We start from the raw sequence: 56543 nt of genomic DNA, 5'->3' as shown, positions 1-56543 counted from the left end.
TCGCCGACAAGTGGTCGATGATGGTGATGGCAGTCCTCGACGAGCCCACTCGGTTCAACGTGATCAAGCGCCGCCTCGAAGGCGTGACCCAGCGGGTCCTGACCCAGACGCTGCGCCGCCTTGAGCGCAACGGGATGATCACGCGCCGCGTGCTGCCCACCTCGCCGGTAGGGGTCGAGTACTCCCTCACTCCGCTCGGCGAATCCCTCCGGGAGCCGTTCGGCCGGCTGTACGCCTGGACGGTCGACAACACGGACGAGATCCGGGCACACCAAACCGCCTACGACCAACGCGTTCAGAACTGAGAAGGCGCGCCCGGCAAACCCCAGGACGGCGGCGCGCGGTGGGCCGGGACGCTCGGAGCGTCCCGGCCCACCGGCTTTCTCGATCAGGAGGCGGGCAGCTCGCCCCGGACCGTGCGGGCGGCGGCGACCAGGTTCTCCAGGGAGGCCCGGGTCTCGGGCCAACCGCGGGTCTTCAGGCCGCAGTCCGGGTTGACCCACAGGCGCTCGGCGGGGATGGCCTTGAGGCCGGTGCGCAGGAGATCGGCGGCTTCGTCGGTGCTCGGCACCCGGGGGGAGTGGATGTCGTACACGCCGGGGCCGGCCTCGCGCGGGTAGCCGTGGGCGGCGAGTTCGTGGGCGACCTGCATGTGGGAGCGCGCCGCTTCGAGGCTGATGACGTCGGCGTCGAGGTCGTCGATGGCCTGGACGATGTCGCCGAACTCGGCGTAGCACATGTGCGTGTGGATCTGCGTGTCCGGTCGCACCCCGCTGGTGGTGAGGCGGAACGCCTCGGTGGCCCAGGTCAGGTACCCGGGTCGGTCGGCCGCGCGCAGCGGAAGGGTTTCGCGCAGGGCCGGTTCGTCGACCTGGATGACCGAAGTGCCGTTCGCCTCAAGGTCGTTGACCTCGTCGCGAAGAGCCAGGGCGACCTGTCGGGCGGTGTCCCCGAGCGGCTGGTCGTCGCGGACGAAGGACCAGGCGAGCATGGTGACGGGCCCGGTGAGCATGCCCTTCACCGGACGGTCGGTGAGCGACTGGGCGTACGCGGTCCAGCGGACCGTCATCGGCTCGGGGCGCGCGATGTCACCGGCGAGGACCGGCGGCCGGACGTACCGGGTGCCGTAGGACTGGACCCAGCCGTGCTGGGTGGCGAGGTACCCGGTCAGCTGCTCGGCGAAGTACTGCACCATGTCGTTGCGTTCGGGCTCACCGTGCACCAGGACGTCGATGCCGGTCTCCTCCTGGAAGGAGATGACGTCGCGGATCTCGTTCTTGATGCGCGCCTCGTAGCCCTGGGTGTCGATCCGGCCCGCCCTCAAGTCGGCCCGGGCCGTGCGCAGTTCGGCGGTCTGCGGGAACGAGCCGATGGTGGTGGTCGGCAGCAGCGGCAGGCCCAGGTGGGCGCGCTGGGCGGCGGCCCGCTCGGCGTACGGCTGCGAGCGGCGCGCGTCGGCGTCGGTGACGGCTGCGGCGCGGGCACGCACCGCCGGGTCACGCGTGATGGGCGAGGTCGCTCGGGACGCCAAGTCGGCGCGGTTCGCCGCGAGTTCGGCCTTAATGCTGTCGACGCCCAGGGAGATTCCCTTGGTGAGCGTGACGATCTCGGCGGTCTTCTGCTGCGCGAAGGCGAGCCAGCGCAGGATCTGCGGCTCGATGTCCCGCTCGGCGGTTGCGTCCAGCGGGACGTGCAGCAGGGAGGACGATGCGGCGACGTCGACCCGGTCGGCGAGTCCGAGGAGTGTGCCGAGGGTGGACAGCGACTTCTGCAGGTCGTTGATCCAGATGTTGCGCCCGTTGACCACGCCGGCGACGAGTCGCTTGCCCGGCAGTCCGCCGACGGCGGCCAAGGCGTCCAGGTTGGCCGCGGCCGACTCCGTGAAGTCCAGGGCGAGGCCCTCGACCGGGGCCTTGGCCAGGACCGGCAGGGCGTCGCCGAGCCGGCCGAAGTAGGAGGCCACGAGCAGCTTGGGCCGGTCGGTGAGAGCGCCCAGATCGCGGTAGGCCCGCTCGGCGGCGTTCAGTTCGGCAGGGGTGCGGTCCTGGACCAGCGCAGGCTCGTCCAGCTGTACCCACTCGGCTCCGGCCGCACGCAGATCGGCCAGGACCTCGGCGTACACGGGCAGCAGCCGGTCCAGGAGGGTGAGCGGTTCGAAGTCGGCGGCGACGCCCGGGGCAGGCTTGGCGAGCAGCAGGTACGTCACCGGGCCCACGAGCACGGGCCGCGCGGACAGACCGAGCGCGAGGGCCTCCTTCAGCTGCCCGACCTGGTGGGAGGAGTCCCCGGCGAATACGGTGTCGGGGCCCAACTCCGGTACGAGATAGTGGTAGTTCGAATCAAACCACTTGGTCATTTCGAGCGGCGCGACCTCCTGGGTGCCGCGGGCCATGGCGAAGTAGCCGTCCAGCGCGTCGGCGTCGACGGCGCTGCGGTGCCGCACGGGGATCGCGCCCACCATGACAGTGGTGTCGAGGACGTGGTCGTAGAACGAGAAGTCACCGGTCGGTACTTCGTGGATGCCGGCGTCGGCGAGCTGCCGCCAGTTGCCCTGCCGGAGCTCGGCGGCGGTGTCCCGAAGGGCGTCGGCGGTGACCCGGCCCTTCCAGTAGCCCTCGATGGCCTTCTTCAGCTCACGGTTCCGGCCCTGACGGGGGTAGCCGTAAACGGTGGCCTGTGCTGCCGCGGCTGCGGACTGCGCTGTCACGGAAATCTCCTTCGCGAGATGACTCCTGAACATCCCCGGTGACGGGACGAGAGCGCGAAGGAAACGACGAACCGGACGGCAACGACCCCGCGCCGCACAGGCACGGTCGTTCCGTCTGGTGTGTACGCCGACCCGCCCTCGAGGTCACCGGAAATATCCGCGCACGGAATGGTCCGTACACGGGCAGTTGGCAGGTCTTCGGACTCGCGGGCACACCCTCCTCGTCGGAGGACACCTACTGGCCGTCGCTTCCCAGGCCCGGTATCTCGGACCCAGTGCGTATGACGGCGGTCGTTCCCACTCACCGCTGCGGGGCAGTCCCGGATTCCCACCGGGTTCCCTCTTGCGACACCCCGCCTGGCGGACGGAGTGAACCAGCTGCTGAGGTCAGCCTACGGGCCGGAGGAGGGGGGTGCCAGGCCGTCCGGATTCCGGACGGTGTTCTGAGACGCATCCCGTGCGCGTCGTGAACAACGCGTGGAGAGAGCCGTGTTCACCCGGACCGCCTTCCGGCGACAGGGATCGACGCGGTCGCCGCCATGCGCTGACCATCGGCGATGTCGAGGGGGAGTGGATGGTCGGGGGACGCAGAAAATCAGAAGTCAGGGGAAGTAGAGGGACGCCTTCTCCAGCACATGGCGCGTGAACATTCCGCCCCACACCGTTCCGCCCCGGTACATGGTGACCCGGCTGACCCCCTGGGCCGCTTCCACGGTGAGCGGACGGCCGATCACGGTCGTGCCGAGGACCCGGGCGTCCCGGGCGGCCCACTCCCTGGCGGACGTGTGAACGCCCCCGCTGATCAGAGCGGGCAGGACCATCATGGCGTTGCGGGCACCGGGCAACCCGCTGCGGCAGCTCTGCGCATAGGACATCGCCCACTTGGTGAACTCGGCCAAGCGGGCGTCGTCGACGCCGGGCACGACGGCGGCGAAGACGAACAGCTCCACCTTGGTGCCGAACCATCGCGCCTTGCGGTCCGACCGGCTGCCGATCACGACCGGGTGCTCGCCCCAATTCGACGCTGTCATACGGCACTTGTCCGCCGTCAGCCGCTCGCCGAGCGCCTGGAGGTAGGTGTTGGCCGGATCGGCCGATGACGCTCCGTCGGTTCGCTGCCCAGTCATGCGCGGATCATCCCCCACCGCCGGGGGCGGTGGAAAGGGTTCCGCCGGGCCGGGCCACTCCCGCCGCGTACGGGATGGTGAAGGTGGAGCACGAGCGAACCCATCACCTAGGGTGATCTCGTGACTACTCCAGGCGATGTCGCGCCGACGGCCCCCGCGGCCCTCCCGTCCGTCTCGGCCCGCACCCTGCTGCCTGTCGTCGTGCCCGCTCTTGCGGTGGGGGTGGGATGCAGCCTGCTGTTCCTCGCGATCAGTGCGGTGGCCGAGAGGCTCGAAGACGTGTGGTGGAAGGACCTTCCCGGTGCGCTCGGCATCGGCGGCTACTCGTCGCTGTGGATGATCGCCGTCCTCACCCTGACGGGCGTTCTGGTCGGGCTCGTGGTGTGGAAGGCGCCCGGACACGCGGGCCCCGACCCCGCCACGCTCGGCCTCGGCGAGTCGGAGCCGCTGCGGGCCCATGTGGTGCCGGGACTGCTCGTCGCCAACGTCTTGATGCTCGCCGGTGGTCCCAGCCTGGGCCCGGAGAATCCGATCATCGCCGCCAACGCCGCGCTCGCGTTCTGGCTCGGGACCAGGGCGGTGCCGAAGGCCCCGGGACGGATGTGGGTGCCGCTGGCCACCGCTGCGACGCTCGGCGCACTCTTCGGCACGCCCGTCGCCGCCGCCCTCGTTGTCTCCGAAGCGCTGGCGGGCAAGCCCCTGCCGGTGAAGGGGTCGCTGTGGGACAACCTCTTCGGTCCGCTGCTCGCCGCCGCGGCGGGCGCGGTGACGACGACGCTTCTCGCCTCGCCCTCCTTCGACCTCGGCCTGCCGCCCTTCGGGAAGCCCGGGTGGGGCGACCTGCTCGGCGCGGTCGTGCTGGCCTGCCTGGCCGCGGCGCTCGGCATGCTGGCCGTCTGCCTCTTCCCGTACGTGCACCGCGCCTTCGGCCAACTGCGGCACCCGATGCTGATGCTGCCGCTCGGCGGGCTCGTACTCGGTCTGCTCGGCGCCCTGGGCGGGCACTTGACCCTGTTCAAGGGCCTGCACGAGGTGGGCGAGCTGGCCGCCGACCCGGACGGGTGGTCGGCCGGTCGGTTCGCCGTCATGGCCCTCGTGAAGCTGGCGGCACTCGTGATCGCGGCGTCCTGCGGATTCCGAGGAGGGCGGATCTTCCCGGCCGTGTTCATCGGAGCCGCCTTCGGTCTGTGCGCGCATGCGCTCGTGCCGGCGGTGAACCCCTCCGTCGGTGTCTCGGCCGGCGTACTCGGCATGCTCCTCGCCATCACCCGGCAGGGCTGGATCAGCCTGTTCACGGCCGCCGTACTCGTGGCATCGCCCGCGATCCTGGCCCTCATGTGCATCGCGTCGCTACCGGCCTGGCTCCTGGTGACAGGGCGCCCGCAGATGCAGCTGAAGCAGGACGGCTCCTCGCTGCGCTGATCCCGCGGCGGCTGGGATTCCTTTCGCCGCGACAGCGCTTCGGGTGTGGAACGCCAGGCACGACGGCACCCCGGTCGACGCTGCGGGGGTGCGCCGGATCGCGCGCGGCGCGGGGGTGCGTAGGGGCGTGGTCCGGATTCGGGCGACGCCTCCGTGCGCGGGCCGCTTACGTCTTGCCGCGCCGGGTGGGGGCACGGTTGCAGCACTCCCGAACCGTTCCGCCGCCGATCCCGCCGACGGCCCGAGCCGTGTTCTGGCGATGCGTCAAATGTCTTGTCCGGGCGTCGGCTTGTGGCAGCGATCTCGGTCGGCGGTTTCAGTGGATGAGTTGGCCGGAGGTGCCTTGCGGCGAAGCCGGTTCTCCGAGTGCGACCAGGTCGGCGACGGCGAAGCTGTAGGCCGTGCACAGTACGGAGTCGATGTGGCAAGGACGGCGAACCTGCTGGCTCCCAGATGCGCGGCGAGCAGGGCGCGGGCCGGCCTTGCAGGGCGGAATGGAACGCTGTCACGTCGCGGAGCATGTTCGGGCCGGTGGTCGGCAGGACGCGTACGCAGCCCACAACGGCGTTGCCGGGGTGATGGACCGCGATGGCGTAGACGGGATCGAGGTCGTCGAACTCGTCCCGTTCGAAGCCGCTGTCGACGTCGACGGCCCAGCCCAGCCGGCGGTGAAAGACCAGGGTGTGACCCCGCCACAGGCATGCGGCACCACAGCCCTCCGCCCCCTCGAAAGCGACAATGTTCCGGCCGCAGCAGAATCCGGAGACGAGCCCCGCTTCCTGGTCGCGAAAGGCAGAGCGACCGCCTCAGGAGATGTCCGGTGGAAATGCTGTCAGCGTCAAGGTCCGGCGGGGGAGGAGTGCCCTGACTCAGTAGATCGGATGTCCGATGTGCGGAAGGCGGGTCCGCTTACCGCACGGACCCGCCTCGCAGGAGGATAGGGGCTTCTGCCGGGGTCAGGCGGTCTCGGGGAGCATGCCGGTGCGGAGCTTGGCCAGGATCCGGGTGAGGAGGCGGGAGACCTGCATTTGGGAGATGCCGAGTTCGGTGCCGATCTGGGCCTGGGTCAGCTCCAGTCCGAAACGCAGGTTCACGATGCGTCGTTCGCGTTCGTCGAGCTGCTCCATGAGCGGCGCCAGGGCGTGCAGGTTCTCGACCCTTTCCATGCCGGGGTCTTCTTCGCCGATGAAGTCTGCGAGGGTACGGGCCTTGGCGCCGGCCGACTGGCTGCTGTCTTCCGTGTCGGCGGACATGTCGAGGGAGCCGGCGGTGTAGCCGTTGGAGGCGACGATCCCGTCGATGACGTCGTCCTCGTCCAGCTTGAGGTGGGCGGCCAGTTCCTTCACGGTGGGGTCGCGGTCGAGCTGCAGGGCGAGGTGTTCCTTCGCCTTGGCGATCTCGGTGCGCAGTTCCTGGAGGCGGCGGGGGACATGCACGGCCCAGGTGGTGTCGCGGAAGAACCGCTTGATCTCGCCGACGATGTAGGGCACCGCGAAGGAAGTGAACTCGACTTCGCGGGACAGGTCGAAGCGGTCGATCGCCTTGATCAGGCCGATCATGCCGACCTGGATCATGTCGTCCATCTCGCCGCTGCCACTGTTGCGGAAGCGGCTCGCCGCGAAGCGGACCAGCGTCATGTTCATCTCGATCAGCGTGTTCCGCGCGTACTGATACTCCGGCGTGCCCTCCTCCAGAGTTTGGAGCCGGTCGAAGAACACCTTCGACAGTGCACGCGCGTCCCGCGGGGCGACCTTGTCCGTGTCCTGCACCCACGGAAGGTCAACGGACGCCGCCACCGCAGCACCACGCTCCATCGTGCCCGTTGCCGCCGCGCCCAGCGTCTCCGGTCCCGCCACCGCTGCCATGAAAAGCCGTCCTTATCCTGTGCTGATCTCGGTCCGCTGCCTCTCTACCCGGGACCGCTCAAAGTATGTGGGACAAAAACTCGATCACATCCTGCCCCGCCTGCTCACCGGAGGCGTCAGCCGAATGGGGCCGCAGAGGGCGGGAGGGCGGGCATTGGTTGTCGCGAAGCGGGCACACGCAAGAAAATCGCCACACTGTGCCCAGCACTGTCTCGTCCTTGCGCGTCTGGAGGCCGCTTCATGTCCGACCTCGTCTCCGCCCCGGACCCCCAGCCTGACCCTCAGCCCCTCACCCCCTGCGCCGAGCTCGCCGACGGGGGACTGGGGCGCGAGATGGCGCCCGCCGCCGGGGCACGGGCGCTGGTGAGAGGACTGCTTCAGCGCTGTACGGGCGACACCGCCCGAGTGCAGGGCGACGCCCAGCTCGCGGTCACCGAACTCGTGGCCAACGCGATCGTGCACGGCGGCGGACTGACCGCGTTCAGCGCCGACCTGGACCAGGACGACGCCCGTCTACGCCTCCAGGTCGAGGACGCCAGCCACACCACGCCCCGCACGGGCGAACCGGTGGACCCGGGCGCACTCGGAGGCTGCGGCTGGGCGATCGTCCAGAAGCTCGCCACCACGGTGACCGTCGCCCTGCTGCCCCACGGCAAACGCATCACCGCCACCTTCGCCCTCTGACCCCCGGCCGAGGACCGGTCGCAGGACCCGTCACGGAACGCGCCGCTGTGTCTCTGCTCGACATCGATTATCTCCCTGTCGAGGGCTCGGAAATCTGTGTTGGCTGGAGTAGACATTGGGTTGCGGTGTGAGTATGGTTTCGGTCGTAGCCAAGAAGACCGCAGGGCCTGGCAGAGATGAACTGCCAGGCAGCAGTACCGCAGTTGCAGTTCGCTGAACGGTGCGGTGGTGGAGTGTCGAAGCCAGGGTTGTTGCAGGACGGCGACGGGACTGACCACCGCACCGGGCGGCCCGCGGTGATCAGGGGCCGCCAAGAGCAGTACCGCAGTACACGCAGTGGCAGTACTGGTAAGTGCAGGTGGCAGTACCCAGCAGCGAAGGCAGTGAGTGGTACCTCGGTGAAGGCGTCGGCTGCGGGCGCGCGCACCAGGAGGTTCGGCAGTGGGGTTCTAAGCCAGAGCAGACGCAGGACGGGTGACGGGGCTGGCTGCCGACGACGGGTGGCGCTGACACAGGCCACGGAGTAGTACGCATCACCAGCAGTACCCGCGTTAAAAGCAGTGCAGAGCAGTAGGCAGTTCCCTGGTAACAGGTAGTTGATCAAGAGGGAAAGAACGGAGGAGCCAAAACGCCATCAGGATCGCCCGGACACTGTCACGGGTCCGGGTACCGCAGGACATCGATAGTGAGGTGGTCTCCGGTCGAGCAACCGCGATCCCCGCATTTCCCGCCCTCGCTCGGGTGGACATGCGGACACAGAAGGTCGGCGCAGTACGCAGGCCGGCAGATGGTGTAGCAAGTTCCTTCGGGGCCCGGGTGCCATATGGCACCCGGGCCCCTCAAGCGCGTTCCAGTGCCATGAGAGAGGTGCAATGACAGCAGACGATTCGTTCGGCCGGCTCGATGACGACGACTACCCCGCCTACACCATGGGCCGGGCCGCCGACATGCTCGGCACCACCCAGGGTTTCCTGCGTGCCGTCGGCGAGGCCCGCCTCATTACCCCGCTGCGCTCCGCGGGCGGACATCGCCGCTACTCCCGCTACCAGCTGCGCATCGCCGCCCGCGCCCGCGAACTCGTCGACCAGGGCACCCCCATCGAAGCCGCCTGCCGCATTGTCATCCTTGAGGACCAGCTCGAAGAAGCCCGCCGCATCAATGAGGAACACCGCGCCCGAAACGAATCACGCCACAACGCGGACGCCTGACCGTCCGCAATAGTCTCTGCGAACACCCTCCCCTGGGGCCCGGGCCGCCTCGCGCCGCCTTCATGGTGGCGGGCACCGACCCCGCGGAGTGTGCGCGCCGAGCCGGGCAGAGCATTCAGGTGCTCCTCCGTCACTACGCCAAGTTCCTGGCCGAGGCGCGGGATCACGCCAACCCTTTGATCGAGAAGCCGATGGAGCGGTGGGAGGCGGCGGAGGGCGGTGCGCGGGGGTGAGAGACGGGGGCCTGGCCCGGACGTGCCCCGGAACTGCTGGTCAGAGTCGGGATAGGGCTAGCAGATATCGGGAGTAGGTACGTATTGTGACCTGCATCCTGAATGCGTACGACAAAGGGCGCCCGGCAGGTAAATCCCCTGCTCAGGCGCCCTTTCTTGGCGTTTAGAAGAAGCCCAGCTTCTTCGGCGAGTACGACACCAACAGGTTCTTCGTCTGCTGATAGTGATCCAGCATCATCCGATGCGTCTCGCGCCCGATGCCCGACTGCTTGTAGCCGCCGAACGCGGCGTGTGCCGGGTACGCGTGGTAGCAGTTGGTCCAGACGCGGCCCGCCTGGATGGCCCGGCCGGCGCGGTAGGCCGTGTTCGTGTCGCGGGTCCATACGCCCGCGCCCAGGCCGTACAGGGTGTCGTTCGCCGTTCCGATCGCGTCGTCGAAGTCGGTGAACGACGTCACCGCGACCACCGGGCCGAAGATCTCCTCCTGGAAGATCCGCATGCGGTTGTCGCCCTCGAAGATGGTCGGCTGGACGTAGTAGCCACCCTCCAACTCGCCCCCGTGATGCACGCGTTGACCACCCGTCAGGATCTTCGCGCCCTCCTGCTGGCCGATGTCCAGGTAGGAGAGGATCTTCTGGAGCTGGTCGTTGGAGGCCTGGGCGCCGATCATCGTGTCGGTGTCCAGCGGGTGCCCCGGCACGATCTGTTCCGTGCGGGCGATCGCCGCCTCCAGGAACTCGCTGTAGTGGCCGCGCTGGATCAGGGCGCGGGAGGGGCAGGTGCAGACCTCGCCCTGGTTGAGGGCGAACATGGTGAAGCCTTCGAGCGCCTTGTCGCGGAAGTCGTCGTCACGCGCCCAGACGTCGTCGAAGAAGATGTTGGGGGACTTGCCGCCCAGCTCAAGCGTGACGGGCTTGATGTTCTCCGAGGCGTACTGCATGATCAGCCGCCCCGTCGTGGTCTCGCCCGTGAACGCGATCTTCGCCACGCGCGGACTCGACGCCAGCGGCTTGCCCGCTTCGACGCCGAAACCGTTGACGATGTTCAGCACGCCCGGCGGGATGAGGTCCGCCACCAGGCTCATCCAGAAGTGGATGGACGCCGGGGTCTGTTCGGCGGGCTTGAGGACCACCGCGTTGCCCGCCGCCAGCGCCGGGGCCAGCTTCCACACCGCCATCAGGATCGGGAAGTTCCACGGGATGATCTGGCCGACCACGCCCAGCGGCTCGTGGAAGTGGTACGCCACCGTGTCGTCGTCGATCTCGCTGAGCGTGCCCTCCTGGGCCCGCAGCGCACCCGCGAAGTAGCGGAAGTGGTCGATGGCGAGCGGGATGTCGGCGGCCAGAGTCTCCCGGACGGGCTTGCCGTTCTCCCAGCTCTCGGCGATCGCCAGCTCCTCCAGATGGGTCTCCATCCGGTCCGCGATCTTCAGCAGGACGTTCGCGCGGGCCTCGGGCGAGGTACGTCCCCACGCGGGCGCGGCCGCATGCGCCGCGTCCAGCGCCAGCTCGACGTCCTCGGCGGTGCCCCGCGCGATCTCGGTGAAGGGGCGGCCGTTGACGGGGCTCGGGTTCTCGAAGTACTGGCCGAGCCGCGGCGGTACGTACTCGCCGCCGATCCAGTTGTCATAGCGGGACTCGAACGAGACGAGCGCACCCTCGGTGCCGGGCGCTGCGTAACGGGTCATCTGCGTGGGCCTCCCTCTGCCGCGCCGCCCGCCCTTGGACGGCACACGCCGCGCAGACTAGGCACCCGGACGTTGCGACCCCGTTGCGAGCCCCTGCTCTGCCGCCAGCTCCCTCAACTTGACCCGCACCGAGGCCTGTTGGCATCTCGGCAGCGCCGTCGCCAGGGCCTGCCACACCGGCAGGTCCTCCGCGCCCCAGGGGCTGTACGCCCAGTCGGCGAGAAGGCCGGGATCGGCGCGTGCGATCAGTGCGGCACGCAGTTGATCTGCCAGGCGCCGGCGCAGGCGGGCCACGACGGGTGCCTGTGAGCCGGGCAGGAGAGGGCCGGCGTAGACCGTCATTGCCGCGGCCACCGCGCCCGAGCCGAGCCGCCGGGCCACCGTGTCGAAGTCCGCGTCGACCGGCGCGGTCAGCCGGTAGGGGCGCGAGGCGAGCAGCTCGGGGCCCAACAGCCGCCGCAGCCGCGACAGTTCGGCGCGCAGGGTCACGGGGCTGACCCCCTCGTCCTCGTACAGTGCCACCAGGAGCTCATCGCCCGTCAGGCCCTCGGGGTGGCGGGCGAGCAGGACCAGGATCTCGCTGTGCCGCCGGCTCAGGCGCAGCTTGCGGCCGCCCGCGACGAGCAGCGCCTCGTCCCGGCCGAGCGCGCCGAGAGCGATCGCCTCGGGGGCGGGCGGCGGTGCCAGCAGGGCGAGTTCGGACTCGGCGGCCCGCGCGACGGCCTGGACGAAACCGAGGCTGTGCGGATGGGCGAGGCCGTCGCCGCCGGTCAGGTCCACCGCGCCGAGCAGCCGTCCGGTCCGCGGGTCGTGCACGGGGGCCGCGGCGCAGGTCCAGCGCTGTACCGGGCGGCGGAAGTGCTCGGCCGAGAAGACCTGGACCGGCCGGTCCTCGGCCAGGGCGGTGCCCGGCGCGTTGGTCCCCACGGCCGACTCCGCCCAGCGGGCGCCGGGTACGAAGTTCATGCGCCCGGCCGCACCCCGGATCCGCGGATGCCCCTCGACCCACAGGAGCCGCGCCTGCGCGTCGCACACCGCGACCAGGTGCTCGCCGTCACCGGCGTACGCCCCGGTCAGCTCCCGTATCAGCGGCATGACGCGCGCGAGCGGATGGCCGTCGCGGCAGGCCGCGAGGTCCTCATCGGAGAGCTCCACACAGGCAGCGCCGTCCGGGCTGACGCGGGCCCGCGCGGAGCGCTGCCAGGATGCCGCGACCAGCGGCCGAACCGGGCGCGTCACCCGTCCCGCGGTCGTGAACTGCTCGTGTGCGCGCCGCAGTCGACCGCTGTGCTCGCTCGGATCCGTCCCGGCATCGAGGGCCACCCAGGACTCGTCACGCCTGTCCGTCACTCAGGGCCTCCCCGCACGCCGTATGGGCCGCCTCCATCGTCGTCGCGGCGGGACGCTGCGGCAAGGAGTGCGGAACCGGAGCTTCGGGGGAGGCCCCACGGCCGAAGCACCGGACGATCAGGCGAAGTTGACCAGTCGGATGTACCGGACCCAGTCCCACTCCGGCCCGGGGTCGGTGTGGTCGGTGCCGGGGACCTGGTAGTGGCCGAGGATGTGCTCGCGGTCCTTCGGGATGCCGTACCGGTCGCAGATGTTCGCGGTGAGGGCCGCCGAACGCTCGTACAGCGCGTCGGTGAAGTAGGCCGGCTGATCGACCCAGCCCTCGTGCTCGATGCCGATGCTGCGGGTGTTGTAGTCCCAGTTCCCCGCGTGCCAGGCGATGTCGTGCTCCCGGACCATCTGCGCGATGTATCCGTCGGCCGAGCGCGTCACATAGTGCGCGGACACCTGCTTGGCCGGATTCTGGAAGATGCTGAGGGTGTTCGTCCACGTCTCCTGTGTGACGTGGATGATGACGCGGTCGATCGCGTAGGCCGAAGGCCTGCTCGAAGCCGTGTAGTTGGACGCCGAAGCGGCCAGCCAATGCGCCCCCGGATAGTCGGTGGTGCCGTCCGCCGCCGCCTTCGTAGCCGGGAAAAGGAAGCCGGCGCCGACCGTGGCGGCCGCGCCCTGGAGGAGTCTTCTTCGGTTCATCGACGGGCTCCTGAACTAGGCGGGGAAGAACGGTAGTTGACCGGTCCGCTCCCTGAGGTGACGGTGCAGGCCGCGGTGCGGCTCGCCCTGCCGGGGCAGCCACTCCTTGCGGATCTTGGCGACACAGGTGTAGTTGGTGTCGCACACATTGGCAAGCGGGGCCTCACCCGCCTGGCTCACCAGCTGGTACGCGTCCAGCTCGGACAGGCCGTAGTCCCGCTCCAGCCACCGCACCAGGTCCAACTGCGAGATGCGGAAGGCGTCTTCGAGGGGGCGGGCCGATCCCGTCGACATGATGTGAGTGTCGGACTCGATGCGCGGCCAGGGCGTTGCCACGCCCTTGAGCAGCTCCACCACGACCACGGTGTTCATGGCGCACTCCACGGCCACCCCGCAGGTCTCGCCCTCGCCCTGGCGGGCGTGCCCGTCACCGAGGCTGAACAGCGCGCCCTCCACGTTGACGCCCAGGTAGCACGTCACACCGGCCCGCATCTCGGGCGTGTCCATGTTCCCGCCGTGCGCGTCGGGGACCAGGGCCGAGCGGACCTCCAGATTGGCCGGGGCCACCCCGACCGTGCCGTGCATCGGGTCCATCGGCAGCTCGATCTCGAAGCCGCTCTCCCGGGCCCGGAACAGACACGTCCCGCGCGCACGGTCGAGCTCCCACATCCACACCACTTCGGGCAGCGGCGGCTGGAGCGTCGCCGTGGCATGGGTGGAGGTGAGCGCGCCGAACAGGGGGACGGTCGTGGATGCCGCCCAGTCCCGCGCGGGCCGGATCGACACGAAGTGCACGGCCAGTGTGTCGCCCGGCTCGGCACCCTCCACGTGGAAGGGACCGGTCTGCGGGTTGAGGAACGGGAACTCGCAGACGCGGGACACCAGATCGTGCTCGGAGCGCACCCGCCCGGCGAAGCAGTCCTCGGTGAAGAGGTCGAGGACGGTACCGGGCGCGATGCGGGCGACCGGCGCCGCGCCGCCGAACGTCCAGGCGTACTCGTTCTCCTTGGGCCGCACGGTCAGGACCACCGGGTCGTCGCTCATCCTCGTACCGCTCCTGTCTGCTCGTGTTCCTCATCGGGATCGATGAGGTGAACCTTGCCGGTCTGTGCCAGCCGATCCGGGTAGCGGCGCGCGAGCACCGCGAGCACCACGATCCCGGCTGCCATCCAGACCGCGACGACGGGCCCGGCGTACGACACCGGAGGTGCCAGCTCGGCGACGAAGCCGAACGCCGGTATGCCCGCCGCCGTGAGGAGCGCGGGGACGAACGCGGCGATGCCGAGCGCCGGGAACACCAGGTGCCGCAGCGGGCTGAAGAGGTCGCGCCGACGCCGCAGGAAATATCCGGCGCAGGCCACATCGGCCACGATGTACACGCCGATGATCACGGTGACGATGACCGTGGCGAGCAGCGCGAACGCCGTGACCGGGTCGTATCCCAGGCCGAGCCCGAGCATCGCGGCCACCGCCACCACGAACTGCACGGCGACGCCCGTCACGGGGGAGCGGCGGCGCGGGTGGAGCCGGGCGAAGGCGCGCGGGAAGACGCCGATCCGGCCGAGGGCGAAGGCGGTGCGCGTCGACACGTTGGAGCAGGCATTGGCGTTCGCCACCGTCGAGTTGACCACGGCCAGAAACAGGATCACCCAGAAGAGGCCGAACGAGGCGCGGGCCACGCCCTCCCACGAGGCGTCGCCCGCGGCGCCGAATCCCGAGAACCGGTCGGGGCCGAAGTAGACCGCCATCGCGTACGTGGTGAGGACGTACACCACTCCGATCGCCAGAGCCGCCCCGAACACCGCCCGTCGCATGGTGCGGCGGGGGTCCTTCGCTTCTTCGGCGAGCGGTGCCGCCGCCTCGAATCCGGCGAAGGCGAGCACCGTGTACACGGACCCGGCGAACACGCCGCCGAAACCGCCGTAGCCGTGCGCGGTGTGCGAAGTGCCGAACACCGAAAGGGTGTTGCCGGATCCGGCGGCCACGATCAGCATCACGGCGAAGGCGACGAACACCAGGATTTCGAAGATGCCGAGCACGGTGCCGAACCGCGCCGAGGCCCGCACCCCGAAGTAGCCCGCGACCGCGATGACGACGGCCCCGGCCAGCGACCAGGGCCACCACAGGTCCGCCGGATACGACGGCCACTGCTGGTGCAGGGTGCCCGCCGTGGTGAAACCCAGCTGCAACAGAAGGAGCGGCGGCACCAGGGCCTCGACGAACACGTAGCCCCAGCCGACCAGGAACCCGACCGCGGGATGCAGGCCCTGGGCGCTGTAGGTGGCGACCGATCCGGCGGCCGGAAGATGCTGCGCGAGCTCCGCCACGCAGGAGGCGGTGAACAGGCACGCCACCAATGCCCCCAGGACCGACAGCGGCAGGCTGCCGCCCGCGAACGCGGCGCCCGCCGGAATGGAGGCCGCGACGGCCGCCGCGGGCGCCATCGCGGTGACGCTCTGGAAGAGGACCTCGCGCAGTCCCACGGCGTTCCGCGCGAGCCCGGTGCCGGTGTCCCTGCTGGATTCCCCCGCCACGATCGGCTCCCTCGGTCGGTCAACGGGCAGGCATCACACGGTAGTTACCGTACGGTCCGGGGTGTGCGGGGTGGAAGAGGACGGGGGTGCGGGCGGGGTGGGCGCCCGGGGCGCACCCTCGCGCGGGTTCGGGCAACTTCCGCAAGGGGGTCGCGGATGCGCCCCCTTTACGCCGACTCTGATGGGTATGGCCACTCCGCCCGTACCGCCCAGACCGCCCGGTCCACCGCACGGGCAGGGTTATGGGCCGCCGCCGGGAGGCGGTTTCGGGCCGCCGCCACCTCCGGAACCGTCGACGCGACCGCCGGGCGGCGGCGGGCGTCGCCGAGGCCCTTTCCTGGCGCTCGCGATCGTGGTTGCCGTGCTGGCCCTCGCCGCCCTCGCGTTCGCGGTCACCCGGGGCGGCGGTGGCGAAAAGCCTGGGAGCCCGGCCCCGGGCGGCACCGTGAGCCCCGCGCCGACGCCCTCACTGAGCCTGCCGAGCGGATTCCCCTCCTCGCTGCCCTCCGAACTGCCCTCCCTGCCTTCGGACTTGCCCACGAACTTGCCCACGGGCCTGCCGAGCGGATTCCCGACCGACCTTCCGAGTGACTTCCCCACGGATCTGCCCGGCAGCGTCCCGACGGGACCTCTGTCGGACGGTCTGGTGTCGGCCGCCGTCCCGCGTCAACTGCCGTGACGACAGGCATGGTTGGAGGCGGAGGGCCCGGCTCTCACTCGGTGGGTGTGGAGTCCATCGTCTCCAGTGCGGCCGCCGGGTCCCGGTCCGGCGGGCCGGCGGGGAACCAGCGTCCGCGTTCCTTGCGGTAGGGCCACCAGCGCCCGTCGTGGCCGAGCCGCAGCTGGGCGTCCCGCCCGGTCACGGTCCACCGATTGCCGCCGGTGGCGCGAAGCGCCGGACGTTCGTCCTCGGCCCAGGCCCGGTCGAGCCCGGCCGTGGCCCGGGCCAGTTCCTCCGGTGTCGGCGTCCACTCATCCTCCAGCGCGCCGAGCGAGGCGGCCCCGCCGAGCCGCCACGCACGTACGGCCGCGGAGAACGCAGGGGCACGGCGCCCCGCCGCGTCGGCGAGCCGTGCCGCGATACGGCTGTCCCGGCAAGCCGCCGCCAGGCGAACGCAATCCTGATCCACCGTCAATTCACACTCGAAGGGCTGTAGTTCGTGTCCCGGTGCGAGAGCGTCTGCCAGCAGGAGATGGGCGCGGGCCGCTGTGTCGGCCGCGAGGAACTCCAGTGCCGCCGGGTCGATCCCCGGCTCCGGCGGGGTCTCGGTGTCCAGGCGGGCGGGGGCGCCCGGTTCCGTGGGGAGCGTAGGCAGGGCGGGGAGCGGCGGCACGATGTCCCATGCCGCGAACGCTTCCTGGGCCGGTACGCCTCGCGGCGTCTCGGGCTCACCCGGTGCCGAGGCCGGGGTTGCGCCGCGCTCCTGAAGGGCGTCGAGCAGGGGCCGTTCCGCGCGCCCGCGCATCAGGAGGAGGACGAACGGATCCTGGTCGAGCAGCCGCGCCACCTGGTAGCAGAGCGCCGCCGTGTGCGGGCAGTGGTCCCAGGCGCCGCAGCTGCACTCGGGCTCCAAGTCGCCTATGCCCGGCAGGAGTTCGATGCCCGAGGCTGCCGCGTCCTCCACCAGGTGCGGCGGCATCTCGCGGTCCAGGAGTGCCGCGATGTGGCCCGCGCGTTCCGCCGCCATCGTGAGGAACCGGTCCCAGTCGTCCTCGTCCAGCTCCTGGAGCAGTACGTCGCCGCGGTACTGCGATCCGTCCCGGTCCCGTACCACCGCCGTGATCCGGCCGGGCCGAACCGTCAACGCGCCGACCGCGCCCGCGCGGGCCAGCCGCCGTCCCTGCTTGAGCTGCTGCCCGTCGAGAGCCGTGTCCTCCAAAGCCTTCAGCCACTCCTGACCCCACCAGGTGCTCGCGAAGCCACGTCCCTGTGCGGGCGGCAGCGGCCCGAAGGTGCGCTCGTCCTCGCAGGCGGGGACGTTCCCGAACGCACCCTCGTTCTCGAATGTGCCGTTCATCGTCCGCTCCCTCGCAGCGCCACCAGATCGGTCAGTTCCGCATCGGACAGTTCGGTCAGGGCGGACTCGCCGGAGCCGAGCACCGCGTCCGCCAACTCCCGCTTGTGGTCCAGCATTTCGGCGATGCGGTCCTCGATGGTGCCCTCCGCGATCAGACGGTGGACCTGGACCGGCCGGGTCTGGCCGATGCGGTAGGCGCGGTCGGTGGCCTGGGCCTCGACGGCCGGGTTCCACCAGCGGTCGTAGTGGATGACATGGCCGGCCCGGGTGAGGTTGAGGCCGGTGCCCGCAGCCTTCAACGACAGCAGGAACACCGGGACTTGACCGTCCTGGAACCGCTGGACCATTTGCTCGCGGCGTGCCACGGGCGTCCCGCCGTGCAGAAACTGCGTCGGCACGCCACGGGCCGCCAGATGCTGCTCGACGATCCGGGCCATCTGCACGTACTGCGTGAAGACGAGCACCGAACCGTCCTCGGCGAGGATGGTGTCCAAGAGCTCGTCGAGCAGCTCCAGTTTCCCCGACCTGCCGCTGATCGTGGGGCTTTCCTCCTTGAGGTACTGCGCGGGGTGGTTGCAGATCTGTTTGAGCGCGGTCAGCAGCTTCATCACGAGCCCCCGCCGTTCGAAGCCGTCGGCGCCGGAGATCTCGGCGAGGGTCTCGCGCACCACCGCCTCGTACAGACCGGTCTGCTCCTTGGTGAGCGAGACGGCCCGGTCGGTCTCGGTCTTGGGCGGCAGCTCGGGAGCGATGCCCGGATCGGACTTGCGGCGGCGCAGCAGAAAGGGCCGCACCAGGCGGGAGAGCCGCTCGGCGGCCGCCGGGTCCTGGCCGCTCTCGGCGGCGGACGCGTACCTGGTACGGAACGCGGCGAGCTTTCCGAGCAGTCCGGGCGTTGTCCAGTCGAGGATCGCCCACAGCTCCGAGAGGTTGTTCTCGACCGGAGTGCCGCTCAGGGCCACGCGGGCCGGGGCTTCGATGGTGCGCAGTTGCCTGGCCGTCGCGGAGTACGGGTTCTTGACGTGCTGGGCCTCGTCGGCGACGACCATGCCCCAGTGGGCGGCCGCCAGCCTGGCGGCGTCGAGCCGCATCGTGCCGTAGGTGGTGAGGACGAACTCGCCGTCCACCAGCGCTTCGAGGGAGCGCGCGGACGCGTGGAAGCGGCGCACCGGGGTGCCGGGTGCGAACTTCTCGATCTCGCGCTGCCAGTTGCCCATGAGGGAAGTCGGGCAGACGACGAGGGTCGGTCCGGCCGTTGCCGGATCGCTCTGGCGGTGCAGATGCAGGGCGATGAGGGTGATGGTCTTGCCGAGACCCATGTCATCGGCGAGAGCGCCGCCGAGGCCCAACGAGGTCATGTCGGCAAGCCAGTTGAGTCCGCGGAGCTGGTAGTCGCGCAACTGCGCGGTGAGCGCCGATGGTTGGGCGATGGGCTGCTCGCGGTCGCCCTCGGGGTCGGCGAGCCGGTCGCGCAGCCGGGCGAGCCAGCCCGTCGCGGCCACCTCGACCCGGCGCCCGTCGATCTCCGTCGAGCCGGTCAGGACGGCCGCCAGTGCGTCGACGGGGGTCACCTTGCGGTCCTGTGCCGTGCGGGCGCGCCGTACCTCCTCCGGATCGACGAGCACCCACTGGTCGCGAAGGCGCACGACGGGGCGGTTCGCCTCGGCCAGCGCGTCGAGCTCCTGCCGGCTCAACTCCGTGTCGCCCAGGGCGAACGACCAGTCGAAGGCGAGCAGCGCATCCGCAGAGAGCAGGGAGGGGCCGGCGGATTCGATCCGTTCGGGGCCCTGTTCGGGCGGGCCGATCACGGCCTTCGCGGTCAGTGTGCGGGAGAGCTCCTTGGGCCAGTGGACCTGAACGCCGATGGCGGCCAGTGCCCGGGCGGCCGGGCCGAGCAGTTCGGCCGCCTCCTCGTCGGCCAGCTCGACCGCGTCCGGCACGGCGGTCGAGAGCAGCGGGGCCAGCGGGTCCCAGGCGCGGGCCGCCCGGCGCAGGGCGAGCAGGGTGTCCATGCGGGCCCGGGGCCCGAACGCACCCGCCGTGCCGGATGAGGCCCACGCCGAGGCGGCGTCGGCCACCAGCGCGGGGTCGCTGACGCTGTGCAACTGGAGCACTGCCCGGAACACCGGTCCCGCGCTCTCGGGGTCGGCGGACGCGAGCCCCGGCAGCTCGACCCGCAGCGAGATCCGTACGCCCGCGTCGTGCCCGGCGGCCACATCCGCGGCCCAGGCCCGCTGCTCGGGCATCCGCCGAGGGGGCTCGGCGGCGAACGCGGGGGAGCCCGTCGCGTGGCCGGCGGCCGGGGTGCGGGGCAGCCCGTCCGCGACCGCGTCGAGGAAGGCCCGCAGCAGCCGCACGGGCTCGGGCAGGAGGAGGGGCCCTTCGGCGTCCAGCGGTACGGCGTGGGCCTCGGGCGGCATCGCGGCGGCCAGCTCGCGCACCTTGTCCAGCTCGTCGGCCCCGAGCGGTCCGACCCGCCACGCGTCGTGGTCGCTCGTGGTGAGACCAGGCAACAGGAGCCCCCGAGCGGCGAGTTGGAGCGCGAGCAGCGCGGCCGTGCCCCAGAAGGCGGCCGCGCGCGAGGCGTCGCTGAGGGCGCGGGCGCGGGTCAGGACGGGCAGGGCGTCCCGGGCGGGCAGCAGGAGGGCGCGTACGGAACGGGGGGTCGCGTCCGCGCCGACGACGGTCAGGTCCTCGATGGTGCCGGGGGCGGCCGGGGGCTCTTCGCCCTCGGGGTTCCAGAAGGCGATGCGGCCGGTGCGGGAGGGGTCGGCGGGCAGGAAGGTCACGGAACAGCGGGCGAGTTCGGCGAGCTGGGACGGCGTGGGAGCAGGGAGCCTCTGCACAGCGTTAACGCATTCCTCAAATTTGACTACGTTGGCCGGAGCGGCCGAGGGTACAGGAACGGACGGCCGGGCGGAGGCTTCCCGTAGTGACGCGCGTCACATGCGACACGGGCGGGTGTTGCCAGCACCACCCACGAGTGCGGGGCAACCCCCCGTCAGGAGACGGGGGGTGACTCCATGGTCGTCAAGGGGTGCCGGTCCGTACGTTCAGTGAGGTCAGCGCAGGGAACTGCGGGGGACGACCGAGCACCGGAGACGTCATGCCACAGGCCACCATGCCCCAACCGAGCACGGGCCTCGGCGCCCCGGCGCCACCCCGGGCCGGGAGCGAGTTCGCGCCCCTGCTCAGGACCGTGAAGGGGCAGGGCCTGCTCGACCGGCGCACCGGCTGGTACGTCACCCGCATCGCCGTCAACCTGCTCGCGCTGGCCGGGACGGTCGCCGCGATGGTGTTCACCGGCGACACCTGGTGGACCCTGCTGCTGGCCCTCCCGCTCTCCGTGTTCTGGGCGCGCGGCGCGTTCATCGGCCACGATGCCGGGCACGGCCAGATCACCCGCGGCAAGCGCACGGGCCGGCTGATCGGGCTGTTCCACAGCGACCTGCTCCTCGGCATGAGCTACGCCTGGTGGAACGACAAGCACAACCGGCACCACGCCAACCCCAACCATGTGGACAAGGACCCCGACGTCGGTGTCGGCGCCCTCGTGTGGACCCAGCGCCAGGCCGAGCACCGCGAGGGCTTCGCCCGCTGGCTCACCCGCAACCAGGCCCGGCTCTTCTTCCCGATGCTGCTCCTTGAGGGCATCGCCCTGAAGGTGTACGGATTCCAGGACCTGAAGAGGCAGCCTCCGCGTGAGCGTGCCGCGGAAGCCCCGCTCCTCCTGCTTCACCTCGCCGGCTACGCGACCCTGCTCCTGACGATCATGTCGCCGGGCAAGGCGCTTGCCTTCGCCCTGCTGCACCATGCCCTGTTCGGTCTGCACCTCGGCATGACCTTCGCGCCCAACCACAAGGGCATGGAGATGCCGGACCCCGACGACCCCGAGCACGGGGCGTGGGGGCACCTGCGCCGACAGGTCCTGACCTCGCGCAACGTTCGCGGCGGACCGCTCACCGACTGGTTCCTCGGCGGCCTGAACTACCAGATAGAGCACCACCTGTTCCCGAACATGCCGCGGCCCCATCTCAGGCTCGCCCAGCCGATGGTCCGCGCCCACTGCGTCTCCGTCGGCATCCCGTACGCGGAGACCTCGCTGGTCGACTCCTACCGGCAGGCCCTGGAGCACATGCACGAGGTCGGCGCACCGCTGCGGAAGTGACGCATAGTGGAAGCAGCTGGAACCAGCGGGCGTGACCGTGCGTTCTCTGGACAGGAAGAGCGGCCGCGGGCCGCGAAGAGGAAGGCGACGGACATGTCGAAGCGCGCGATGATCGCCGCCGGTGGAGTCGTGGCGGGGCTCATTCTGATCCCACTGATCGGCTTCTGGCTCGCCCTGCTGGTGCTGATCGGCGTCCCCGTGGCGGCCTACCTGATGCTGGACCCGAGCCAGCGCCGCCGGCTGCGTCACATATCCCGCAAGGAACTCGGCCGCTAGCGGGTCCGGGGAGTGGCCTGACCCGCCCGGTCCGGCCCGGGTCGATCATGGGAACGGCAGAGGGGAACTGTGCGGTGGATGGCGCCAGGGGAACGGTCACGGCGGTCAGCAGCAACGGTGAGTACGCGTTCACCAAGCCGAACCGGGACAGCATCACGCTGCTGCCCGGCCTCGGCGTGGCAGGCGACGTGCACGCGGGCGTGACGGTCAAGCACCGCTCGCGCGTGGCCCAGGACCCTGCGCAGCCCAACCTGCGCCAGGTCCACCTCATCCACGGAGAGCTCTTCGGGGAGGTCGCCGAGAAGGGCTTCGAGGTCGCCCCCGGCCAGCTCGGCGAGAACGTGACGACGGCGGGCATCGACCTCCTCGGCCTGCCCACCGGCACACTGCTGCACATCGGCGCGGAAGCGGTGGTCGAGGTCACCGGGCTGCGCAACCCGTGCCTCCAGATCGAGGCCTTCCAGCAAGGTCTCCTCAAGCAGGTGGTCGGCCGCGACGCCGACGGCACGATCGTGCGCAAGGCCGGGATCATGAGCGTGGTCCGCACGGGTGGTGAGATACGCCCCGGGGACACGATCACGGCCGAGTTCCCGGAGGGGCCGCATCGCCCGCTGGAACGAGTGTGACCTGTCCGGTGGCGAGGGCGGCGCGGTGAGCCAGGGCGGCGCGTTGAGCCTTCCGAAGCGGGGGTGAGCTATCGCGACGCGGTGAGTCCTTCGAAGCGGGCTGAGCTGTCAGGAACGGGGGTGTCGCCCCTCAACCCGGCTCGTACCCAAGTGAGTTGAGGCGTGGCGGGTATCGGGGCGGCCGACGGCCGTCAGGAGGGCCGTACCGCCATCGCGTCCAGCGCTTGGAGGAGGTCGGGCAGTTCCTCGTCGCGGGCCACCGGGTGGACGTCGCCGGGGCAGCCGTCCAGGAGGACGAAGGCCATGTCATCGGTCCTGGCGACCAGGGACCAGCCGGGACCGTCGGCCCGCAGGGTGCGGGCGCCACCCGGGGCGAAGGCGGAGCGCACCCGGCCGACCGGAGGAGCGGAGTCGAGGTAGCCGCGGAGTGCGGCGAGTGCGCGCCGCACCCCCGCCTCCTCGCCATCGGCGTGCCGGTGCCCGTCCGCGCTGTCGGCGCCGGTGTCCGTGCCAGTGTCGCCGCCGGTGTGGATGCCGGTTCCGGAGGGGGGTGCGGAGGCGTCCGACGCGTCCGGCCGGTCGCGCTCGCCGGATGCGGTGTTGTCGTCTGTCCGGTCGCGCTTCCCGGGCGCGGTGGTGTCGTCGGTCCGCCGGATCGGCCCGGTCTCCTCGGCGGCGCCGACGACCGCGTCGCCAGGAACGGCGTTCTCCGCGACGGAATTCGCCGAGGCACCCGGGGCCTCGCCGTCGCCCGGTGCATGCTCCACGTCTCCGCTCCCCGGCGGCGACCCGAACGTGTCCCGGTCCAACTGCTCGCGCCAGGTGCTCCATTGCAGCGCGACCGCGTCCGCACCCAGACGCCGCTGGGCCGGGCCCCACTCGCTCGTATCGGGGGGCGTGAGCGGGGGAGGGCCCTCCGGGCCCGGATCGGGGTCGTGCGGGGCAGGGACGTTCGGTGCCGCGACGGCCAGCTCCAGTGGCCAGCCGGGCAGTGCTGCCACCACCGTGCGCTCATCCGGCGACAGGTCGTACTCCATCCCGCAGTCCCAGGAGGCGATCGCCACCGCCACCAGCGACACGTCGTCGACGACCACGGTCCAGCGGGCACCCGTGCCGTCCTGGCCGAGGACGAGCCCGTACCCCTGGGAGTACGGCCCGAGGCCGAGGGCCGCGCATGCCTCGGGGTAGTCGTCGCCGAGCACGCTCGGGAACTGCGCGGGCGTGAGGAGCGCGGCCGTCAGCACGTAGAGCGCCTCGTCTGTGGTGGTTGCGGCCGCTTCCGCCTCGTCCGTCCCGGTCACGGAATCGTCTCCTTCGGTTCGCTCGTCGGCGCACCCTAACTGCCTGGCCAGGGGCGGACAAGGGGGTCGGAGGCGGGACTCGAAACGGGGGAGCCGCGCTGCCGCCCGTTCAGTCGCCGCGGTGCGAAGAACGACGTCGGGGCCCGGCAGGCGTGCCCCGCCTGACCATGAGGTGATGGAGTTCGCGGGTGGAGGTGTAGCAGTTGGTGGCAGCGCCTTCAGAAGGAGGCGCAAACGTCATGGCCCCGGCCGCAACGGCCGGCGCGATGGAAACCACCCCCGCTTCTCCGTCTGCTCGGCATCGTCATGCCGAGCAGAACCGCGTGCACCTCAGGCGAAGCGATGGATTCGGGCCATGCTCCGCCTGTCTCCCTCCCTCCCCCCGGTGGGAGGGCTCACGCCGGTGAAGGTTCCTGGTGAGGAAGCCTTCCGGATCGCCATCAGCTTCGCGGACGGGACAGTGGCCGCCCATCCGCCGGGCGGATGCTGCTGCCATCCGTCCGGCGGGGGTCTGTGCCTGGCGCGGCGTATGGAGGCGCCCATCACGAGGGGAGAAGTGCGGGGCCGCGGGGCGTGTACTCCAACCCCGATGCGCATCCGCACGCCCTGGGCGGGCGACGTCACTGGCAAGCGCGGCCTCGAACTCGGCTGCTGCGTCAGCCAGTGGAGCTACTCTGCCCCCCTTGCACACGATCAGTGGCCAGGCGGCCGGGCGGCGAGGGGTAGGACGAGGCGAACCGTAAAGCTGCCGTCAGGGGAGCGGAAACCCTTGCAGGAACCGCCCAACACCGCGGCTCGCTCGCGCAGTCCGGTGAGCCCGTGCGCGCTGCCAGGCAGTGGCACGGGCGGTCTTGCCGTGCCGGGTGTATTGCGGACGGTGACCTGGAGCTGTGCGCCGGCGGTATCGATGCTGACGATGGCGGGTGCTTCAGGGGCGTGTTTGCGGACGTTCGTCAGGCTCTCCTGAACGGTCCGGTACACCGTGCGGTGAAGGGTGTCGGGCAGGGCAAGGCCGGTCACGGCAGGAGAGATGCACAGCTGCGCCTCGACACCGCTCTCGGCGACCAGCAGGGCCAAGTCGGGGATGCCGGGACGCAGGGCCGGATCTTGGGAGCACGACCCGTCGCCGCGCAGAACCAGGAGGACGGAGCGGAGCTCCTCAAGTGCTGAGACAGCGAGTTGCCGCAGTATTTCAGCCTTGTGGCGCGTCGTCGCGTCGGTCGTGGTGACCGACAGGGCTCCAGCCTGGACGGCGATGAGCCCGGCCTTGTGGGAGACCACGTCGTGCATCTCCCATCCGATACGAGCCCGTTCCTGTCGGACAGCCTGCTGGGAGAGCAGCCGCTGTTCTTCGTGGCGGAGATCGCCCAACTCGACGATTCGCTGGGCAAGTTCGACCCGGGCCCGATAGTGCAGACCCACCACGGCAGGGGCACCGCCGATCAACATGGCGTATGCAAGATGCCGGCCCACGTCGGGAAGCGTGACTCCCGCCCAGGCGAAGCCGTCCCAGATGCGGAACGGAGACCAGCACAGCAAATCGCCCACCATCACCACCACGATGGCCGCCGAGAGCAATCCGCGGTTCCGGTCCTGCCGGGCCAGGGCGCACAGAGCGAAGCAGCTCAGAGTAAGGGCCTGCCCATCGAAGAGTGCCGGCACAGTGAGCGCGAACGCCGCCGCAGGGTGGCGTCGGCGCAGCCAGAGAGCACCTACCGCCACCAGAACACTCACCTGCTGCCACCAGCGTCCGGTGCTCAGCGTGGGCCAGCAGTCCACCACGCCGATGGCTGCCAGGATCAGATCCCCGGTCCACCGGGGCGCCGCAGCACGCGGGGCCAGGAAGTACCGGTCCCACCACGGTTCGTCATGGCCGATCGGGCTCCTCATCGAACTCGGACCGGCGCTGAGCCGAGGCCCGCCCGAATCGCCAGGACCGCGGCCTGGACCCGGTTGTTGACGCGCAATTTCGTCAGCACCGAGCGGACATGGTCTTTCACCGTCCCCATGCTCAGGTGCAGTTGGTGTCCGATGTCGGCGTTGGAGAGTCCGTCCACGAGCAATTCCAGCACCTCGCGTTCGCGTGCCGACAGCCGGTCCAGCGCGGCACTCGCCGGGTCAGGAATTCCGTACTCACGCAGACGACGCGCCAGTGGCAGCGACAGGCAACCGCTGCCCGTACCCAGGGCTCGCACCGCATTGACCAGATCGGCCGGGCTGGTGTCCTTGAGGAGGAATCCAGCAGCCCCGCGGCGCAGTGCCTCCCCGAGATAGGCATCCGTGTCGAACGTGGTGAGCATTGCCACCTGCGGAGGTTGGGGCAGCCGGCGCAGATCACTCAGCACACTCAACCCATCCACGTCGGGCATCCGGACGTCGACCAGGACCACGTCCGGCCGCAGCATGTGTGTCAGCTCCACCGCCTCGCCACCCCGGCAGGCGGCCACCACACGCAGATCCGGTGCGGTATCGAGGATGTCCGACAGCCCGGACCGCAAGAGCTCCTCGTCATCCACAACCATGACCCGCAGCGCGGGACACACATGTACTGGCATCGCGACACACCTTGTCCACCGGTGTCCCGCGCCTGGCAGGACAGAACTGTCTGGAGAGAGGGTGATGCCGGCGAGAGAACAGTGGCCGTGTGTCCTTCGGCCGGGTGGTCGAAGGACAATGAGCCAGGCATCGACGCAGGAAACACCGGTGGGTCGGACGACGGCCACCAGGCTGTGCCTCGTGTGCCTCGCTGTGCAGGAGGTGGCACGTACATGCTGTACCGTGCGGCGGTGCAGAAGCCAGGTACGTCCAGAAGCCGGGTACGCAGTGCGGGCCGGTCGGATGCCCGCGTGCAGGTCGGCCAGATGCCGGAGGGCCGGCCGACCGGTCAGATGCCGGAGCCCTGGCTGTCCAGCAGGCTGAGCAAGTCCTGCACGCGGGGCTCGCCCCGGTGGATGTCGAACCGGCGGTAGTACTGTCCGGCCAGTGCGTCGGGCAGCCCGCCGGCGAGGGCCACGGCGTGCCAGGCGCTGCGCAGAGCGGAGTCCAACTCCCCGAGCGCCAGCTGGGCATCGACGGTGTACAGCAGGACACCTGCAGAGAAGGGTGAAGGACCAGGTGCGTCGGGACCGGCCGTGACCTCGGTGCGGGTGAGCGGGGCGAGCCACTTCAGGGCCTCTTGCGGCCTGCCCCAGTAGAGCTGGGAGAGTCCGGTACACAGCCGCAGCTGCATACCGTCCAAGTCCCGGACGGGCAGCCCGTCCGCCACGACGGGCTGCTGGTCGCTGGTGCTCAGGCGGCGGCCGGCTCGGTCCAGCGTCCGGGCGCTGGACTGTTTGTCTCCCATCCGCGCCAGGGCCAGCGCTTCCCAGCTGTCCAGCTGAGCCGACAGGCGAGGAGTCAGGCAGCGCACCTCCCTGCGTGCAGCAGCCACGACACACAGTGCGTCCTTCGGCGTTCCCGCCGTGGCGTGCAGGCCTGCGAGGTCTGCCAGACAGACGATGCTTTGCCGTCTCGCCCCGATGGTGGTTGCGGCATGCAGCGCAGCGAGGCTGTAGCGCTCGGCAGTGGCGAAGTCCCCCAGGGAGGTACTGAGGCAGGCACACAGCCGACCGCTCCGGGCGGCGAGATACAGCAATCTCGCCCCGGTCTGCCGGTCGTAACCCGCGTCGGCGAGGAGTCCGGCAACGAGCCGGTGCTCGGCGCGTGCGGCGTAGAACAAGGCCGCCGGTGCCGATGTTGATCCTGCCTCTTCCCGTTCCAGCGATCGCAGGCGGGATTCGGCCCAGTCCAGTGATGCCGGAGGAACTGCATGTCCGGGCCGGGTGTGTGCCGTGCGCGGATGCTCCAGTGCCGTCAAGGCCCTCTGCATCTGAACCAGCAGCGCATGCCCGCTGACCGAAAGAACGAGGCGAAACGCATTGCCGGCCACAGGTCCGGCGGCCTCCCGCGCCCTGTCGACCGCCCCTCTCGCGGTCCAGGGCTGTTCTTCCGCCGAGGCAGCAGCTCGGCCGGCCGGGTTCAGCCACATCGGCCAGCCCAGAAGGGCCACATCGGATTCCGGCACGCCGTGCACGTGGGCGATGGCAAGCTGCGTGGTCGGTGACGGAACCGTCCGGCCGGACTCCCAGCGCGCGACCTTTTCCCGCCGCGCCGCAAGCGGCCCGAACCCCAAGGCCGCATGTGCGTCGGCAACCAACTGCGCGTAGGCGGCGTGAGAGAGACCGACGGAGGCCCGGAGCGCTGTCAGAGGGTGCTGAGCCATGTGCCTCCACCCGGTCATCGCTGAGAAACCACTGCGGCATCAACAATTCCAGGCTAGAACAGCGCGAGGGTGTCCGCAGCACTTGCGACGGTTCCCTGCCCGCAATCCGACCGTCACTTACGGCAAGGGCGTACTCGACCCCACACCATGGGGCCGCCGGAGTCATCGAGGCAGGCCTGACGGTCCCTGCCCCGAACGCCAACTCGCTTCCCCCGTGGGCACGGCCGGTCACGAGGTCAAGCCCGTCGGCGCCGTCGTCGGGCGCGTTGAAGCTGGCCGTGCCGCAAGATCCAGGGTGGAAGAGGCTCGCTGGCGACGGTTCGTTCGGCAGCGCCCAAGAGCCGAGCCGCCCCCACCCCCTCCGAGTGGTTGGTCCATTCCAGCCGTCCGGCGGGTGGCCGCCCGAACTCGGCTACCCAAGGATTCACGTGGCACGGAAAATTCCTCGTGCATAGACAGGGCTCCGCGCCCCGTTTCTCATCAGCAGGATATCCTTGAAGTCAAGAGGCCATGAAAAAGAAGATCGTTACCCTTGCGCTTGTCGGAGCAGTTTTCACAGGAGTGGCTCCGGCGGCCCATGCCGTAGATGTGCACCAGGAATACAACTCCGCGGGATGCTATCTCGGCAAGAAGAAGGACCCGAAGGCGTGCGAGCGGCTGCTCGCCGGAAAGCCGATGTCCAAGACGGCTAAGGACTGCCTGGTCAAGGCGGGCATCGGCGGTGCGGCTGCCTTGATTGTCGGGCGGATAAACAAGGATCTCGCCAAGAAGATCGCTACCAATGTAGTCGCCGGAGGCGTCACCGGATGCCTCAGCTCTCTAGCCTGAAAGTGGCCCGGTCCATGGCACTCAAAGTAATGGTCGTAATCGCCTGGGCGATAATTCTTGTCACGATCAACGAATTCTTGATAGACGCCTACTGGGGTGAACTGATTGTCACTGCGGTGTGCAGTGCTGCGATGGCCTTCTGTCTGAGTAGGGTCGACAGAACTCGGCGATGAATGGTGATCGGCATGGGCGCGGGCAGGGCTGTTCAAGACCTGGCCCGCGCCTGTTCTGTGTCGTTAGGAGGCATGCCGAGGACTGTCGGAAACAATCACGTGCGTCGCTGGCTGCGGGGCGCGTAAACGTGACCGTGAAACCCTTTACGAATGTCTTCACCTGGCTTCCAACGGGTGGGGCGAACAGTGCGATGCTGGAGCAGGCCCCCGCCATTCCTGCGGTGATGGAAGAACCGGTGCGGCACGGCATCGTGGCCAGCACAACCACCCTCTGGGGCCGCACTCATCGAGCACCTTCGGCATACGCGCGCAGTGAAGCGACCTGGATTCCGAACGGCTGCCGCAGAGCCGAGAGTTGATGAGATCCAGGGCATGATCTCGGGGAACCGGGAAGACATCCATCGCGTCCCAGTGGCATGCATCGAAGACTTTCCTACGCATTGGCGGCGCCCCTGGTCCTCGCGGTCGGACTCGCACTCACCGGTTGCGACAACCGTGCCGCACAGGAGGCGTCCGTCCCCCTTGAGGGCCTTTTGGTCCAGGGTCGCGTGGTCACTACGACCCCGGCGGTCAACGGATGCGAGGCGGCCCGGCTCACGGCCCGTGAGAGCGACAGCACCGTCTCCCTCACCCTGAGAATCAGGTCGATCTATCGATCGGGACAGAAGTGTTCAATGATCATGGGGCGTCGGCGCATCAGCACGACCCTGCGGGAGCCCGTCGAGGATCGCTCCGTCGTCGACGCGACCACCCACGAGACGGTGCGGCCGCAGGGCTGAACGCTCCTCGCGCCCATCGGTCTAGGCCGTCGTCACATCCACGCACGCCGTCCTCAGGCCCGAAAGACGACAAGATCTGGCCCTGCTCGGCAGGTCGGTTTCTGCGCAGCCGCAGTATCGGAGGGGTGTCGAAGTCGGCCGCGGACCGGGTGATTCGACTACTTCGGACCTGGGCTCGCGCTGCATCCCCACCAGCGGTTCGCCAAGGCCGCGGCGCTTGCCGTGGAGGCACCCTGCTACCCACCCGCGACCCAGGGTGGCCGAACAGTCAGCGAACCAGAGCTACTTGACGAACCGACTGCAGGTCGTGGGAGGAGTCTGGCGCGCAGTCCGCCGTAGGCAGGACCCTCACGATGGCCGACGGCGCCCATCGGAGCACCGGCCTCCTCATGCCCCACCGCCGAACCCCGGGCGAGGAGTTGCCAAGCTGGAAGCGTGAGCGCAATCGCTCGCACAAACAGGTCCGAGCCCGCGACGAGCACGTCTGCGCGCGCACGAGGACCTGGAAGATCCTTCGAGACTGCCCGCCTCAAGGGAGACGGCGTTCGCCATGCCAAGCACGGCATCACGTGGCGCCACAACCTCACTTGCGCGGGATGCCTTCGCCGTAAGCGAGACCGGCGAAAGCGGCGAGGTAGACAGCCCCTGCCTCGCCGGCCCGGAGGGTCCTCAGTCGAGACAGAACTCGTTGCCCTCAATGTCCTGCATCACGATGCAGGACTCGTTCTCGCCATCGGCAAGCATTGTGCGCACATGCACCGCGCCAAGCGCGACCAGCCGTGCACATTCGGCTTCAAGGGTGGCCAGACGCTCCTCACCCACGAGCCCGATACCTGCCCGAACGTCAAGATGCAGCCGGTTCTTCACAACCTTCCCTTCAGGGACACGCTGGAAGAGCACGCGCGGGCCCACACCCGAGGGATCGCTGCACGCGAAATAGACCACCTGGTCCTCGGGCGGCAGCGAGCGATCATAGTCCTCCCAAGTGGCAAACCCTTCTGGGACCGGAGGCACGACGTACCCGAGCACCTTGGACCAGAAGCCGGCGAGACGCGTGGGGTCCGCGCAATCGAAGGTCACTTGGATCTGCTTGATCGTTGACATCCGCGCACGATAACAAGGCCCTCGCCTGTCTCCCCTGGCGGGTGGATCCGCACGTCTTCGGGAGGGCGGCCCCTGCCACCTGCGGCTGTGTCGTGTCCTGCTTACAGCGGTGAACAGGATGCGGTGCTCTGCGGCTCATAAGTCCCTTTTATGGGCCAATAAGTCGAAGAGGACTACGTGGAGGTGCACGCCTTGAACAAGAGTCGAGGTGCTGGTCACCCCTTAAGCACCTCTCAAGAATCGGCACCTACGTGAACCACAAGCGCATGGCAGTTCTGGCGGCCGTTGCCGCCGTCACCCCGACCGTGCTGGCAGCTGCACCGGCGCGGGCCGAAGAGATCCGTCCGACGGCGCCCTCTCTGTACCTACCCGCCCGCGGGCCGCTGTTGGACACCAACACCGGCGCCGGCGGGCCCGCCACCGGGCCGCGGCCGGCCGCCGACGCGCGCCAGCAGATGACCTCCGTCGTCCGGGAGGTCCCGGACACCTTCGAAGCGGGCGGCGACTGGGGGGAGTTCACCCTCGCCGTCGGCAACCTCACCGACCATGATCTCAGCGAATACGACGTGAACCTCGCGGTGGACACCATTCATCCGGCCCCGCGCCTGGTGCTGGAGCACATGCGAGTTCAGCTGCGCCTCAACGGCACATGGGTCGATGCCCCTCTTGAACAGCCGGACCGAGACGGGAACGTGGACGCGGCCCTGCCCCTTGAGCGGGTTGTACTGCCTCCGGGGGAGACCACCTTCCGGGTACGCATCAGGTTCACGGCCGACACCCCGTTGACGTTCTTCATCCTCGGCCCCAGGCCCGACATCCAGCACAGTCCCGACCCCGTCGACACCTGGGTGGAGTCCGAAATCGTACGGCCTCACGCGCCAGACCCGAATCCCGAGCCCGAGCCCGACCCCGATCCCACACCCGATCCGACCCCTCCCACCCAGACCCCTTCTCCCGGCCCGTCCTCGTCGTCCAGTGCGACGCCCGCTCCCGAAACCACTCCCACCTCCCACCCCGCTCCTGACCCAAGCTCGACCGGAACCGGGGTCGCGGGCGTATCGGCGGGCGAACCGGGCGCCTCCGCCCCGACCGGCCAACTCGCCCACTCCGGCAGCGACGCCGCCGTGACGTGGACCCTCGGGGGCGCGGGAGTGCTCCTCGTCCTGGGCAGCACGCTCGCCATCACCCACCGCACCCGCGGCAACCGGGCCCGCCGCGGTCGGTGAGTGGGCGACAGCCCGCTCCGAAGGCTGCCGCTCTGGCGAACCCGGCTCGTGTGTTCGGGGCGGCCCGGGATCGTTGTCCGTGCCGCGCCAGCGCCGCGTTGAAGGTCGCCCGGGGGACACCGAGCGTCTGGTGGGAATCCCGGGTCGTGAGTCCGCGTGGCCATGGCGCCGACGACAAGATCACGGGCATCGACCTGCAGCGGCCACCGGCCTGCGCGGTGCGTCCGCGGGGCTGAGGCCGAGATCGTTCTGCGGTCGCCACGCCGTGGCCGGCGGAGGCCGGTCCCGTTGGGCCGGTCCCGCCCCCATGTCGGCGGACGCGTGGTCCTCGAAGCGCCGGCGCGTCACGCGGCGCGAAGCCGGGTCGCTTCCGGAAGGTGAGCCCGTCGGGCCGCTACGTTGCTGGGAAGCGAACCGCCGCCACGACGAAGCGATCCCAGGAGCCGCTGATGTCCGAGAAGCCGAGTACGGGACAGCCCCCGGTCGTCGACCGCGCAACCTTCGAGGAGCAGTTGGAGAGACTGCGGACGAGAGAAAGGGCCCATACCCACGAAGGTGACGCGATCGCCGCGGCGCGCCGCAGGCTCCCGATGGTCGAGGTCGCCGGGGACAGCACGCTGCTGGGGCCGGACGGCCCCGTCACACTTCTGGACGCCTTCGAGGGGCGACGCCAGCTGATCGCCTACTACTTCATGTGGTGGCCCGGCCGGCCGGCTTCTGAGCAGTGCGAAGGCTGTACCTGGGTGATGAGCCACGTGGGGGAGCTGGCCTACCTGCACTCTCGCGACATCACCTTCGCCGTGTTCTCCCAGGGGCGCAATACCGCCTACGACTTCGCCGATGCCCAGGCGTCGTACGCCGAGAGTCGGAACTACCGGGACTTCATGGGCTGGTCGATGCCGTGGTACTCCGCACAGCCCGCGCTTGAGACGCTTCTCGTCGGCCGGGAGCTCGGACTGTTCCACCTGGTGTGCTACCTGCGCGACGGCGACCGTGTCTTCGAGACGTACTGGACCAGGCGTCGCGGGGTCGAGGCCGTCGACTACAGCTACGCGCTCATGGATCTCACCGCGTACGGACGCCAGGAGAGCTGGGAAGACTCACCGCCCGGCCGGCCACGCCTCGGGCATGCCACACGGACCCTGGGCGGGGCTCCCGACTGGCCACCGCTGCGGGAGTGGCCGGGCGGCCGCCCCACTGCTCAGTGGCCGCGTATCGACGCAGGCCGTTCCGATGACCTGGGCGTCACCCGAGCGGACACGAGTGGGCCGGGACCGAGCGGCCACTGTCACTGACGGCAGGCAGGCGGTCCACGGCACGGGGTCAGAGCCTCAACCTCCTCGACCCACTCAACCTCCCCTCCAATTCGGTGAATTGGGCGTCGTGCGGATCAACCTGATCTCACAGGAACCCGGGGCCATGACCGTAACGCGGACGTCGAGGGTCCCGGACCGTCAGCTCTCGCCGTCGGCCGGTCAGGCCGCCGGCAGGTCCATCAGGTCCTGGACCACGGCGGTCGGCGACTCGTCGCGGTCGCGGGCGAGGGCGATGACGGCGCGGCAGGCCAGTTCGCGGACCCCGAACGACAGGGCCTCGGGGGACACCCAGCCTGCCGCCTCGTCGAGTGCGTCCTGGTCGTCCTCGGCGCAGGCCGCCACGTACGCGGCCGCCGCTTCGAAGATGTTGTGATGTCGATCGTCGGCCGGTCGTGACTCGGCAGGCTTGCGGAATCTCCCGAACATCAGGACCACCTTTCCGTGCACGACCCGACCGCACCGCGGCAGGACCGATCTCTCAAACGGTTCTACCAACGTAGAGTTGGACTTCCGTCGACAGATAGGGGTCAGTCGTGAATCGGTTCGACCGGCTCAAGGCAATCCAACGCCTGCACCCCGAACGGGACTTCCTCGAGATCCATCGGATGACGGTGAACCTGGAGTTCCCGTGGGACTACACCCGTGCCCTCGAACTCGCGCTCTACCGCACCTACGCCGTGCCCAGCATCGGTCAACTCCTGGCCGAAACAGCCGAACTGACGGAACGTTCGCAGAAGAGGTACGACGACACGACCCTGCTTCTGGACACGGTCGTCGAGCACGGCTTCGACAGCGTGGCCGGACGGACCGCAGTGCGCCGCATCAACCAGATGCACCGCTCGTACGACATCGGCGACGACGACATGCGCTACGTGCTCTGCACCTTCGTGGTGGTGCCGAAGCGCTGGCTCGACTCCTATGGATGGCGGCGTCTGAGCGATCACGAGCTGCGCGCCGCGGCCCGCTACTACCAGACACTCGGCCGGCACATGGGCATCAAGGAAATCCCGGATTCCTACGAGGAGTTCGAGCGCTGCCTCGACGCATACGAGGCCGTCCACTTCGGCTTCGACGAGGGCGGGCGGCGAGTGTCGGACGCGACCCTCGACCTCATGGCCTCCTGGTACCCGCGCCGGCTGGCTCCGGTGCTGCGCACCGCGAGTCTGGCCCTGCTCGACGATTCCCTCCTGAGGGCGTTCCGCTACGAGCGGCCCGCTCCCGCTGCCCGGGCCCTGGTCCGCGGCGCACTGCGCCTGCGCGCCCGCGCCGTACGCCTGCTCCCGCCACGCTCCACGCCCCATCACGGGCGGCAGAACCCCGAGGTCAAGGGCTACCCGAACGGCTATCGCGTCGCCGAGCTCGGCACCTTCCCCGTGCCCGGTGTCCGTGGCTGCCCGGTGCCGGGTGGTGGGGTGCGGGAAGTCGAGTGAGCTCACTCCCGTGAACGCAGCGTCGTACGCAGCCACTTGAGCTCCACGGCGCTAGCACGGCAGCCCGGGCGGCCGGTCCCGGCAGATGGCGCAGGAAGGCGAGCAGGGTGAACCAGCGGCGATTCGCGCAGATGCTCGCCCGCGTCGGGCCGGCGTGGGCGGCGACCATGCGTCTGGCCGACCCGCTCGGGCTGCACCGCACGGCTGTCGGGCTGGTGCGCGGCACGCGGCCGACGATGCGTGAACTCCTCGTGCGGGCCACGCAGGTCGACCGGACGTAACCGGTGGGCGGCCTCGACGGGGACCTGCCGGGGCGCGCCGGTCTCGTCGCCTCCGGTGTCCGGGTTGTGACGGTCCCGGACGCCGGGCACAACATCATGTTCGACAACCCGGACGCCTTCGTACGCGAAGTCGCCCGGTTCGGCCGGTGCGCCGGTGCTCAGCCCTCGCGCACGGCCACCGCGAGGTAGCGCTCGTCCTCGTCGGCGTACGACAGGAGCCGCCAGTTCGCCGAGGCGAGCAGCGGCCGCAGCCGCGGTTCCGCGCGCAGGTCGTCGTCGGTGAGCGTGCGGCCGTGGCGGGCCGCGAGCGCGGCGCGGCCGATGGGGTGGAACAGGGCGAGGCGGCCGCCCGGGCGGGTGATCCGCGCCAACTCCCTCAGGTTCTCGGCCGGTTGGGGAAGATGGGAGATCAGCCCGGCACCGAACACCACGTCGACCGATGCCGAGGCGAGCGGCAGCCGGGCCACATCCGCGCGCAGCAGCGCGGCCTGCCGGTCGCGACCGGCCCGTACGGCTTGGGCGAGCATCTCCGGGGTGAGGTCCACACCGACGACGACACCCGTCGGGCCGACCGCCTCGCGCAGCGGCGCCAGGGCCCGGCCGGTACCGCAGCCGGCGTCGAGCACGGCGTCGCCCGGCGAGAGCCCGACTTCCGCTACGGCCGCCGCGAACGCCGGACCGTCGTCGGGGAACTTGCGGTCCCAGTCGGCCGCGCGGGCGGCGAAGAATTCCTGAACGTGTGCGTGGTCTCCGGCCATGCCCCCATGATCCCCCACAGGACGCCGATCCAGCAGTGGCCGAAAATCGACCATCGTGAGCGCGTTCGAACAAGGCGCGATCGTCGGGGAACATCTCTTCGTCATATTCCAACAGTTTTCGAACTGCGCCCCCGTCGTGCTCCCCTCCCCGGACTAGCGTCCCTGGGCCATGGGACACCTGGACCACGCCGCCTTCGGCTGGCTGACACCCGTGCTGTCGTACGCGATGGCCTGCATAGGCGCCGCCCTCGGGCTGCGCTGCACCGTGCGCGCCCTGGGCGCCGGCGGACGCTCCCGGCGCAACTGGCTGATCACCGCCGCTTCGGCCATCGGCACCGGCATCTGGACGATGCACTTCGTGGCGATGCTCGGCTTCGCCGTCAGCGGCACCGACATCCGCTACGACGTGCTCCTGACCGTCCTCAGCCTGCTCGTCGCCATGGTCTTCGTCGGCGCCGGAGTCTTCGCCGTCGGCTACGGCAAGGACCGCACGCGAGCCCTGCTGACCGGCGGCCTCGCCACCGGACTCGGCGTCGCCGGCATGCACTACCTCGGCATGGCGGCGCTGCGGCTGCACGGGCAGGTCCACTACGACCCCGTGCTCGTCACGCTCTCCGTCGTGATCGCCGTCGCGGCCGCGACCGCCGCCCTGTGGGCCGGGCTCAACATCAAGTCACCGGTGGCCGTGGCGATCGCCTCCCTCGTGATGGGTGCGGCCGTCAGCAGCATGCACTACACCGGGATGGCCTCGGTGAGCGTGGACGTCGCCCCCAGCGGCGCCGACCTGCCCGGGGCTACGGCGATGCAGTTCATCTTCCCCCTCGCCGTCGGCCTCGGGTCCTACCTCTTCATCACCGCCGCCTTCGTCGCGCTCTCTCCGACGGCCCGTGAACGCGCCGAGTACGCCTCGGCGGAACAACTCGCCTCCGCCCCCTGAGTCGCCCTCCGCCGCGCCGCACCCGGCTTCATTCGCAAGCGCCGCACCCGGCCCCATCCGCAAGCGAGGAGATCCGTGCGCACACCCCGCAAGGCCCCGGAAGCCGAGCCGCCGACCCCGGTGGGCGCCCGTGGGCGGCGCGCCCACGCAGGACCGCCGGCCACCGACGAACGCCCCCTCGGCGAACCCCCGGCGCCGCAGGACGCCGAGGCCGTGTGGCGGATGCGGCCCCGTACCGTTCGGGCTAAGATCGTCTCGCTGCTCATGGTGCCCGTCGTCTCGCTGCTCGCCCTGTGGGGCTTCGCCACCGTCTCCACCGCCCAGGACGTGTCCGCGCTGCGTCAGGCGCGCCGCATCGACGAACAGGTCCGGACCCCGCTGGTCGTGGCCGTGGCCGCGCTCCAGGACGAACGGGCCGCCGCCGTGCGGTACTTGGCAGCCCCTGTGGCCGATCGCGCCGCCGACCTCGACCAGCGGGCCAAGCGCACGGACGCCACCCTCGCGGGGCTCAGGCTCGACCGGGATCACACGGTCGCCGACGCGGGGGACGTTCCCGCGAGCGCGGCACGCCGGCTGCGCACCTTCGTCGACCGGTCCCGGAAACTCCCCGCACTGCGCGGCAGCATCCACGACCGGACCGCCGACTGGGACGCCGTGTACCAGCAGTACACCGAGACCATCGGCGCGGGCTTCGACGTCGACGGAGCGCTCGCGGGCCTCCAGGCCCCCGCGCTGGGCCCCGACACGCGTGTCCTGTACGAGTTCGGCCGGGCGGGCGAGATGCTCGCCCGCGAGGACGCGCTGATCTCCGCCGCCCAGCTCGCCCACAGCTTCAGCGCCGACCACCTGCGCCGCCTCACCGGCGCCGTCGACAGCCGTCGCACCCTCACCGAAAGCGCCACCGCCGACCTCACCGGCCCCGCACGCACCGCCTGGACCGCGCTGGCCGGACAGAGCGCGTACGCGGCGCTGACCGCCGCGGAGGACAAGGTGCGGACTGCCGAGCCGGGACGCGCCGCGGCCGGTGCCGTGGACCCCGCGGCCTGGGAGGCCGTGCTGGGCACGGTACGCAAGGGCATGCAGGACACCGCGTCCGAAGGGGCACGGAACGCCACCGAGCGCGCCGACCCGTTCACCCGCGGACTGCTGACCACGGGCGGCGCGGCCGTCCTGTTCGGCCTCGCCGCCGTCGCCGCGTCCCTGGTCATCTCCGTACGCATCGGACGCGGGCTCGTCGTCGAACTGATCAGCCTGCGCAACAGCGCCCTGGAGATCGCCCGGCGCAAACTCCCCACCGCCATGGGCAGGTTGAGGTCCGGCGAAGAACTCGACATCCACGCCGAGGCGCCGCAGGGACCGCCCCCGAGGGACGAGATCGCGCAAGTCGGCGAGGCGCTCGGCACGGTTCACCGGGCCGCCCTGTCCGCCGCCGTCGAGCGCGCGGAGCTGGCCAGCGGCATCTCCGGCGTGTTCGTCAACCTCGCCCGCCGGAGCCAGGTCCTCGTGCACCGCCAACTCGGCCTGCTCGACCGGATGGAGCGGCGCGTCGACGACCCGGGCGAACTCGGCGACCTCTTCCGCCTCGACCACCTCACCACCCGCATGCGCCGGCACGCCGAATCCCTGATCATCCTGTCCGGCGCCGCCCCCGGCCGCGCCTGGAGCGTTCCGGTCCCGCTCACCAACGTCGTACGCGCCGCCGTCTCCGAGATCGAGGACTACGCCAGGGTGGAGGTGCGCCGGCTCCCCGAGGCTGCCGTCACCGGAGGTGCCGTCGCCGACCTCACGCATCTGCTCGCCGAACTCATCGAGAACGCCGCCCAGTTCTCGCCGCCGCACACCAAAGTGCGGGTCGCCGGCGAGCCCGTCGGCAATGGCTACGCGCTGGAGATCGAGGACCGGGGGCTCGGCATGAGCGACGGCACCCTCGACGAGGCCAACCGCAGGATCGAACAGTCCGAGGCGCTGGACCTCTTCGACAGCGACCGGCTCGGCCTCTTCGTCGTCAGTCGCCTGGCTGCCCGCCACACCATCAAGGTCCATCTGCGCACCTCGCCGTACGGCGGCACCACTGCCGTTGTCCTGCTCCCGACAGACGTGCTGCAAAAGCCCGTTGAGGCTGTCGCGGGAGCCGCTGAGGCCGCCTCCCGCCGGGACGACCGGCCGTACGAGACACCCCGCGGGCCGATCGGAACGCCCTCGGCGACACCGGCCCGCCCTGCCCTGGTCGCCCAGCACGCGCCTCCGGCCGTCCGGCCCGAGCCTCCGGCGCCGCCCGGAGTGACCACCCTGCGCCAGCGGGCCCGCGGCATCGCGCCGGACGGCGCCGAGGACGGACTCCCGCGCAGGGTGCGGCAGGCGAGCCTCGCCCCCCAACTGCGCGAGGCGCCCGCCCCCGCCCCCGACAACGGCCCGGCCGTCGCCCCGCCCACCCCCGAGCAGGCGCGCGACCGCATGGCGGCGTACATGGGCGGCTGGGCCCGCGGCGGAGCGGACCGCCGCACCACCCCGACATCCGCCCACGAACAGCCTGTCGGCGGCCGCACCGATGAAGGAGACCGCGCATGATCGACCACCAGAGGCCCGACGCCCCGCAGCACGCGGAAGCGGCACCCGGCCCCGGCTCGCGCGCACGGTCCGGAGCGCGCTCCGGTGAACTCGACTGGCTGCTCGACGACTTGGTGCTGCGCGTCGGAGAAGTCCGGCACGCGGTCGTGCTGTCCAACGACGGCCTCGCCGTCGGTGCCTCCAGCGCGCTGACCCGCGAGGACGCCGAACACCTCGCCGCGGTGGCTTCCGGGTTCCACAGCCTCGCCAAGGGAGCCGGACGTCACTTCCGGGTCGGCGCGGTGCGCCAGACCATGGTGGAGATGGACGACGGCTTCCTCTTCGTCGCCGCCGCGGGAGACGGTTCGTGCCTCACCGTGCTGTCCTCGCTGACCACCGACATCGGACTCATCGCGTACGAGATGGCACGTCTGGTGAAACGGGTCGGCGAACACCTCTACACGCCGCCGCGCCACACCGTGCGCCCGCCGGCGGCCGGTTGACCGGAAAGGCACGCCCACCCCATGAACGAGTACCGGCCGGAAGGCCCCGCGTACCGGCCGAGCCGCTGGTACGACGCCGACGCGGGACCGTTGGTCCGCCCGTACGCGATGACCGGCGGCCGTACCGCCCCAGGACCCGGCGGAGTACGGCTCGACCTGATCGCGCTCGTCACGCTCGCCGCGCCGCGCGGGCCCGAGCCCGACGGCGAATCCCTCCTCGGGCCCGAGCACCGGGCGCTGCTCGCCCTGTGCCGCGAGGAGACCCAGTCCGTCGCCGAACTCGCCGCCGACGCCGACCTGCCCGTCGGTGTCGTCCGCGTCCTCGTCGGTGACCTGCTCGAATCCGGTCATGTGGTCGTCAGTAGGCCCGTACCGCCCGCGCAGCTGCCCGACGAGATCATCCTGAGAGAAGTGATCGATGGCCTCCGAGCCCTGTGAACCCACCCCCGCCCTCGCACTGAAGATCCTCGTCGCGGGCGGTTTCGGCGTCGGCAAGACCACCCTCGTGGGGGCGGTCAGTGAGATCCGGCCACTGCGCACCGAGGAACTCCTCAGCGAGGCGGGGGAGTCGGTGGACGACACCGGTGGAGTGGACCAGAAGACCACGACCACCGTCGCCATGGACTTCGGCCGGATCACCATCCGCTCGGGACTGTCCCTGTACCTCTTCGGCACACCCGGGCAGGATCGTTTCTGGTTCCTCTGGGACGAACTCTCCCAGGGCGCGCTGGGCGCGGTCGTACTCGCCGACACCCGCCGCCTTGAGGACTGCTTCCCGGCGGTCGACTACTTCGAGCACCGCCGCATCCCGTTCGTGGTCGCCGTCAACTGTTTCACCGGGGCCCGGGCCCACGGCGCCGCCGACGTCTCGGCGGCACTGGACCTGGACCGCGGCACGCCCGTGGTGCTGTGCGACGCCCGTGACCGGGACTCCGGCAAGGAGGTGCTGATCCGGCTCGTGGAGTACGCCGGGCGCATGCACGCCGCGCGCCTGCTCGACTCGGTCGGCTGATGCTCCGGCCCGCGCCGACGCGCGACCGGCCGGAGCCCGGCACCGCTTGCCCGGGGCGCGCCGGTGGTGAAGGGTGGCAGGGGAACGGGGACATGGGGAAACGGGGAACTGTATGAGCGGGGAGGCCTGACATGGCACTGAACAAGGAACTCGACTGGCTGCTCGACGACCTGACCCGACGGGTCGAGCACGTGCGCCACGCGATCGTGCTGTCCAACGACGGCCTGGTCACCGCCGCGAGCGCCGACCTGCTCCGCGAGGACGCGGAACACCTGGCGGCGGTCTCCTCCGGCCTGCACAGCCTCGCCAAGGGCTCGGGCCTGCACTTCCGGGCGGGCAAGGTCCGCCAGACCATGGTCGAGTTCGACGAGGGAGTCCTGTTCGTCACCGCGGCGGGCGACGGCAGTTGCCTGTGCGTGCTCAGCTCCGCCGATGCCGACATCGGTCAGATCGCCTACGAGATGACCCTTTTGGTGAACCGGGTGGGCGAGCACCTCTCGGTGGCCGCGAGGCAGCCGGGCGACTTCGGAGCGACCGGGCTCTGAGCCGCCTGGACCGGTACTCCGTGCGGGCCGCGCTCGCTCGCGCGGAACCGCCCGCGCCGGGTCCGCGGCGCTCGCCCGAACCGGCATTTCACAGGGCGGACTTGAGCGCGCGTGTGCTGGAGACGAGTTATCCACAGGCCGAGCGGGATGTCGGCACGGCGCGTTACGGTCGTCACCGAGAGTATTCGTCTCTCGCGTACTCGTTCCTCACGGGGGAGGATCAGATGACCACCGTCACCACCGTCACCACCAAGAACGTCAGGGTGTCCCCAGCCGTCGCGAGCGCGGCGGCGCCGGCCGGACCACGGCTCGCGACCGGTACTGCCGCCCGCGAACTGGATCTCAAGCGGGCCGAGTTCGAGCTCGCGGTGCAGCTCGGTCACATCCGCACCGTCCCGGACCCGGGCGGCGGACACCGCCGGGTCACCGCGCGCGAGGTGGCCCGGCTGAGAGCCGCCGCCGACTTTCCCGAGGGCCTGCGCGAACGGGTGCGGACCGTCGGCACCGCGGAGGGCGCCGAGTTGCTCGGCATCGCCCCCGGTCGCTTCACCAGGCTCGCCCGCGCGGGCCGCTTCTCCCCGGTGCGCTGTTATCTGAACCGGTACCGGGCCGTGGTCTGGCTCTACCTGGCCGACGAGCTGGTCGAACTGGCGCTGCGCGAACCGGAGTTGCTCGGCGGTCGCCATCCGGAGCCGGACCGTGGCAAGGACTGGCGGCCGCGCAACTGGCGGGCCCGCCGGATCGCCATGCTGGCCCGGGGGACCGACGACCAGTGGGAGCTGGCGGCCGCGGTGGCCGCCACGCTCGACAGCGCCCATCTCGCCCACATCGTGCCCGACCCCTATGAACGGGCCCATGTGAGGCGCCTGCGGCCCGAGACGTTCAGGGTCCACCCCGAGTCGCCGACGGCCCAGGGCGTGGTCGAGGCCCTGGTACTGGCGGACGAACCGGACGAGATCGACTGGTACCGCCTGCGCCTCGTGGAGGCACTCGCGGATGCCCGGGACCAATGCCCGGCCCCTGGCGCGGCCGTGGACGCGGGATCGGCACCGACGTACCAGCGGGGGCAGGCACCGCAGGAACATCCCGCCGTCCGGGAGCCCTCGCTCCGGCGGGGAGGAGCGCTGGTGCAGCGAAGACTGCTGGGACGGCTGCGCCGGGCAGGGCAACCGGGCCGGGGCGGGCGGTGACCTACCCGCAGTTCATGACATCCTGTGACGTCACAGCTCGCCGGACGGGATCGGCGGACGTCCGGGCATTACGGGGAAGGTCGATGAGGCTCTGCTTCCTGGTGGAAGAGCACTACCGCCATGACGGCATGCCCGTCGAGGTGATCCGCCAACTCAAGTCCTGGGGGCACCAGGTCGACGTGGTGCGGCCCGGCGGGTCCCTGCTGCGGATGTCCGAGGCGGTCCGCGCCGGCAGCCATGACGCCTGGGTGCTCAAGACGGTCTCAGGTGGCCCGGGGCTCCCGCTCCTGGAGGCCGCCGCAGCCGTCGGTCTGACCACCGTCAACGACGTACGGTCCATCCGCGGAGTGCGGGACAAGGCGCTCGCGTCGGCCATCGGACGCAGCCGGGGCCTGCCGGTGCCGATGACCTACGCGGCCGCCCGGCCCGAACTGCTCATCGAGATACCCGAGTCCGAATTCCCGCTGGTGGTGAAGCCCGCCGACGGAAGCTCCGGCCGGGCCGTGCACCTCGTGCGGTCGCCGGAGCGGCTGGCCGCGATGCTGCCCGTCCTGGCGGGGGAGGGCATGCTCATCGCGCAGCCCTACGTCCCCAACTCGGGCATCGACCTCAAGGTGTACTGCGTGGGAGGCGAGTTGTACGCCACCGAGCGCCGCTCGCCGCTCCACCCCGACCAGGGCGCGCACGAGCGGCACGTCCCGCTGCCCGCCGAGGTGGCCGCCATCGTCGACCAGGTGGGCGCGGTCTACGGTCTCGACCTGTACGGCGTCGATGTGCTGCTCGGCCCCGACGGGCCGGTGGTCGTCGATGTGAACGACTTCCCGAGCTTCCGGCAGGTCCCGGACGCGGCCGCGAAGGTGGCCCGCGCGGTGCTCGAACTGGCCCGTACGGGAAGTGCGGTCGCCGCGGCGGCGTTCGTCTCGGGCGCTACGGGTGTATCCGGCGGGGGGCGCATACCGGAGCGGTCGTTCGGTGGCGTACCGGCCGCGGGGGCCCAGCCCGTGCCGTCCTCGGCAGCGGTCGACGGCCGGTGAGCGGCACGACCACGGTCGGGCTCATCACGCCGGAGCCGGACCATCCGCTGCTCGCCGCCACCGCACGACTCCTTCGGCGCGAACACCGGGTCGTGGCGGTCCATCCGGAGACGGCGAGCCCCGACACCCTGGAGCGGCCGGCGGACGTCTACCTGCTCAAGTCGCGTACGCCGCGTGCTCTCGCGCTGGCCCGTGAGTTGGAGTCCCGGGGCGCCCCGGTGATCAATTCGGCGGAGGCGACGGCTCTGTGCCAGGACCGTACGGCCATGGCGGAGCGGGCCCGGGAGGCGGGGCTGCCGTTCTCGGCGACCCGCAGCCACGCTTCGCTGGCCGAGCTCGTGGCCGGCCCGGGCCCGGCCGGGCCGCTGGTGGTGAAGAGCCGGCACAGTCGGCGACACGACCTGGTGGCCCGGGTCGACAACCGGGGGCAGCTGGCCGAGTTGGCCGCGGTCTGGGCCGACGAGCCCGTGGTGACACAGGAGTTCGCGGAGAACGACGGGGACGACCACAAGCTCTGGGTGGTCGACGGGACGGTCTTCGCGGCGCTGCGCCGCTCGGAGCTGTCCCCCCGGGGCCGTGGCCCAACCCGGCCGCTCTCTCACGGTCAACTCCCGCTGGGATGGGACGAGTTGGTGGTGAAGGTCGGGGAGGTCTTCCGTCTCGACGTCTATGGCGTGGACGTCATAGCGACGCGGCGGGGCGGGCCGTTGATCGTGGACATCAACGCCTTTCCCGGCATCCGCGGCCAGGCCGGAGCGCCCGAGGCCCTCGCGGCCCTGGCGCTGCGCAGGGCCCACGAGGCGGTCGCGCCGGCCTGACAAGGGCCGACGCCGAGGCCGAATGGCGCCGGCGCCCAGTTGCGCGTCCGACGCCGAGCCGAGCCGGTCGGCGTGGGCCGGCGTCGAGATCTATAGACGCCCAGTTGTGTCGGCCTCGACGCGTTCAGTGCGCGGTGGGCTCGGCCACCGAGTTCCACGCGGTGAGCACCGGGCGGCCGTGTTCGCGGCCGAGCCGGGCGAGTGCGCCCGTGTCGAGGACGAACAGCGCGCCCCCGGAAGCGGGCAGGCCCAGATAGCGGGCCGTCAGGGCGCGCAGGAAGTGGGAGTGCGCGATGAGGACGACGTCGTCGTCGCCCGCGCGCAGGGCCGCGTCCGCCTCGGCCAGCACCCGGTCGGCCCGTGCGCCGACCTCGGCCGGGCTCTCGCCGGGGTGCTCCGCCGGGCCGGGTGCCACGCCGTCGGTCCACAGGTCCCAGTCGGGGCGGGTGCGGTGGATCTCGTCCGTGGTGATGCCCTCGTAGCCGCCGTAGTCCCACTCGTGGAGATCAGGGGTGATCCGGGCGTTCTTGATTCCTGCCAACTCGGCGGTGTGCAGGGCTCGTTGGAGCGGGCTGACCAGGGCGAGGCCGATGGACCGGTCGGCGAGCAGCGGTGCGACCGCGCGGGCCTGCTCTTCGCCGTGTGCCGTGAGCGGCAGGTCGGTGTAGCTCGTGTGCTGTCCCGAGCGCGACCATTCGGTCTCCCCGTGACGTACGAGGATCAACTCACCCATGGCTGTGTATTCCGTTCTCCGTGTGCGTCCCCCGGGCCGGTACCACCCCGGCCTACGCGGGGACAACCAGCTGAGGGGCGCGTGCATTCCAGTGGGACCGGTGTGTCGAGTGTCGGATACCTCACGGACGCTCCGGACGGCGAACGCACACGCGGGCCGGCCCCGAATCCATCGATCCGGGGCCGGCCCGTGCGGGCGCCGCGCTCAGGCGGAGTGCAGCGCGAGGGTGGGGGACAGGCGCGAGGCGCGGACCGCCGGGTAGAGCCCGGCGACCGTACCGATCACCAGCGTCGCACCGAAGCCGCCCGCGACCGCCCACGCCGGAATCACCCAGGGGATGCCGCTCGACACCGAGTACACCGCGGTCGCCGCCGCTCCGAGCACGATGCCCGCGGCCCCGCCGAGCCCCGACAGGAGCAGCGACTCGGTGACGAACTGGCCTCTGATCTGGCCGCGGGTCGCCCCGATGGACCGGCGCAGGCCGATCTCGTAACGCCGTTCCAGAACCGAGATGATCATGGTGTTCGCGACCCCGACCCCGCCGACCAGAAGAGCCACCCCGCCGAGCCCGAGCAGCAGGCTGCTGAACGCGCCCTCGGTGGCGGCCTTCGCCTGGAGGCCGGCGGAGGGGTCGCTGACGCCGACGTCGCGCGGGGTCTCGGGCGAGACGGTACGCGGGATCAGATCGTGGACCCGGTCGACGGAGGCATCGGCGGAGCGTTCGTAGACGGCCGTGGGACGGCCGTCGAATCCGAGCCGGCCCGTCGCCACGTCCCAGCCGACCAGGGCCGAGCGGGCGATGTCGGGCGCCAGCGGCAGCGGGTCGAGGATGCCGAGGACGGTGAAGTACTGGCCGTTGATGAACACCTGCTGGCCGGGCGAGGTGATGCCGAGCCGCCCCGCCGCCACGTCGCCGAGGACCACCGACGGGTATTTCCCGGTCGCGGAGTTGAGGAAGGTTCCGCTGCGCATCGTGCCGCGCAGGGTGGTGAGGAGCTCGTCGGTGGCGGCCTGGACCTGGATGCCGCCCGTGATGGTGTCGGGGATCTTTTCCGAGCGCCGTACGGTCGCGGGCACCGAGCCCGTGGCGCCGACGTGCTCCACCCCCGAGATCCGCGCCACCCGTCCCGCCGCGTCCTTCGCCATCGGCACCGGCTTCCCGGTCAGCAGGTCCGTGCCCGGGGTCACGACCAGCATGTTGGTGCCGAGCTTGTCGAGCTCGCGGAGCAACTGCTCCTTGCTGGATGCCGAGATCCCCACCACCGCGATCATCGTGGCGATGCCGATCGCGATGCCGAGCGCCGAAAGCACCACCCGCAGCGGGCGGCTGCGCATCCCCGCGGCACCGGTGTGCAGGACGTCCCGCGGGCCGAGCCGGGCCGGCCTGAGCACCGGCCGCCCGCTCATCGGACCTCCCCGGGCAGCGGTGCCGTCGCCGGACCGTCCCCCGCCGCGCCGAGCGCGCCGAGATCCGTACCGAGCGGACTCCGGGGACCGCTGTCCTCGACCACCCGGCCGTCCAGGATGCGCACCTGGCGCGGCAGCCGGGCGGCGATCTCCGTGTCGTGGGTGATCACGGCGATGGTCGCGCCCTCCCTGTTCAGCTCGTGGATGAGCTCCATCACCGCCTCCCCGGACGCCGAGTCGAGCGCGCCCGTGGGCTCGTCCGCGAGCAGCAGGTCGGGCTCGCCGACCACCGCGCGGGCGATGGCCACCCGCTGCTTCTGCCCGCCGGACAGCTCGTGCGGCCGGTGCTTCATGCGGTCGCCGAGCCCGACCCGCTCCAGGGCGCGGGCCGCCCGCCTGCGGCGCTCCCCGCGCGGCAGGCCGGAGTAGAGGAGGCCCTCGGCCACGTTGTCCTGGGCGCTCATGCCCGGCACGAGGTGGAACGCCTGGAACACGAACCCGATGTGCTGGGCCCGCAGTGCCGAGAGCCGGCGGTCGCCGAGGGCGGCGGCGTCGTGCCCCGCGATGGTGACGGAGCCGGAGGTCGGCAGATCGAGGGTGCCGACGATGTGCAGCAGGGTGGACTTGCCCGAGCCGGAAGGGCCGACGATCGCGAGGAGCTCACCCCGCTCGACGACGAGGTCCACCCCGCGCAGCGCGGCGACCCCGCCCGGATACTCCTTGGTGACCCCGGCCAGCGCGACGACGGGCGGCTCGACTCCAGGCCGTTCGGTGGGTGTGGCAGTGCTCATGTCGAGGGCACCCCGACCCGCAGACCCGAGCGCAGCCCGGCACCGGATATCTCGACGCGGCCCTGTGCGAACATGCCGAGCTCCACCTTGACCTCGCGCGCCCTGCCGTTCTCCACCACCTGCACGCCGAACGACCCGTCGTCGAGTGCCAGCAGCGCCCCGACCGGCACGCTCAAGACGTTCTTGCGGGTCTCGCCGCTGAGCTTCACGGTCGCGGGGGACTTGTCGATCCCCTTGACCTTGCCCGGGTCGTCGAAGGTGACGGTCACGGCGATCCGGGGCGTCTTGTCGTTGGGGTCGTCGCCCGCCTTCGCCGTCGCGCCGACCGCCGACACCGTTCCGGACGTGCCGGTGCCGTCGGGCAGCTCGACCCGTACCTTGGCGCCGTCCTTCGCGAGCGCCGCGTCGGACACCTTCAGCTGGAGCTGTACGACCCGGTCCGCGCTGGTGGTCGTCATGAGCTTCTGGCCGGGCGCGGCGCGGTCACCGACCGCGGCGTCCGCGCTCTGCACCCGTACCGGGCCGGTGGCGAACGCGATCTGCTCGGGGCCCACCTGCCCGCTCCGCGTCAGGCCGTGCGCCTTCTGCCAGCGCTTGACCGCATCGGCGGTGCCGGGCGTGAACTTCTCGTCGTCGGCGAGTCCGTCCCCGTAACCGAGTGCCCTCAGGTTCGCCTTCAACTGCCGTACGTCGGTGCCCTCGTCGCCGCTCTTCAGCACCCGGTACATCGGCTCGGTCCCGTACATCAGGCGTACGTCCTTGCCGTCGACCGCGTACAGCCTGCCGTCCCGCTTGACGTTCGAACCGCCGCCCGCGATCCAGGTGAGGGTGCCGGCCGCGCCCGCGTTGAGCTTGCTCTCGCGGGAGTAGCCGAGCGTGCCGTCGACGCTGGTGCTGCTCACCAGATCGCCCTGCTCGATGGGGGCCGTGGCGGTCGGGAGCCCGGTCTGCTGTTTCGCGGAGCCCTCGGAGTCGGGCTGGGCCAGTCCGGTGACGGCGACCCCGCCGCCCGCGACGGCCGCCACCGTCACCACCGCCGCGATCATGGTCCGGGGCCTCATGCGGCGCACTCGTTGAGGGCCTTCATGAACTTGTCGGGGTCGGCCCCCGAAGGGATCTTGAAGCCGCTGCTGTGGTTGCCCTCGACCTTCGGGTCGGGCATGTCGAAGCCCTTGCCCCGCAGACACTGGGCGATCTTGACGGCCTGGTCCTGCTGCTTGGGGTCCGGAGCGCCGGAGCCGCCGCCGCCCTGGACACCCGATCCGCACGCGTTGAGCGCCTGGTTCCACTTGTCCGTCGAGGTGCCCTGCGGCGGTGAGAGCACCTGGGCGTTCGGGTTCTCGCCCGGCTTGAGGTCGGGCACGTCCATGCCGTGCTTGCGCAGGCAGCCGCGCAGCGCCTGCGCCTTGTCGGCGCCGGACGCATCCCCGCCCGAGCCGCTGCCGGAGGTGCCCGTGTCCTTCCCCGAGTCCCCTCCCGACGAGCCGGAGCAGCCGGTGGCGAACAGCGCGAGCCCCGCCATCCCGGATGCCAGGACCAGGGTGAGCCAGTGGTTCCTCATCGTTTCTCTCCTCGCGGACATGCGTGGACGCGGCACGGCGGCGCGCGACCGGCCGCCGAAGCGCGGCCGAGGAGAGCGTCCAGGAACCCGCTGTTTCATTTCCCTTACGGCCCTCGGGCGAAGGTCCACGGCCTCCGGGCGCAGGTCCACGGATCGGGCGCCGGCCCGCGTAACAGCGACGAAAGGTCCGTTTCCGGTAGACAGGAGGCATGCGCGTACTGGTAGTCGAAGACGAGGCGTTCCTGGCCACGATGATCGCCGAGGGCCTGCGCCGCGATGCCATCGCCGTGGACGTGGCCCTGGACGGCCTGAGCGGACTGCGCAAGCTGCAGCTCGGCGACTACGACGTCCTCGTCCTCGACCGCGACCTGCCCGGCCTGCACGGCGACGAGGTGTGCCGCAAGGTGGTGGCCGACGGACTGCTCACCCGGGTGCTCATGCTCACCGCCTCGGGTGCCGTACGCGACCGGGTGGAGGGCCTCGGGCTCGGCGCCGACGACTACCTCACCAAGCCTTTCGCGTACGACGAACTCCTGGCCCGCGTCCTCGCGCTCGGCCGCCGCGCCCGGCCCGCGCTGCCCCCGGTCATCGAGCGCGCCGGCATCGTCCTCGACACCGCACGCCGCCAGGCCCGCCGCCACGGCGATCAACTGGCCCTGACCCGGAAGGAGTTCGCCGTCCTGGAAACCCTGATGCGGGCCGACGGCGGGGTCGTCAGCGGCGAGGACCTGATCGAGCAGGTGTGGGAGGAGCACGCGGGATACGACACCAATCCGGTACGGGTCGCCCTCAGCAGGCTGCGAGCCAAACTCGGTGACCCCCCGGTCATCGAGACCGTCCCCGGCGCCGGCTACCGCATCGCGCGCACCCCGGACGACGCCCGGCGGGCCGAGCGATGATCCGCCGACTCGTGCCCGCCACCGAACGGGCCCGTCTGACCGCCCTGTACGGCGGACTGCTCCTGCTCGCCGGCTGCGTTCTGGTCGGCGTGATCTACGTGTGCGTCCAGTACGGCCTGGACAACCGCATCGGGAGCGCGGTCACCGGGGTCGTGCCCGGCGGGCAGGCCGTGCCGCACTCCTCGGCCACTCCGCCCCGCGACCTCGTGCCCTCCGAGCGGGCGGGCAAGTACGCCAGGACTCAGGTCGTCCAGGTCATCGCGGCCACCACCCTCAACCGCCTGCTGACCGTCTCCGGCATCGCCCTCGCCGTGTTCGCCGTGCTCTCGGTCGTGCTCGCCTGGTGGATGGCGGGCCGGGTGCTGCGCCCGGTCGGCCTCATCACCGCCACCGCACGCAAGCTGTCCGGCGAGAACCTCCACCAGCGCATCGACCTCAAGGGCCCGCCCGGCGAACTCAAGCAACTCGCCGACACCTTCGACCAGATGCTGGGCCGCATCGAGCAACTCGTGGGCGCCCAAAGGCGGTTCGCTGCCAATGCGGCGCACGAACTGCGCACCCCGCTCGCCGTACAGCGGGCCGCCGCCGAGATCGGACTCGTCGACCCCGACCCGGAGCGGATCAGATGGATCCGCGACGAGCTCCTCCAAGTGGCCGACAGCAGCGAGCACTTGATCGAGTCGCTGCTTCTGCTCGCCGCGTCCGACCAGGGCCTGGAACACCGCGAACCGGTGGCGCTCGACGCCAGTGTGACCGCGGTAGCCGGGGAGCACCACGAAGAGGCGGGCCAACGCGGCATCGCCCTCACCACCGCCCTGGAGCCGCTCCCGGTCGAGGGCGATCCGGTGCTGCTCACCCATCTGATCCGCAACCTCATCGGCAACGCGCTCCGCTACAACCACCGCGGCGGCAGCGTTCACCTGACTCTGGTGGCGGCCGACCGTACGCTCCGGATCACGAACACCGGGCCACTCGTGCCGCAGGACGCGGTGGCGGACCTCTTCGAACCGTTCCGCCGCCTCAACGAACGCCGGCACGCCCCCGGCGAGGGCGCCGGGCTCGGCCTCGCGCTCGTCGCGTCGATCGCGCGCGCCCACGGGGGCGGGGCCACGGCCGCGGCGAACCCGGACGGCGGCCTCACCGTGACCGTGCGCTTCCCTTGACCTCCCCGACCTCTCCGGCCTCCCCGACCTCTCCGGCCTCTCCGGCCTCCCCGACCTCTCCGGCCTCCCCGACCTCTCCGGCCTCTCCGACCCTCTGATGCGAGCGCCCCCGGTCAGGGGTGCATGCGCGCTCCCTTGAGGACCTTGTCGACCGCGTTGCGGGGCCCGTAGACCGCGAGTCCGACCAGATCGAGATCGGCGCCGTGGACGGCACGAACGGCGGCCCGGTTGTCCTCGTCGTGACCCGTGCTGAACATGTCGCCGATGAACACCGCACGCGGCAGGTCGCGGCCGAGGACACGGGAGTGGGCCGACTTCAGCACCTCCTTGCTCCCCTCGAAGACGAGGACCGGCTGGCGGAACAGGGGGAGATAGCCGGTGCCGTCGGCATCGGCGTACGGTTCGCCGATCGTCTCGGGCAGCTCGGTGCCGAGACCGCTGACCAGGAAGGCCGTCACATTGAGGCGCTGCCAGGTCTGGAGGTCGTCGCGGAGCAGCACCGCGATCTTGGTGTCGAAACGTACGGGGGCGCTCTCTGATGTCATGGAATGAGACTGCCGGGCCTCGCCCCGTCCGGTCTTGTACGTTCCTTGCATGACCGCTGAACAGGAGATCTCCGCCTGGCGCCCCCGGGTCGCCGGCGTCGTGGAGGTCTTCCACGCCCGGTTCACCGAGCACTCCTACCCGATGCACGTCCATGACAGCTGGACGCTTCTGATCGTGGACGACGGCGCGGTCCGCTACGACCTGGACCGCCAGGAACACGGCACCCCGGGACACGTGGTGACCCTGCTGCCGCCGGACGTGCCGCACAACGGCTCCCCGGCCACCGCCGGCGGCTTCCGCAAGCGTGTGGTCTACCTGGACCGGGCCCAGCTCGACGACAGCCTCATCGCCCCCGCGGTGGACGGCCCCGATCTCGTGGACTCCGTACTGCGGCGCCGGGTCGGCCAGCTGCACACGGCCCTTGCCCACCGGGGCGAGGAACTGGAGGCCGAGAGCAGGCTCGCGCTCATCGCCGAGCGGCTGCGCGGCCATCTGAGCCCCCGGTTCGAGGGCGGCACGCCCGCCCCTGGCGGCTCGATCGCGCGGAGCCTGCGCGAGCTCCTGGACGCCCGGGTCGTCGACGGCGTCACCCTTGAGGAGGCGGCCGGACTGGTGCACGCCCACCCCACGCATCTGGTGCGTGCCTTCACCGCGGAGTTCGGGATCGCGCCCCATCAGTATCTGACGGCCCGTCGGGTCGACCGCGCCCGTGGGCTGCTCCTGGAGGGGCGGCCACCGAGTGAGGTGGCTCGCGCCACCGGCTTCTACGACCAGTCCCACCTGACGCGCCACTTCAAGCGGGTGGTGGGCACCGCGCCGGGCCGTTACGCCCGGCGCGGGCTCAACTGAGGCACCGTCAGATGTGGTGGGGCCGCTCCGACGTCAGACGAAGAGGAACGCGGCCGAGGTAGCCGCGCCGAGGGCGCCGCCCGCCACGGTCTGCATGGCCGTGTGGTAGCCCAGCGCCACCCGCGACCAGCACACCGCGACGGTGATCACGTACGCGAGCAGCCACCACGGGGAGTGGACCACGGCGAGCAGCGCGACCACCGCCGAGGCGACGGCGGCGTCCACCGAGATCTTCCAGACCGTGTTGACGGCGAGCAGGAAGATCGTCATCACCCACAGGGCGAGCATCGCCGCCAGGATGCCGGTCGGGGCGTGGCCGAGCACCATGACGACCGAACCGGCGCCGATCGAGCCGAGGATGACGAAGAAGATCGGCGCACGCTTGGTGCGGTCGACGACGTGCCGGTCGCCCCAGGTGCCGCGCTTGCGCTCCCACTCGATGTACCCGGCCGGGACGAGCCCCGCGCACAGCGCGCCGAGCAGCCCCCACAGCAGCCCGGTCCACTCGCCGGCCGCGGCGAGCCCGATTCCGAGCATCCCGGCGAGCAGGACGTTGCGCGGCTGCAGCACGTCGGTGATGGTGCGGGCCGTGGCCGTCGTGCGGCCTTCGGCCTCGGTCAGGGTGTCGCTCACGCGGTCTTCTCCAGGGAGTCGAGGACGCCGCGGGCGCGATCGCCGCTGACGGTCCGATAGGCGGCGGCCACCCTGACCAGCCAGGCGACTTCGCCGTCCTGGTCGGTGGCGTGCTTGGTCTCGACGGCCGCGGCATCACCCGCGGTGGCGCCGTCGGCCTTGGCGGCGAGTGCGGCCTTGATCCAGTACGCCTCGGCCAGCGGCCCGGCGTTCTCCGGCCGCGGGCTGTTGTCGGAGGCGGCCCGCTTGGCGGCGGGGAGGAGCCCGTCCGGCACGTAGTGGCGGAGCTTCTCGACGGCGTCCGCGATGTCCGCCGCCCAGCGGTCGATCCGCAGGTCCGCCGGAGTGCCGAAGCGGGTCAGTTCACGGGGGAGGGAGGCCGGGGGTTCGAAGGGCTGGTCGGGGAAGGCCGTCATCAGCTCCCGCCACAGCGGATGCAGCCGGGCCTGCGCCCGCCACAGCCGCACCCGTCGCCACCCCTTGCTGAACGCGGGGATGGAGGCGCCGAGTGCGAAGAACGCGAACAGGACGACCTGGGCCGCCTCGGTGATCTCGTCGAACTTAAGGGCGAAGGCCGGGCTCGGCCGGTCGACGACACTGATCCACAGGAACAGGGTCCGGCTGACGGTGTAGCCGACGCCGATGAACATCGCGAACGTCATCATGCCGAGGCCGATGCGCAGATGGCGGGCCTCGGCCCCGGCGGTGGCGAGCGCCCACTGGTAGGCGCAGACGGCGGACGCGGCCCCCAAGTACAGGTAGAAGACGCTCATGTAGAGCGTGGCGCCCCACTGCCCGGCGTGGTCGGAGACGAACCGGTCCGAGGCGTACGAGCGGTCGACCACGGTGAAGAAGAGCACGGTCAGCAGGATCAGCGTGGCGACGGACGCCTTGGCCGCCACCTGCTGGATGAGCCGGGCGAACCGTACGTGCCGGGGGATGACCCCGCCCTCCGGGAAGTGCCCGTAGATGGCGACGATGTAGCTGAGGATCGCGAGGATCGCGACCGTCGCGGTGTAGTGCTTGATCAGTACGGCGAGGTCGATGACGGGGCTGTTGTTGAGCCCGATCCGCACGACCTTCGTCTTGGTCCACAGGGCGAGGGCGAAGCCGGCGTAGCAGCCCCACAGGGCGCGTCTGCGTCTGTCCTCCTCGTCGCCCCAGAGGGCCGCGGGCATGCGCCACAGGGCGACGGCAGTCATCAGGCCGGCTATGAGATAGCCGGCAAGGTCAAGCGCGGTCACGGGCAGTTCCTCGGGGACGGGACGGGACGGGGGCAGGACGGGAGACGGGAAGGGGGCAGGACGGCTACGAGCGGCGGAAGAAGCCGCGTCGCCGGTGTGCCACGGGCCGGGAGAGGGAGTTGGCGAGCCGCCCCACCATGTCGTCGCTCGTCACGTCGCGGGCCATGCGGGGGATGAGCGAGGCGCCGAACTCGGCGATCCGCTCGTCGTGGGTGTCGTACTGGGCGCGTGCCTGGACGGGGCCCCCGCTGCGGATGGCCTCGGTGACCGCGGACGGCAGACCGTCGGGCTCCGGCACGCCGGGCGCGGGGTCTTCCGTCGGTGCCGGGCGCGCGGACGGCTCGTCGGAGGTGAGGACCCTCTTGATCAGCGACGTGTTGAACACGGGGAGCAGCTGGCGCAGTTGGTCCGAGTCGAGGGTCGTACCGTGGTCGAACCACTCGTGGCACAGCTCGTGCAGGATGACGTGCTGCGTCTGGTACGCGGTGGGGCGTCTGCGGTACAGCACGAAGCTGGTGCCGCCCGACTTGAGCCGGAGGCCGCAGGCGGCGTTCACGCGGGCGAGCCGGTCGGGCAGTTCGTGCAGCACGATGGTGCGGCCCCGGGCCTCTTCCATGTTCGCCACGAGACCCGGGATGCTGAACGGGGCCGGGATCGGCAGATCCGCCAGTCCGGCTTCGCACTCTTTCCGCAGCTCGCGCATGGACATGGAGACCTCTTGATCGTAGTCACGCGTGTGTGACAGGCGATCTGCGATCTTAGCCAATCGTCATGAACACGCGGTGCCGGCCACCGGGACCGTCCGTCACCGGGGCTGTCCCGCTACCGGGACTGTCCGTCACCGGGGCCGTCGGCTACCGCGACTGTCCGCCGGGGGCGGCTTCGGTACCGCCGGCCCGTCCGTCCTTGCCGCCCCTGTCGTCCTTGCTCTCCTTGTTGTCCTCCAGGAGCGAGAGGACGAACTGGAGCAGCTCCGGGTCGAGTCCGTCGTCGTCGAGCCCACGGCCTGCCAGACCGCTGATCTCCCCGGTGCGCCGCTTCGCGAGGAACTGGAGCCCGGCCACCACGTCGTCGACCACTTCGGACTCGTCCTTGAAGAACCGCCAGTCCACACCGAAGCCGAGCCCGAGCGCCTTGAGGATCTCCTCCGAAGGGTTGGTGACCTTGCCGGCGAGGATGTTGGAGAAATAGCTGTGCGAGAGCGAGCCGCCCCGTTCCTTGACGAGATCGGCGAAGACCCGGCCGGAGATCTTCTCCCCCGGGAAGGTCTTCTCGACCATGTACTCGACCTTCTGCTGCAGCGTCGTCAGGTCGGGCGTGCGCTCTTCGCCGTTGTCCATCATGGTCCCCACGTCCACGTCCGCCGCTCGTGCGCTGTCCGACGATGCGTGATGTTCGATTCGGTCAACGGATCCGTACTTTAACCGACCTTGGTACAGGAGCCCGGCGGACGGGGAGCCTGTCGGCCAGGGTCGGAGGCAATAAACCGGAACATCTTGTTCCGTGATCGCGCCCGGACTTGCGGAAACAATCTACGTCACTGTTAACTCAAAAAAACACGAACAAGGGGCCACGAGGGGAGTTCCTTGCTCGAGTGGTCGCTGTGCCCTGCGCGCTTTCTGCGCCCAAGGTGCGCGGCTGTTGCAAGCAGGTGTAGCCCTTCGCGACGGGGGACGCGCGAAGGGCTACACATGCATTATGCACCTTCTCTGCGGTATCCGGTGACCGCTTCTGGCGGAGAGCCCCGCCTGGCGACTTGGCCGGGAAGCGCCGCCCTGTTGCCACCCGCCCTGTCGCCACCCGGCCTATTCCGCAGGTGAGTCGCCGCTCGGCAGGTGGACGACCACCAGGGCGATGCCGGCCACCATGAAGTTGCGGGTCGCCGCGTCCAGCCCGTTCCAGGACTTCGACTGCCACATCGCGAACCACTCGCCGCCGACCGCCATGAATCCGGCGCCGAACAGCAGCAGCACCATCAAAAGACCCGCGGTGCTCAGCCGCCGGGCCCGCTCTGCCGCCCCCGGGCGCCGCCGGACACCGCCCAGCCAGGCGACGGCCGCCGCGATCAGCACCAGG

General features: G+C 70.7%; 52 protein-coding genes, 2 pseudogenes and 1 riboswitch (1 of these 55 running past the window's edge). Of the genes and pseudogenes, 25 read left to right on the top strand and 29 right to left on the bottom strand.

Features of this window, described 5'->3' with window-relative positions; all coding sequences use genetic code 11:
- On the top strand, positions 1–305 hold the 3' portion of the coding sequence (locus IE267_RS10875; protein WP_189762979.1) for a winged helix-turn-helix transcriptional regulator. It extends 79 nt beyond the left edge of the window; 305 of the gene's 384 nt are visible here — the last part of the coding sequence; its start codon lies beyond the left edge, outside the window; its stop codon occupies positions 303–305.
- Positions 306–388: 83 nt separating this feature from the next.
- Here the strand turns inward: IE267_RS10875 and metE are convergent, their stop codons facing one another.
- Entirely contained in the window at positions 389–2707 is a 2319-nt protein-coding gene (gene metE, locus IE267_RS10870; protein ID WP_189762978.1) for a 5-methyltetrahydropteroyltriglutamate--homocysteine S-methyltransferase, read from the bottom strand.
- 172 nt (positions 2708–2879) lie between these two features.
- A riboswitch (cobalamin riboswitch) is annotated at positions 2880–3101 on the bottom strand.
- Positions 3102–3309: 208 nt separating this feature from the next.
- A complete protein-coding gene (locus IE267_RS10865; protein ID WP_189762977.1) occupies positions 3310–3834 on the bottom strand; it encodes a hypothetical protein in 525 nt (174 codons plus the stop codon).
- A 120-nt stretch (positions 3835–3954) separates the two neighbouring features.
- On the opposite strand from IE267_RS10865, the gene IE267_RS10860 reads away from it, so the two are divergent.
- A complete protein-coding gene (locus tag IE267_RS10860; RefSeq protein ID WP_189762976.1) occupies positions 3955–5256 on the top strand; it encodes an ion channel protein in 1302 nt (433 codons plus the stop codon).
- 458 nt (positions 5257–5714) lie between these two features.
- On the opposite strand, the pseudogene IE267_RS40410 reads toward IE267_RS10860, so the two are convergent.
- A pseudogene (locus IE267_RS40410) lies at positions 5715–5936 on the bottom strand (acyl-homoserine-lactone synthase); the annotation flags it as partial.
- A gap of 276 nt (positions 5937–6212) precedes the next feature.
- Complete coding sequence (locus IE267_RS10850) at positions 6213–7121, bottom strand: RNA polymerase sigma factor SigF (protein WP_373304521.1); 909 nt, start codon at positions 7119–7121, stop codon at positions 6213–6215.
- Between the two features lie 240 nt (positions 7122–7361).
- Here IE267_RS10850 and IE267_RS10845 point away from each other — a divergent pair, with 240 nt between their 5' ends.
- Together IE267_RS10845 and IE267_RS10840 are read left to right on the top strand one after the other, a co-directional pair.
- Positions 7362–7805, top strand: coding sequence for an ATP-binding protein (locus tag IE267_RS10845; protein WP_229860955.1), 444 nt, complete (start codon positions 7362–7364; stop codon positions 7803–7805).
- A gap of 872 nt (positions 7806–8677) precedes the next feature.
- Positions 8678–9013 (top strand): helix-turn-helix domain-containing protein, encoded by a 336-nt coding sequence (locus IE267_RS10840; protein ID WP_189762975.1) that lies wholly within the window; start codon positions 8678–8680, stop codon positions 9011–9013.
- Positions 9014–9409: 396 nt separating this feature from the next.
- Here the strand turns inward: IE267_RS10840 and adh are convergent, their stop codons facing one another.
- The 7 genes from adh to IE267_RS10795 all read right to left on the bottom strand — a co-directional run bounded on the left by adh (position 9410) and on the right by IE267_RS10795 (position 20374).
- The gene (gene adh, locus IE267_RS10830) at positions 9410–10933 is read right to left on the bottom strand and encodes an aldehyde dehydrogenase (RefSeq protein ID WP_167160432.1); all 1524 of its coding nucleotides are present in this window, start codon (positions 10931–10933) and stop codon (positions 9410–9412) included.
- Positions 10934–10990: 57 nt separating this feature from the next.
- Positions 10991–12256 (bottom strand): GAF domain-containing protein, encoded by a 1266-nt coding sequence (locus IE267_RS10825; RefSeq protein WP_189763042.1) that lies wholly within the window; start codon positions 12254–12256, stop codon positions 10991–10993.
- Between the two features lie 144 nt (positions 12257–12400).
- Complete coding sequence (locus IE267_RS10820; protein WP_189762973.1) at positions 12401–12976, bottom strand: N-acetylmuramoyl-L-alanine amidase; 576 nt, start codon at positions 12974–12976, stop codon at positions 12401–12403.
- A gap of 15 nt (positions 12977–12991) precedes the next feature.
- The gene (locus IE267_RS10815) at positions 12992–14020 is read right to left on the bottom strand and encodes an acetamidase/formamidase family protein (protein WP_189762972.1); all 1029 of its coding nucleotides are present in this window, start codon (positions 14018–14020) and stop codon (positions 12992–12994) included.
- Entirely contained in the window at positions 14017–15510 is a 1494-nt protein-coding gene (locus IE267_RS10810; RefSeq protein WP_229860953.1) for an APC family permease, read from the bottom strand. Before IE267_RS10810 ends, IE267_RS10815 begins: the two co-directional genes overlap by 4 nt.
- Positions 15511–16223: 713 nt before the next feature.
- Complete coding sequence (locus tag IE267_RS10800) at positions 16224–17528, bottom strand: SWIM zinc finger family protein (RefSeq protein ID WP_189762970.1); 1305 nt, start codon at positions 17526–17528, stop codon at positions 16224–16226.
- Positions 17525–20374: an SCO1167/SCO6262 family helicase gene (locus IE267_RS10795; protein WP_189762969.1), complete on the bottom strand. Its 2850-nt coding sequence runs from the start codon at positions 20372–20374 to the stop codon at positions 17525–17527. The genes IE267_RS10800 and IE267_RS10795 overlap by 4 nt, the downstream gene beginning before the upstream one ends.
- Positions 20375–20634: 260 nt before the next feature.
- Here IE267_RS10795 and IE267_RS10790 point away from each other — a divergent pair, with 260 nt between their 5' ends.
- From IE267_RS10790 to IE267_RS10780, 3 genes are all read left to right on the top strand, one after another.
- Positions 20635–21696 (top strand): fatty acid desaturase family protein, encoded by a 1062-nt coding sequence (locus IE267_RS10790; RefSeq protein WP_189762968.1) that lies wholly within the window; start codon positions 20635–20637, stop codon positions 21694–21696.
- Positions 21697–21789: 93 nt separating this feature from the next.
- Complete coding sequence (locus IE267_RS10785) at positions 21790–21972, top strand: tail-anchor membrane protein (protein WP_053724879.1); 183 nt, start codon at positions 21790–21792, stop codon at positions 21970–21972.
- Between the two features lie 74 nt (positions 21973–22046).
- A complete protein-coding gene (locus IE267_RS10780; protein WP_373304519.1) occupies positions 22047–22598 on the top strand; it encodes an MOSC domain-containing protein in 552 nt (183 codons plus the stop codon).
- A gap of 191 nt (positions 22599–22789) precedes the next feature.
- Here IE267_RS10780 and IE267_RS10775 read toward each other — a convergent pair whose 3' ends face one another.
- The 4 genes from IE267_RS10775 to IE267_RS10760 all read right to left on the bottom strand — a co-directional run bounded on the left by IE267_RS10775 (position 22790) and on the right by IE267_RS10760 (position 28160).
- A complete protein-coding gene (locus IE267_RS10775; protein WP_189762966.1) occupies positions 22790–23899 on the bottom strand; it encodes a hypothetical protein in 1110 nt (369 codons plus the stop codon).
- Positions 23900–24592: 693 nt separating this feature from the next.
- On the bottom strand, positions 24593–25789 hold the full coding sequence (locus IE267_RS10770) for a sensor histidine kinase (protein WP_189762965.1): 1197 nt from the start codon (positions 25787–25789) through the stop codon (positions 24593–24595).
- Positions 25786–26421, bottom strand: a complete 636-nt coding sequence (locus IE267_RS10765) for a response regulator (protein ID WP_229860951.1) — start codon at positions 26419–26421, stop codon at positions 25786–25788. Before IE267_RS10765 ends, IE267_RS10770 begins: the two co-directional genes overlap by 4 nt.
- Positions 26422–26783: 362 nt before the next feature.
- Positions 26784–28160 carry an NsdA family TPR-like regulatory protein gene (locus IE267_RS10760; protein ID WP_189762963.1) on the bottom strand — a complete coding sequence of 459 codons (1377 nt, stop codon included), beginning with the start codon at positions 28158–28160 and terminating at the stop codon, positions 26784–26786.
- Between the two features lie 510 nt (positions 28161–28670).
- Here IE267_RS10760 and IE267_RS10755 point away from each other — a divergent pair.
- On the top strand, positions 28671–28988 hold the full coding sequence (locus IE267_RS10755; protein WP_189762962.1) for a hypothetical protein: 318 nt from the start codon (positions 28671–28673) through the stop codon (positions 28986–28988).
- A 1074-nt stretch (positions 28989–30062) separates the two neighbouring features.
- Positions 30063–30537 (top strand): annotated as a pseudogene (locus IE267_RS10750) (transposase family protein); the annotation flags it as partial.
- Between the two features lie 72 nt (positions 30538–30609).
- Here IE267_RS10750 and IE267_RS10745 read toward each other — a convergent pair.
- Positions 30610–31044, bottom strand: coding sequence for a VOC family protein (locus tag IE267_RS10745; RefSeq protein WP_161255244.1), 435 nt, complete (start codon positions 31042–31044; stop codon positions 30610–30612).
- A 251-nt stretch (positions 31045–31295) separates the two neighbouring features.
- Here IE267_RS10745 and IE267_RS10740 point away from each other — a divergent pair, with 251 nt between their 5' ends.
- Positions 31296–32270, top strand: a complete 975-nt coding sequence (locus tag IE267_RS10740) for a hypothetical protein (protein WP_189762961.1) — start codon at positions 31296–31298, stop codon at positions 32268–32270.
- A 449-nt stretch (positions 32271–32719) separates the two neighbouring features.
- Complete coding sequence (locus tag IE267_RS10735; RefSeq protein ID WP_189762960.1) at positions 32720–33565, top strand: DUF899 family protein; 846 nt, start codon at positions 32720–32722, stop codon at positions 33563–33565.
- A gap of 180 nt (positions 33566–33745) precedes the next feature.
- Here the strand turns inward: IE267_RS10735 and IE267_RS10730 are convergent, their stop codons facing one another.
- Entirely contained in the window at positions 33746–34012 is a 267-nt protein-coding gene (locus tag IE267_RS10730; protein ID WP_161249629.1) for a hypothetical protein, read from the bottom strand.
- A 107-nt stretch (positions 34013–34119) separates the two neighbouring features.
- Between IE267_RS10730 and IE267_RS10725 the strand changes: the two genes are divergently transcribed.
- On the top strand, positions 34120–35016 hold the full coding sequence (locus IE267_RS10725) for an oxygenase MpaB family protein (RefSeq protein WP_189762959.1): 897 nt from the start codon (positions 34120–34122) through the stop codon (positions 35014–35016).
- A gap of 107 nt (positions 35017–35123) precedes the next feature.
- Positions 35124–35297, top strand: coding sequence for a hypothetical protein (locus IE267_RS40405; protein ID WP_189762958.1), 174 nt, complete (start codon positions 35124–35126; stop codon positions 35295–35297).
- A 158-nt stretch (positions 35298–35455) separates the two neighbouring features.
- Here the strand turns inward: IE267_RS40405 and IE267_RS10715 are convergent, their stop codons facing one another.
- Positions 35456–36055 carry a class I SAM-dependent methyltransferase gene (locus IE267_RS10715; RefSeq protein WP_167160460.1) on the bottom strand — a complete coding sequence of 200 codons (600 nt, stop codon included), beginning with the start codon at positions 36053–36055 and terminating at the stop codon, positions 35456–35458.
- 169 nt (positions 36056–36224) lie between these two features.
- Between IE267_RS10715 and IE267_RS10710 the strand changes: the two genes are divergently transcribed.
- The 9 genes from IE267_RS10710 (at position 36225) to IE267_RS10670 (ending at position 44641) form a co-directional block, all read left to right on the top strand.
- A complete protein-coding gene (locus tag IE267_RS10710) occupies positions 36225–36992 on the top strand; it encodes an MHYT domain-containing protein (RefSeq protein ID WP_189762957.1) in 768 nt (255 codons plus the stop codon).
- 75 nt (positions 36993–37067) lie between these two features.
- Positions 37068–39560: a sensor histidine kinase gene (locus IE267_RS10705; protein WP_189762956.1), complete on the top strand. Its 2493-nt coding sequence runs from the start codon at positions 37068–37070 to the stop codon at positions 39558–39560.
- The gene (locus tag IE267_RS10700) at positions 39557–40042 is read left to right on the top strand and encodes a roadblock/LC7 domain-containing protein (RefSeq protein WP_189762955.1); all 486 of its coding nucleotides are present in this window, start codon (positions 39557–39559) and stop codon (positions 40040–40042) included. Before IE267_RS10705 ends, IE267_RS10700 begins: the two co-directional genes overlap by 4 nt.
- 21 nt (positions 40043–40063) lie before the next feature.
- A complete protein-coding gene (locus IE267_RS10695) occupies positions 40064–40480 on the top strand; it encodes a DUF742 domain-containing protein (RefSeq protein ID WP_161247645.1) in 417 nt (138 codons plus the stop codon).
- Positions 40461–41054: a GTP-binding protein gene (locus IE267_RS10690; protein WP_161247643.1), complete on the top strand. Its 594-nt coding sequence runs from the start codon at positions 40461–40463 to the stop codon at positions 41052–41054. The genes IE267_RS10695 and IE267_RS10690 overlap by 20 nt, the downstream gene beginning before the upstream one ends.
- 131 nt (positions 41055–41185) lie before the next feature.
- Positions 41186–41599 carry a roadblock/LC7 domain-containing protein gene (locus tag IE267_RS10685; protein WP_161247641.1) on the top strand — a complete coding sequence of 138 codons (414 nt, stop codon included), beginning with the start codon at positions 41186–41188 and terminating at the stop codon, positions 41597–41599.
- 224 nt (positions 41600–41823) lie between these two features.
- Positions 41824–42789 (top strand): DUF6397 family protein, encoded by a 966-nt coding sequence (locus IE267_RS10680; RefSeq protein WP_229860949.1) that lies wholly within the window; start codon positions 41824–41826, stop codon positions 42787–42789.
- Positions 42790–42872: 83 nt separating this feature from the next.
- On the top strand, positions 42873–43823 hold the full coding sequence (locus tag IE267_RS10675; protein WP_189762954.1) for an ATP-grasp domain-containing protein: 951 nt from the start codon (positions 42873–42875) through the stop codon (positions 43821–43823).
- Positions 43820–44641 carry an ATP-grasp domain-containing protein gene (locus IE267_RS10670; protein WP_189762953.1) on the top strand — a complete coding sequence of 274 codons (822 nt, stop codon included), beginning with the start codon at positions 43820–43822 and terminating at the stop codon, positions 44639–44641. The genes IE267_RS10675 and IE267_RS10670 overlap by 4 nt, the downstream gene beginning before the upstream one ends.
- A 124-nt stretch (positions 44642–44765) precedes the next feature.
- On the opposite strand, the gene IE267_RS10665 is transcribed toward IE267_RS10670, so the two are convergent.
- From IE267_RS10665 to IE267_RS10645, 5 genes are all read right to left on the bottom strand, one after another.
- Positions 44766–45374: a histidine phosphatase family protein gene (locus tag IE267_RS10665; RefSeq protein ID WP_189762952.1), complete on the bottom strand. Its 609-nt coding sequence runs from the start codon at positions 45372–45374 to the stop codon at positions 44766–44768.
- A gap of 204 nt (positions 45375–45578) precedes the next feature.
- The gene (locus IE267_RS10660) at positions 45579–46781 is read right to left on the bottom strand and encodes an ABC transporter permease (protein ID WP_167160472.1); all 1203 of its coding nucleotides are present in this window, start codon (positions 46779–46781) and stop codon (positions 45579–45581) included.
- The gene (locus tag IE267_RS10655; RefSeq protein ID WP_189762951.1) at positions 46778–47572 is read right to left on the bottom strand and encodes an ABC transporter ATP-binding protein; all 795 of its coding nucleotides are present in this window, start codon (positions 47570–47572) and stop codon (positions 46778–46780) included. The genes IE267_RS10660 and IE267_RS10655 overlap by 4 nt, the downstream gene beginning before the upstream one ends.
- Positions 47569–48633 (bottom strand): peptidoglycan-binding protein, encoded by a 1065-nt coding sequence (locus IE267_RS10650; RefSeq protein ID WP_189762950.1) that lies wholly within the window; start codon positions 48631–48633, stop codon positions 47569–47571. Before IE267_RS10650 ends, IE267_RS10655 begins: the two co-directional genes overlap by 4 nt.
- Positions 48630–49133 (bottom strand): hypothetical protein, encoded by a 504-nt coding sequence (locus IE267_RS10645; protein ID WP_189762949.1) that lies wholly within the window; start codon positions 49131–49133, stop codon positions 48630–48632. The genes IE267_RS10650 and IE267_RS10645 overlap by 4 nt, the downstream gene beginning before the upstream one ends.
- A gap of 209 nt (positions 49134–49342) precedes the next feature.
- Between IE267_RS10645 and IE267_RS10640 the strand changes: the two genes are divergently transcribed.
- Positions 49343–50032: a response regulator transcription factor gene (locus IE267_RS10640; RefSeq protein ID WP_189762948.1), complete on the top strand. Its 690-nt coding sequence runs from the start codon at positions 49343–49345 to the stop codon at positions 50030–50032.
- A gap of 11 nt (positions 50033–50043) precedes the next feature.
- Positions 50044–51195: a sensor histidine kinase gene (locus tag IE267_RS10635; RefSeq protein ID WP_229860947.1), complete on the top strand. Its 1152-nt coding sequence runs from the start codon at positions 50044–50046 to the stop codon at positions 51193–51195.
- Between the two features lie 113 nt (positions 51196–51308).
- Here the strand turns inward: IE267_RS10635 and IE267_RS10630 are convergent, their stop codons facing one another.
- Positions 51309–51740 carry a DUF2000 domain-containing protein gene (locus IE267_RS10630; protein ID WP_189762946.1) on the bottom strand — a complete coding sequence of 144 codons (432 nt, stop codon included), beginning with the start codon at positions 51738–51740 and terminating at the stop codon, positions 51309–51311.
- Positions 51741–51789: 49 nt separating this feature from the next.
- On the opposite strand from IE267_RS10630, the gene IE267_RS10625 reads away from it, so the two are divergent.
- On the top strand, positions 51790–52590 hold the full coding sequence (locus IE267_RS10625) for a helix-turn-helix transcriptional regulator (protein ID WP_189762945.1): 801 nt from the start codon (positions 51790–51792) through the stop codon (positions 52588–52590).
- A 33-nt stretch (positions 52591–52623) separates the two neighbouring features.
- On the opposite strand, the gene IE267_RS10620 is transcribed toward IE267_RS10625, so the two are convergent.
- The 5 genes from IE267_RS10620 to IE267_RS39535 all read right to left on the bottom strand — a co-directional run.
- On the bottom strand, positions 52624–53223 hold the full coding sequence (locus IE267_RS10620) for a phosphatase PAP2 family protein (RefSeq protein ID WP_189762944.1): 600 nt from the start codon (positions 53221–53223) through the stop codon (positions 52624–52626).
- On the bottom strand, positions 53220–54467 hold the full coding sequence (locus IE267_RS10615; RefSeq protein ID WP_167160490.1) for an MAB_1171c family putative transporter: 1248 nt from the start codon (positions 54465–54467) through the stop codon (positions 53220–53222). The genes IE267_RS10620 and IE267_RS10615 overlap by 4 nt, the downstream gene beginning before the upstream one ends.
- 64 nt (positions 54468–54531) lie before the next feature.
- Positions 54532–55176 carry a toxin gene (locus IE267_RS10610; protein WP_189762943.1) on the bottom strand — a complete coding sequence of 215 codons (645 nt, stop codon included), beginning with the start codon at positions 55174–55176 and terminating at the stop codon, positions 54532–54534.
- Positions 55177–55321: 145 nt separating this feature from the next.
- Positions 55322–55807 (bottom strand): hypothetical protein, encoded by a 486-nt coding sequence (locus tag IE267_RS10605; protein ID WP_189763039.1) that lies wholly within the window; start codon positions 55805–55807, stop codon positions 55322–55324.
- 465 nt (positions 55808–56272) lie between these two features.
- Positions 56273–56543 (bottom strand): DUF2165 family protein (locus IE267_RS39535; RefSeq protein ID WP_229860945.1); only part of this gene is annotated, 271 nt, incomplete at its 5' end.

Origin of the sequence: Streptomyces xanthochromogenes, from assembly GCF_014650455.1 — a bacterium.
Lineage (GTDB): Bacteria > Actinomycetota > Actinomycetes > Streptomycetales > Streptomycetaceae > Streptomyces > Streptomyces xanthochromogenes.
This window is presented reverse-complemented; position numbering and strand designations above follow the sequence as displayed.

Bases quoted from the DNA above. Each gene is read 5' to 3' on its own strand.
- IE267_RS10695 (WP_161247645.1), top strand. From the start codon at position 40,064: ATGAACGAGTACCGGCCGGAAGGCCCCGCGTACCGGCCGAGCCGCTGG.
- IE267_RS10755 (WP_189762962.1), top strand. From the start codon at position 28,671: ATGAAAAAGAAGATCGTTACCCTTGCGCTTGTCGGAGCAGTTTTCACA.
- IE267_RS10700 (WP_189762955.1), top strand. From the start codon at position 39,557: ATGATCGACCACCAGAGGCCCGACGCCCCGCAGCACGCGGAAGCGGCA.
- IE267_RS10765 (WP_229860951.1), bottom strand. From the start codon at position 26,421: ATGGTTGTGGATGACGAGGAGCTCTTGCGGTCCGGGCTGTCGGACATC.
- IE267_RS10685 (WP_161247641.1), top strand. From the start codon at position 41,186: ATGGCACTGAACAAGGAACTCGACTGGCTGCTCGACGACCTGACCCGA.
- IE267_RS10630 (WP_189762946.1), bottom strand. From the start codon at position 51,740: ATGACATCAGAGAGCGCCCCCGTACGTTTCGACACCAAGATCGCGGTG.
- IE267_RS10770 (WP_189762965.1), bottom strand. From the start codon at position 25,789: ATGAGGAGCCCGATCGGCCATGACGAACCGTGGTGGGACCGGTACTTC.
- IE267_RS10840 (WP_189762975.1), top strand. From the start codon at position 8,678: ATGACAGCAGACGATTCGTTCGGCCGGCTCGATGACGACGACTACCCC.
- IE267_RS10850 (WP_373304521.1), bottom strand. From the start codon at position 7,121: ATGGCAGCGGTGGCGGGACCGGAGACGCTGGGCGCGGCGGCAACGGGC.
- IE267_RS10625 (WP_189762945.1), top strand. From the start codon at position 51,790: ATGACCGCTGAACAGGAGATCTCCGCCTGGCGCCCCCGGGTCGCCGGC.
- IE267_RS10760 (WP_189762963.1), bottom strand. From the start codon at position 28,160: ATGGCTCAGCACCCTCTGACAGCGCTCCGGGCCTCCGTCGGTCTCTCT.
- IE267_RS10735 (WP_189762960.1), top strand. From the start codon at position 32,720: ATGTCCGAGAAGCCGAGTACGGGACAGCCCCCGGTCGTCGACCGCGCA.
- IE267_RS10800 (WP_189762970.1), bottom strand. From the start codon at position 17,528: ATGAACGGCACATTCGAGAACGAGGGTGCGTTCGGGAACGTCCCCGCC.
- IE267_RS10650 (WP_189762950.1), bottom strand. From the start codon at position 48,633: ATGAGGCCCCGGACCATGATCGCGGCGGTGGTGACGGTGGCGGCCGTC.
- IE267_RS10845 (WP_229860955.1), top strand. From the start codon at position 7,362: ATGTCCGACCTCGTCTCCGCCCCGGACCCCCAGCCTGACCCTCAGCCC.
- IE267_RS10730 (WP_161249629.1), bottom strand. From the start codon at position 34,012: ATGTTCGGGAGATTCCGCAAGCCTGCCGAGTCACGACCGGCCGACGAT.
- IE267_RS10710 (WP_189762957.1), top strand. From the start codon at position 36,225: ATGGGACACCTGGACCACGCCGCCTTCGGCTGGCTGACACCCGTGCTG.
- IE267_RS10640 (WP_189762948.1), top strand. From the start codon at position 49,343: ATGCGCGTACTGGTAGTCGAAGACGAGGCGTTCCTGGCCACGATGATC.
- IE267_RS10865 (WP_189762977.1), bottom strand. From the start codon at position 3,834: ATGACTGGGCAGCGAACCGACGGAGCGTCATCGGCCGATCCGGCCAAC.
- IE267_RS10645 (WP_189762949.1), bottom strand. From the start codon at position 49,133: ATGAGGAACCACTGGCTCACCCTGGTCCTGGCATCCGGGATGGCGGGG.
- IE267_RS10605 (WP_189763039.1), bottom strand. From the start codon at position 55,807: ATGGACAACGGCGAAGAGCGCACGCCCGACCTGACGACGCTGCAGCAG.
- IE267_RS10690 (WP_161247643.1), top strand. From the start codon at position 40,461: ATGGCCTCCGAGCCCTGTGAACCCACCCCCGCCCTCGCACTGAAGATC.
- adh (WP_167160432.1), bottom strand. From the start codon at position 10,933: ATGACCCGTTACGCAGCGCCCGGCACCGAGGGTGCGCTCGTCTCGTTC.
- IE267_RS10820 (WP_189762973.1), bottom strand. From the start codon at position 12,976: ATGAACCGAAGAAGACTCCTCCAGGGCGCGGCCGCCACGGTCGGCGCC.
- IE267_RS10655 (WP_189762951.1), bottom strand. From the start codon at position 47,572: ATGAGCACTGCCACACCCACCGAACGGCCTGGAGTCGAGCCGCCCGTC.
- IE267_RS10715 (WP_167160460.1), bottom strand. From the start codon at position 36,055: ATGGCCGGAGACCACGCACACGTTCAGGAATTCTTCGCCGCCCGCGCG.
- IE267_RS10660 (WP_167160472.1), bottom strand. From the start codon at position 46,781: ATGAGCGGGCGGCCGGTGCTCAGGCCGGCCCGGCTCGGCCCGCGGGAC.
- IE267_RS10790 (WP_189762968.1), top strand. From the start codon at position 20,635: ATGCCACAGGCCACCATGCCCCAACCGAGCACGGGCCTCGGCGCCCCG.
- IE267_RS10665 (WP_189762952.1), bottom strand. From the start codon at position 45,374: ATGGGTGAGTTGATCCTCGTACGTCACGGGGAGACCGAATGGTCGCGC.
- IE267_RS10675 (WP_189762954.1), top strand. From the start codon at position 42,873: ATGAGGCTCTGCTTCCTGGTGGAAGAGCACTACCGCCATGACGGCATG.
- IE267_RS10745 (WP_161255244.1), bottom strand. From the start codon at position 31,044: ATGTCAACGATCAAGCAGATCCAAGTGACCTTCGATTGCGCGGACCCC.
- IE267_RS10815 (WP_189762972.1), bottom strand. From the start codon at position 14,020: ATGAGCGACGACCCGGTGGTCCTGACCGTGCGGCCCAAGGAGAACGAG.
- IE267_RS10680 (WP_229860949.1), top strand. From the start codon at position 41,824: ATGACCACCGTCACCACCGTCACCACCAAGAACGTCAGGGTGTCCCCA.
- IE267_RS10610 (WP_189762943.1), bottom strand. From the start codon at position 55,176: ATGTCCATGCGCGAGCTGCGGAAAGAGTGCGAAGCCGGACTGGCGGAT.
- IE267_RS10785 (WP_053724879.1), top strand. From the start codon at position 21,790: ATGTCGAAGCGCGCGATGATCGCCGCCGGTGGAGTCGTGGCGGGGCTC.